At 53.1% G+C, this 57,671-nt stretch carries 57 protein-coding genes and 1 pseudogene (1 of these 58 running past the window's edge); 29 read left to right on the forward strand and 29 right to left on the reverse strand.

The genetic code is table 11. The features are described from left to right. Positions 1–138 precede the first annotated feature (138 nt). Genes BW956_RS18375 through BW956_RS18395 form a run of 6 tightly spaced genes read right to left on the reverse strand, consistent with a single transcriptional unit; the run spans position 139 to position 1,562 of the window. On the reverse strand, positions 139–423 hold the full coding sequence (locus BW956_RS18375) for a hypothetical protein (RefSeq protein ID WP_076465098.1): 285 nt from the start codon (positions 421–423) through the stop codon (positions 139–141). 10 nt (positions 424–433) lie between these two features. Continuing rightward, on the reverse strand, positions 434–670 hold the full coding sequence (locus BW956_RS22315) for a hypothetical protein (protein WP_139327229.1): 237 nt from the start codon (positions 668–670) through the stop codon (positions 434–436). Further along, positions 663–968, reverse strand: coding sequence for a hypothetical protein (locus BW956_RS18380; protein ID WP_076465101.1), 306 nt, complete (start codon positions 966–968; stop codon positions 663–665). The genes BW956_RS22315 and BW956_RS18380 overlap by 8 nt, the downstream gene beginning before the upstream one ends. Continuing rightward, positions 968–1,174, reverse strand: a complete 207-nt coding sequence (locus BW956_RS18385; RefSeq protein ID WP_076465104.1) for a hypothetical protein — start codon at positions 1,172–1,174, stop codon at positions 968–970. The genes BW956_RS18380 and BW956_RS18385 overlap by 1 nt, the downstream gene beginning before the upstream one ends. Then, a complete protein-coding gene (locus BW956_RS18390; protein ID WP_076465106.1) occupies positions 1,171–1,359 on the reverse strand; it encodes a hypothetical protein in 189 nt (62 codons plus the stop codon). The genes BW956_RS18385 and BW956_RS18390 overlap by 4 nt, the downstream gene beginning before the upstream one ends. Next, positions 1,356–1,562 carry a hypothetical protein gene (locus BW956_RS18395; protein ID WP_076465109.1) on the reverse strand — a complete coding sequence of 69 codons (207 nt, stop codon included), beginning with the start codon at positions 1,560–1,562 and terminating at the stop codon, positions 1,356–1,358. The genes BW956_RS18390 and BW956_RS18395 overlap by 4 nt, the downstream gene beginning before the upstream one ends. A gap of 448 nt (positions 1,563–2,010) precedes the next feature. Here BW956_RS18395 and BW956_RS18405 point away from each other — a divergent pair, with 448 nt between their 5' ends. Continuing rightward, positions 2,011–2,397, forward strand: coding sequence for a hypothetical protein (locus tag BW956_RS18405; protein ID WP_139327230.1), 387 nt, complete (start codon positions 2,011–2,013; stop codon positions 2,395–2,397). Between the two features lie 53 nt (positions 2,398–2,450). Here the strand turns inward: BW956_RS18405 and BW956_RS18410 are convergent, their stop codons facing one another. Next, the gene (locus BW956_RS18410; protein WP_076465118.1) at positions 2,451–3,335 is read right to left on the reverse strand and encodes a hypothetical protein; all 885 of its coding nucleotides are present in this window, start codon (positions 3,333–3,335) and stop codon (positions 2,451–2,453) included. Positions 3,336–3,948: 613 nt separating this feature from the next. On the opposite strand from BW956_RS18410, the gene BW956_RS18415 reads away from it, so the two are divergent. The 9 genes from BW956_RS18415 (at position 3,949) to BW956_RS18460 (ending at position 12,453) form a co-directional block, all read left to right on the forward strand. Further along, entirely contained in the window at positions 3,949–4,131 is a 183-nt protein-coding gene (locus BW956_RS18415) for a hypothetical protein (protein ID WP_076465120.1), read from the forward strand. A 162-nt stretch (positions 4,132–4,293) separates the two neighbouring features. Next, a complete protein-coding gene (locus tag BW956_RS18420) occupies positions 4,294–5,349 on the forward strand; it encodes a PD-(D/E)XK nuclease domain-containing protein (RefSeq protein ID WP_076465123.1) in 1,056 nt (351 codons plus the stop codon). Next, positions 5,342–6,466 carry a hypothetical protein gene (locus BW956_RS18425; RefSeq protein WP_076465126.1) on the forward strand — a complete coding sequence of 375 codons (1,125 nt, stop codon included), beginning with the start codon at positions 5,342–5,344 and terminating at the stop codon, positions 6,464–6,466. The genes BW956_RS18420 and BW956_RS18425 overlap by 8 nt, the downstream gene beginning before the upstream one ends. Beyond that, positions 6,453–7,145 carry a hypothetical protein gene (locus BW956_RS18430; protein ID WP_139327231.1) on the forward strand — a complete coding sequence of 231 codons (693 nt, stop codon included), beginning with the start codon at positions 6,453–6,455 and terminating at the stop codon, positions 7,143–7,145. The genes BW956_RS18425 and BW956_RS18430 overlap by 14 nt, the downstream gene beginning before the upstream one ends. A gap of 693 nt (positions 7,146–7,838) precedes the next feature. Beyond that, positions 7,839–8,771, forward strand: a complete 933-nt coding sequence (locus BW956_RS18440) for a LysR family transcriptional regulator (protein ID WP_076465135.1) — start codon at positions 7,839–7,841, stop codon at positions 8,769–8,771. A 92-nt stretch (positions 8,772–8,863) separates the two neighbouring features. Next, a complete protein-coding gene (locus tag BW956_RS18445) occupies positions 8,864–9,877 on the forward strand; it encodes a TRAP transporter substrate-binding protein (RefSeq protein WP_076465138.1) in 1,014 nt (337 codons plus the stop codon). Positions 9,878–9,922: 45 nt separating this feature from the next. Continuing rightward, positions 9,923–10,417 (forward strand): TRAP transporter small permease, encoded by a 495-nt coding sequence (locus BW956_RS18450; protein WP_040886223.1) that lies wholly within the window; start codon positions 9,923–9,925, stop codon positions 10,415–10,417. Continuing rightward, entirely contained in the window at positions 10,411–11,688 is a 1,278-nt protein-coding gene (locus BW956_RS18455) for a TRAP transporter large permease (RefSeq protein WP_076465141.1), read from the forward strand. The genes BW956_RS18450 and BW956_RS18455 overlap by 7 nt, the downstream gene beginning before the upstream one ends. 3 nt (positions 11,689–11,691) lie before the next feature. Then, entirely contained in the window at positions 11,692–12,453 is a 762-nt protein-coding gene (locus tag BW956_RS18460; RefSeq protein WP_076465144.1) for a M15 family metallopeptidase, read from the forward strand. A gap of 71 nt (positions 12,454–12,524) precedes the next feature. Here the strand turns inward: BW956_RS18460 and BW956_RS22110 are convergent, their stop codons facing one another. Then, the gene (locus BW956_RS22110) at positions 12,525–13,514 is read right to left on the reverse strand and encodes a DUF4214 domain-containing protein (protein ID WP_175612040.1); all 990 of its coding nucleotides are present in this window, start codon (positions 13,512–13,514) and stop codon (positions 12,525–12,527) included. Between the two features lie 394 nt (positions 13,515–13,908). Here BW956_RS22110 and BW956_RS18480 point away from each other — a divergent pair, with 394 nt between their 5' ends. From BW956_RS18480 to BW956_RS18505, 6 genes are all read left to right on the forward strand, one after another. After that, the gene (locus BW956_RS18480; RefSeq protein ID WP_076465147.1) at positions 13,909–14,880 is read left to right on the forward strand and encodes a GGDEF domain-containing protein; all 972 of its coding nucleotides are present in this window, start codon (positions 13,909–13,911) and stop codon (positions 14,878–14,880) included. Positions 14,881–14,902: 22 nt separating this feature from the next. Further along, positions 14,903–15,748 (forward strand): SDR family oxidoreductase, encoded by an 846-nt coding sequence (locus tag BW956_RS18485; protein ID WP_076465150.1) that lies wholly within the window; start codon positions 14,903–14,905, stop codon positions 15,746–15,748. A 188-nt stretch (positions 15,749–15,936) separates the two neighbouring features. Next, positions 15,937–17,265: a methyl-accepting chemotaxis protein gene (locus BW956_RS22795; RefSeq protein ID WP_076465153.1), complete on the forward strand. Its 1,329-nt coding sequence runs from the start codon at positions 15,937–15,939 to the stop codon at positions 17,263–17,265. A 71-nt stretch (positions 17,266–17,336) separates the two neighbouring features. Continuing rightward, a complete protein-coding gene (locus BW956_RS18495) occupies positions 17,337–17,843 on the forward strand; it encodes a disulfide bond formation protein B (protein ID WP_076465156.1) in 507 nt (168 codons plus the stop codon). Positions 17,844–17,901: 58 nt separating this feature from the next. Further along, positions 17,902–18,108 (forward strand): hypothetical protein, encoded by a 207-nt coding sequence (locus tag BW956_RS18500; protein ID WP_010323447.1) that lies wholly within the window; start codon positions 17,902–17,904, stop codon positions 18,106–18,108. 166 nt (positions 18,109–18,274) lie between these two features. Continuing rightward, on the forward strand, positions 18,275–18,577 hold the full coding sequence (locus BW956_RS18505; RefSeq protein WP_010323448.1) for a c-type cytochrome: 303 nt from the start codon (positions 18,275–18,277) through the stop codon (positions 18,575–18,577). A gap of 70 nt (positions 18,578–18,647) precedes the next feature. Here BW956_RS18505 and BW956_RS18510 read toward each other — a convergent pair whose 3' ends face one another. Then, a complete protein-coding gene (locus BW956_RS18510) occupies positions 18,648–19,580 on the reverse strand; it encodes a flagellar motor protein MotB (RefSeq protein WP_076465159.1) in 933 nt (310 codons plus the stop codon). 11 nt (positions 19,581–19,591) lie between these two features. Then, on the reverse strand, positions 19,592–20,350 hold the full coding sequence (gene pomA / locus BW956_RS18515) for a flagellar motor protein PomA (protein ID WP_010323450.1): 759 nt from the start codon (positions 20,348–20,350) through the stop codon (positions 19,592–19,594). A gap of 191 nt (positions 20,351–20,541) precedes the next feature. Here pomA and BW956_RS18520 point away from each other — a divergent pair, with 191 nt between their 5' ends. The 3 genes from BW956_RS18520 to dxs are packed head-to-tail and all read left to right on the forward strand — an operon-like array spanning position 20,542 to position 23,473. Next, a complete protein-coding gene (locus BW956_RS18520) occupies positions 20,542–20,778 on the forward strand; it encodes an exodeoxyribonuclease VII small subunit (RefSeq protein ID WP_076465162.1) in 237 nt (78 codons plus the stop codon). A 5-nt stretch (positions 20,779–20,783) separates the two neighbouring features. Further along, on the forward strand, positions 20,784–21,677 hold the full coding sequence (locus tag BW956_RS18525) for a polyprenyl synthetase family protein (RefSeq protein WP_076465165.1): 894 nt from the start codon (positions 20,784–20,786) through the stop codon (positions 21,675–21,677). A 2-nt stretch (positions 21,678–21,679) separates the two neighbouring features. Further along, positions 21,680–23,473: a 1-deoxy-D-xylulose-5-phosphate synthase gene (dxs, locus tag BW956_RS18530; protein ID WP_076465168.1), complete on the forward strand. Its 1,794-nt coding sequence runs from the start codon at positions 21,680–21,682 to the stop codon at positions 23,471–23,473. 115 nt (positions 23,474–23,588) lie between these two features. Here the strand turns inward: dxs and ribA are convergent, their stop codons facing one another. The 17 genes from ribA to BW956_RS18615 all read right to left on the reverse strand — a co-directional run bounded on the left by ribA (position 23,589) and on the right by BW956_RS18615 (position 38,974). After that, positions 23,589–24,197, reverse strand: a complete 609-nt coding sequence (ribA, locus tag BW956_RS18535; RefSeq protein WP_010323454.1) for a GTP cyclohydrolase II — start codon at positions 24,195–24,197, stop codon at positions 23,589–23,591. A gap of 59 nt (positions 24,198–24,256) precedes the next feature. Next, positions 24,257–24,733, reverse strand: a complete 477-nt coding sequence (locus tag BW956_RS18540; RefSeq protein WP_076465171.1) for a phosphatidylglycerophosphatase A family protein — start codon at positions 24,731–24,733, stop codon at positions 24,257–24,259. Next, complete coding sequence (gene thiL / locus BW956_RS18545) at positions 24,730–25,695, reverse strand: thiamine-phosphate kinase (protein ID WP_076465174.1); 966 nt, start codon at positions 25,693–25,695, stop codon at positions 24,730–24,732. The genes BW956_RS18540 and thiL overlap by 4 nt, the downstream gene beginning before the upstream one ends. A gap of 40 nt (positions 25,696–25,735) precedes the next feature. Continuing rightward, positions 25,736–26,212: a transcription antitermination factor NusB gene (gene nusB, locus BW956_RS18550; RefSeq protein WP_010323457.1), complete on the reverse strand. Its 477-nt coding sequence runs from the start codon at positions 26,210–26,212 to the stop codon at positions 25,736–25,738. Positions 26,213–26,215: 3 nt separating this feature from the next. Then, complete coding sequence (gene ribH / locus BW956_RS18555; protein ID WP_010323458.1) at positions 26,216–26,689, reverse strand: 6,7-dimethyl-8-ribityllumazine synthase; 474 nt, start codon at positions 26,687–26,689, stop codon at positions 26,216–26,218. A 10-nt stretch (positions 26,690–26,699) separates the two neighbouring features. Beyond that, positions 26,700–27,818 carry a bifunctional 3,4-dihydroxy-2-butanone-4-phosphate synthase/GTP cyclohydrolase II gene (gene ribBA, locus BW956_RS18560; RefSeq protein WP_010323459.1) on the reverse strand — a complete coding sequence of 373 codons (1,119 nt, stop codon included), beginning with the start codon at positions 27,816–27,818 and terminating at the stop codon, positions 26,700–26,702. 17 nt (positions 27,819–27,835) lie between these two features. Continuing rightward, positions 27,836–28,507 carry a riboflavin synthase gene (locus tag BW956_RS18565; protein WP_076465176.1) on the reverse strand — a complete coding sequence of 224 codons (672 nt, stop codon included), beginning with the start codon at positions 28,505–28,507 and terminating at the stop codon, positions 27,836–27,838. Continuing rightward, positions 28,507–29,652: a bifunctional diaminohydroxyphosphoribosylaminopyrimidine deaminase/5-amino-6-(5-phosphoribosylamino)uracil reductase RibD gene (gene ribD, locus BW956_RS18570; RefSeq protein WP_083703143.1), complete on the reverse strand. Its 1,146-nt coding sequence runs from the start codon at positions 29,650–29,652 to the stop codon at positions 28,507–28,509. Before ribD ends, BW956_RS18565 begins: the two co-directional genes overlap by 1 nt. Beyond that, positions 29,649–30,122, reverse strand: coding sequence for a transcriptional regulator NrdR (nrdR, locus tag BW956_RS18575; RefSeq protein ID WP_010323462.1), 474 nt, complete (start codon positions 30,120–30,122; stop codon positions 29,649–29,651). Before nrdR ends, ribD begins: the two co-directional genes overlap by 4 nt. Before the next feature lie 102 nt (positions 30,123–30,224). Next, positions 30,225–31,481 carry a serine hydroxymethyltransferase gene (gene glyA / locus BW956_RS18580; RefSeq protein ID WP_076465179.1) on the reverse strand — a complete coding sequence of 419 codons (1,257 nt, stop codon included), beginning with the start codon at positions 31,479–31,481 and terminating at the stop codon, positions 30,225–30,227. 198 nt (positions 31,482–31,679) lie between these two features. Beyond that, complete coding sequence (locus BW956_RS18585) at positions 31,680–33,026, reverse strand: DUF58 domain-containing protein (RefSeq protein WP_083703144.1); 1,347 nt, start codon at positions 33,024–33,026, stop codon at positions 31,680–31,682. After that, on the reverse strand, positions 33,023–34,006 hold the full coding sequence (locus tag BW956_RS18590) for an AAA family ATPase (RefSeq protein ID WP_076465182.1): 984 nt from the start codon (positions 34,004–34,006) through the stop codon (positions 33,023–33,025). The genes BW956_RS18585 and BW956_RS18590 overlap by 4 nt, the downstream gene beginning before the upstream one ends. Beyond that, positions 34,003–35,292, reverse strand: coding sequence for a DUF4350 domain-containing protein (locus BW956_RS18595; protein WP_076465185.1), 1,290 nt, complete (start codon positions 35,290–35,292; stop codon positions 34,003–34,005). Before BW956_RS18595 ends, BW956_RS18590 begins: the two co-directional genes overlap by 4 nt. Further along, positions 35,289–36,803 carry a DUF4129 domain-containing protein gene (locus BW956_RS18600; protein ID WP_076465187.1) on the reverse strand — a complete coding sequence of 505 codons (1,515 nt, stop codon included), beginning with the start codon at positions 36,801–36,803 and terminating at the stop codon, positions 35,289–35,291. The genes BW956_RS18595 and BW956_RS18600 overlap by 4 nt, the downstream gene beginning before the upstream one ends. Further along, positions 36,790–37,590: a stage II sporulation protein M gene (locus BW956_RS18605; RefSeq protein ID WP_244894392.1), complete on the reverse strand. Its 801-nt coding sequence runs from the start codon at positions 37,588–37,590 to the stop codon at positions 36,790–36,792. The genes BW956_RS18600 and BW956_RS18605 overlap by 14 nt, the downstream gene beginning before the upstream one ends. Before the next feature lie 179 nt (positions 37,591–37,769). After that, positions 37,770–38,465 (reverse strand): RDD family protein, encoded by a 696-nt coding sequence (locus tag BW956_RS18610; protein WP_076465193.1) that lies wholly within the window; start codon positions 38,463–38,465, stop codon positions 37,770–37,772. A gap of 23 nt (positions 38,466–38,488) precedes the next feature. Continuing rightward, positions 38,489–38,974: a DUF4234 domain-containing protein gene (locus BW956_RS18615; protein ID WP_076465196.1), complete on the reverse strand. Its 486-nt coding sequence runs from the start codon at positions 38,972–38,974 to the stop codon at positions 38,489–38,491. 193 nt (positions 38,975–39,167) lie between these two features. Here BW956_RS18615 and ettA point away from each other — a divergent pair, with 193 nt between their 5' ends. Further along, positions 39,168–40,826 carry an energy-dependent translational throttle protein EttA gene (gene ettA / locus BW956_RS18620; RefSeq protein WP_076465198.1) on the forward strand — a complete coding sequence of 553 codons (1,659 nt, stop codon included), beginning with the start codon at positions 39,168–39,170 and terminating at the stop codon, positions 40,824–40,826. Between the two features lie 81 nt (positions 40,827–40,907). Here the strand turns inward: ettA and BW956_RS18625 are convergent, their stop codons facing one another. Then, positions 40,908–42,014: a GGDEF domain-containing protein gene (locus BW956_RS18625; RefSeq protein ID WP_076465200.1), complete on the reverse strand. Its 1,107-nt coding sequence runs from the start codon at positions 42,012–42,014 to the stop codon at positions 40,908–40,910. 143 nt (positions 42,015–42,157) lie between these two features. On the opposite strand from BW956_RS18625, the gene BW956_RS18630 reads away from it, so the two are divergent. After that, positions 42,158–42,529 carry a PilZ domain-containing protein gene (locus BW956_RS18630; protein WP_076465203.1) on the forward strand — a complete coding sequence of 124 codons (372 nt, stop codon included), beginning with the start codon at positions 42,158–42,160 and terminating at the stop codon, positions 42,527–42,529. Between the two features lie 8 nt (positions 42,530–42,537). On the opposite strand, the gene radA is transcribed toward BW956_RS18630, so the two are convergent. Beyond that, positions 42,538–43,911 carry a DNA repair protein RadA gene (radA, locus tag BW956_RS18635; RefSeq protein WP_076465206.1) on the reverse strand — a complete coding sequence of 458 codons (1,374 nt, stop codon included), beginning with the start codon at positions 43,909–43,911 and terminating at the stop codon, positions 42,538–42,540. A gap of 430 nt (positions 43,912–44,341) precedes the next feature. Here radA and BW956_RS22930 point away from each other — a divergent pair. From BW956_RS22930 to BW956_RS18670, 8 genes and pseudogenes are all read left to right on the forward strand, one after another. Next, positions 44,342–44,863, forward strand: a pseudogene (locus BW956_RS22930) (DUF4347 domain-containing protein); the annotation flags it as partial. Positions 44,864–45,274: 411 nt separating this feature from the next. Continuing rightward, on the forward strand, positions 45,275–49,723 hold the full coding sequence (locus tag BW956_RS18640; RefSeq protein ID WP_244894393.1) for a beta strand repeat-containing protein: 4,449 nt from the start codon (positions 45,275–45,277) through the stop codon (positions 49,721–49,723). 309 nt (positions 49,724–50,032) lie between these two features. Continuing rightward, positions 50,033–50,530, forward strand: coding sequence for a phage tail protein (locus tag BW956_RS18645; protein WP_076465211.1), 498 nt, complete (start codon positions 50,033–50,035; stop codon positions 50,528–50,530). A gap of 14 nt (positions 50,531–50,544) precedes the next feature. After that, positions 50,545–51,078 (forward strand): phage tail protein, encoded by a 534-nt coding sequence (locus tag BW956_RS18650; protein WP_076465214.1) that lies wholly within the window; start codon positions 50,545–50,547, stop codon positions 51,076–51,078. 21 nt (positions 51,079–51,099) lie between these two features. Then, positions 51,100–51,606, forward strand: a complete 507-nt coding sequence (locus BW956_RS18655; protein ID WP_076465216.1) for a phage tail protein — start codon at positions 51,100–51,102, stop codon at positions 51,604–51,606. A 75-nt stretch (positions 51,607–51,681) separates the two neighbouring features. Beyond that, entirely contained in the window at positions 51,682–55,419 is a 3,738-nt protein-coding gene (locus tag BW956_RS18660; RefSeq protein WP_076465219.1) for a cadherin-like domain-containing protein, read from the forward strand. Between the two features lie 149 nt (positions 55,420–55,568). Beyond that, positions 55,569–56,846 (forward strand): O-acetylhomoserine aminocarboxypropyltransferase/cysteine synthase family protein, encoded by a 1,278-nt coding sequence (locus BW956_RS18665; protein WP_076465222.1) that lies wholly within the window; start codon positions 55,569–55,571, stop codon positions 56,844–56,846. Between the two features lie 162 nt (positions 56,847–57,008). Next, on the forward strand, positions 57,009–57,671 hold the 5' portion of the coding sequence (locus tag BW956_RS18670; RefSeq protein ID WP_076465225.1) for a hypothetical protein. 636 nt of this gene lie beyond the right edge of the window; 663 of the gene's 1,299 nt are visible here — the first part of the coding sequence; it begins with the start codon at positions 57,009–57,011; its stop codon lies beyond the right edge, outside the window.

Genomic DNA, 57,671 nt, shown 5'->3' on the forward strand with positions numbered 1-57,671 from the left:
TAAAAACATGTTTCCTAAAACCTTGTATGACGCTTGTCGTGATTCACCGCGTTGCGTGCCCTAGTGCGCCCTCTGCCTCTTGCGCCGTTCGGTCACGAGACGCTGCGCGTCTCCCGCCGAACCGAGGGCGCTGCTTGTTCACGCTGCGGCTTTGGTGCCTGCCGGTTTGATGGACAGGACCTTGAAGGCCATTTTCTGGCCGCCGCCCTGGGTGGGCTGGGCGACGATCTCGCATTTGCAGGGTAAGTGGTCACGCAGCTGGTCAATCACGCCGTAGTCACAGGCGAGCTTCATCAGCTCCATGCCGATTCGGTTTTCATTGGTGCCATCGGATTTCTGGGTCACGATGATGGAGCCGCCCTTGTTGCCGTCCATGTCGTAACGGCTTGCCTGGATAACGTCAGCAGTCATGGTGATGTTCATGGTGTTTTCCTCAGTTCAGTTCGCCGCATTCAGGGCATTTAACGGGGTAAGCGTTCGGCACCGCGAGCAGGGCACCGCATTTACAAACGGACCAGCGAGACACGCGACCACCGAAGGTCCAGAGCGGGCGCGGTTGCTTGGTCATGTGTTCCGGTACCGGCGGGCAGTTGCACTGCTTCTGGCCACAGACCAAACACAGGCCCATTGCCTCAGCCGGTTTAACGAGTTGGCGAAGCCGCTTATTCATGGGCTCCACCTTTCGAGTTGTCGTCAGCACAGTAAGCACTGACGCCCCCTTCAGGGGTGCAGCCCTGAGTGGTGGGAGACGGGAAAGAAGATTCAGTCGCCATAAGGAAATAAGCCAAGGCATCGATGTGCCAATCGACATCAAAGTGGCCCTCACCAATTTCAACTGTGGCGTGACAGGCATGGCACTGATAGCGAACCGACTGGATGCAACCTGACTCAACCCAAGCCGTGTTCGACTGGATCTGGTTGCCACACTCGGGACATTCGATCAGGTGTGAAACGTATAGCTTTTCCATCACAGAACCTCCTTCTGCTTACGCTTCCAGCAGAAGTAAGAAATCCGCTTCATGACAAAGCCGGCCAGTTCAACCAGGAGGAAAGCCAACAGAGCGCCAATCCAACTGGCTACCATCATTTCAAATGCCTGGTCGGTATAGCTGTAAAAGCGGATATAGACAGTGGCGACCAGCGCGTAGATGAATGACAGAATCAGGCTGCTCATACTTCCCTCCCCTCTGCTGTGGCCATCAGGTGGTGGGCGAGATCAATGCCGAAGACAAAGCCCAGCTGGAACAGGTTGAATCCAGCGGGATCAGTGGTGATGCGCTCGGGTAGAGCCTTGCCTTGCTTAAGGCGCTGAGTACAAAGCTCCAAAGCGATTTTCATACCACGGGAGAAGGCTTTCATATCGCCTCCTTCTCCAGCAGTTGCTGAGACAAGAGCGCCACGTTTACCAGGCGGTGTTTGCCAATGCGCTCTGAGGGGAGGTATCCGTTCTCTATCCAGCCACGTACTACCGACTGTTCCATACGAATCCAGTCTGCGAATTCACGCCACGGCATGAGTGGCGGGACCGGCGTTGCGACTGGGGTGATCGGTTGTTGTTCCATGGTTGCGCCCCTATAATCCTTTGTTAGTGAACATTCAGATATTGCTTGCACTATGTGCAATCACTATTGGCAAATACTAGGTTTTGCTCATAGTGTTTGTAAATAGTGCAATGATTGAGTATTTATATAGTGTCAGAGCTAACTGATAGAGCGTTGCTATTGATAACCAAAGGCAACCTGGATGAACTGACTAGAGCCGGGGAAACGAACTATCCACGCTGGGTGAACATCAAGCGAGGACGCGCCCGAGTGGGCGCAGATGAGATAGAAACACTCGGTAAGGTTTTTCCAGAGTATCGGTGGTGGCTCATGACGGGAGAAGCTGCCCCAGAGATCGGGCAATCAAGTCCAGAGCTGGATGAGGTCCAACGCTCGGACTCAGGGAAACAGAACGCGGGTTAAGCGTTGCTCATAAGGTGATGGACCGATGGTATTCAAGGAGGAAGGAATGAGCAGAATTTACCATGAGGAGGATAGCGCCCCTCTTTGGCTGCATATCATGGGCGGTATCCTTGGTGCTGTCGTAGTAGTCCTGATCTCCTGGAAGCTCTACGTTGATTACCAAGACTACAGAGCGGAACAAGCTATTAGACAAATGAAACATGAAGCACAGCTCAGACGAGAACGTGCCGCTATCCAACGTCAGCAAAGCAGAGAACGCCAAACGCGGATGACAATAGAGGAGCGGAAGCGACAAGAGCGCGCTGATCAGTTTAATTCGCCAGAATGCCAGTTCTGGCGAAATCATTACCAGAACAACATGTCAGAGAAGAATCTGGAAAAGGTTAAAGAATACTGTCCCAAAAATACAGACGGGACTTTAACAATACGCTAAAAGATAGGCTTCTCGGCCACACCATAGCCGAAAAGCACTATAACAATTAATATTTATTTGCTTAAAATTAATTTCTTTCTCAACCAATAAAACAATGATCCAGAAAACAAAAGAACCCCGAATGCAAAAACATAGGAAAACCAGCTTTCTGATTCAGAAACAAAGTACGATTTCGGAATCATAATAGTGCTAAAAATTGCAATAACATATGCATTAAAGCCCATTACTATATAAATAAAGCTCTCTCTTGAGTCTTCAGAATCGTCAAATTTAAAGTAAAAGAAAAACGCACTAAAAGCTGAAATAAACGCTATTATTATTAGCGAATAAGTTGAAATATTTAAAACTAAAGTTTCCTTTGTTACATTTGCCCTATCTGCTGGCTCGACAATTTTCAAAGCTAAACCATGATGCCTTGGAATTTCTCTTTCTTTGATGTTTTCAACACCAACAATTCGGGCTATGGCTTTGGTAATTTCTAGTTTTTGACCACTTAGAACTGCAACAACAAACCAGTCATCTGGATTCATGAGAAGAGGATCAATGACTAATTGTCCGTTTTCAAATGAAGCACTAGCAGGTAGAGATTCTGGTGATGATATAACTATCTTAGTTTTTAGTATCTCTTCTTTTTCCTTAAACTCAAACTTGACTGGCCCCTCGAAATCATCACTCCTAATGGGAACCTTACCCGCATTTGTTATTTTAATAGCTGTATAAAAAACATCACTAATGGATTCGTCAGAGTTTTTTATTTCAATATCAGGCCAATAATCTAATAAAACATCACTATCAAGTAATTCATCTTCACCAATGATCATATATTCAAGTGATTTTTTTTCTTCTAATATCCCTCCCCAAATTGGAGCCAAGAAAAAAAGCAGAACCGGAATGAATAGAGTTGCAACCCAGTGAAGGACTCTCTCCCCAGTGCCCATGACACCTCCTCCCTAAGAATTTTTAATTTTAAAAAACGATAATATCATAAAAAGTGTAGGGACTTCAGGTACAGTAAGCCCAATCAGACGGTGAGCAAGGGCAGTTACTATTCATCTAAGGCAACACGAAAAGTGTCGAAAAAGTGTCGAAAACATTGCTGAACATAGCTCTGCAACCAGCATGTTGGCACAGGCTAACTTATTGATTTTTAGGACATAGCGTCACATAGTGGAACAACGGGAAGGCTCTGGATAGGGTTCGAAACCCGCCACCTCCACCAAATTGCTAACGTTAAAAGCCTGTTTTTACAGGCTTTTTTCGTTTCTGGGCCTCACCCTTTTCTATCTGCCACATTAACCAAATCTCCCTTGGCACTCTCCTTTCATACAAACACCATCCAACAAGTGTTATCGTTAGTCGACTAATATGGCCAGAATATATGTACACTTGTTACCCACAACCCTTTCTGGTTAGCCAAGGTAAAGGCCGTACTTGAAGTAGGACAATCGAGCCCAGAGTTTGATGAGGTCTAACACTCGGACTCAGGGAAACAAAACGCGGGTCAAGCGTTGCTCATACGGTGATCGACCGATCGTATTCAAGGAGGAAGGAATGAGCAGAATTAAAACAGTTACTGCTGCACTGCTACTCTCAGTAGCGGCAGTAAATGCACACGCTGATATACGCCTGAACGGTGGTCAGACACTGATCTCCAAGGGTGATCCCCTCTCAGACATTCACGAGCATATCAAGCCCACACGCAGCTACCGCGGTGCTGCCTGCAACAAAGTTTAAAACTACCATTGTAAGAGCAGAAATACCGGATACGGCAGAATTCGGGAGTACAAAGTACTCTAACCGTACATAGGTGGTGCAATCTTGGATAGGCAAAATTACTTACATTGAGTGGAAACATTAAGGTTTTTAATTTAGGCAACTGCTAATTGAGATTATGCCATGGCTGGTGAAACCAAAAACATATCGGAAATAGCAAATAAAGTTTCTAGAGAAATTTTTAACTTCTTCAAATGGGAAGCACAACGGCTTGAAGATGAGAATTTCCCATGCAATAAAGGACTACTACACTCGACTAAAGAAGATTATACACACCCTGTCGACATTGTATTCAATTACATTGACCCATACACAAACAAGCGGGTTTTCATTAATACAGATTTAAAAAGCTACAAAAACGCATCAATCACTCAAAGCAATATTAGAAAATCTCTAATATCCTTAGCTAAAACAATTGATTGTGCGCGATCTAGTGAAGTTTGGAGGACCCGGTATGCGAGCATGCAAAATGATAGCCCTGATGTTAGAGGCATGCTTTTTGTTTACAATCATGATGGTGAATATCATAAAAAATTCTATGATTTTATTCGCTCAAGCGAAGAAAAAAAAAAATCAATAAACCTTGATAATATAAAGCTCCAGAAAGGTCAACAGCTACACATATTTGAACCAAAACTGATCACATATCTGACCACTGTAGTATGTGATGCTAAATTACTACATCACGATGGTACATTCCCTCAGAAAAACTATTCATTTTTTTACCCTGACTTGCGATTACATAAGGCTCACGGAGAAGAGCTAGAAAGACCGGCAACAATAGAAATACTTTCAGCGCCCTATATAATAATTAAACACGGTGATGTTAAGAAATATGATGAAGAAGCTGAAGAAAGCATAAAAACATACGATAAAGGTTATTTGATTTACTACAATAGATCAGGCTCTGATTATAAGGAGTTCATTTACCTTTTGGATATGCTTTCAAACTTTCAGCTTCTAAATAGCAATAATAATATCAGAATCAGAATAGCGAGTGCCGAAGCTAGTTCAGAAGCTCGACCTAACTTCAAAAAAGCAGTCTCTGCATATTGCCAATCATGGGGATTTGACGAGCATAAAAAAGAAATACTTGACGCTATAGAATTTAGCCATGTAGAGACGATTCAAAAGAAATTCAGTTCTGTAGACATCGGATGGAGGCTTAACAATGTCTAACCTTTATTGTGCAAATGACAAAGCTATCTCTGATGCATTAAACCAAACCAAAGTCACCAAGTCTGACGTCGCTGATCTTTTCTATTCAAGAGGCATTATCCTATCTCCTGAAACTAAAAGAAAACAAGTAGCTGACCAGTTTTCAATGTTGTTTCATGATTATTATGACTACGTCAAATTATCAAGGATATTAGGTAGCACAAACAGACGAGAAAAACAGTCAGCTTCATATATAGATTCTAATCAAGTGACATTAGATAACATAGAAGCAGCTGCCCATAACATAAATGATTCACTTAAAGACTTTGATGCAGTTTCTAATGTGAAGAGGACAGGAAACTCACTCGAGTTTGTTATTCATTACCGTGTAACCAACTTCAATGCTAGTGAATTTAGGCAAGTATCAGACCGTGAAGCAGTTATTACATTCACTGAGGAAGATGGAAAAATATCTATCCGTGGTCCGTACAACGAGACAATAGATAAAGTAAAACAAACTCTTATCAAAGCAGTAGCGGATGAAGTTAATGATGAAGAGCATGAGAATGAAAAAGAAGACATAAATATTCAAACTATTAACCTAAGAGGAATTGAAGACTCTATAAAAAGGACAAATTTCTTCAGAAACATTGTGAACAAAATGGATGGGGTTGTACTTCATGATGTCACAGATGTATTTATCTATCATCCAAAGGTTAGTGATGATCAGGATCAGGATTTAGACTCTGAAGATGAGCAAGATATTGATATTGGTGTGCACATTACAAAAGCATCTCTCAAAGGAGAAAAGGTTCTAGAGTCAGAAGAATTACAGTCACTTTATGATAAAGGTTTCTTTATCTGGAAAATAATTTGGCAATCGAAAGAAAATTCATATGACTCAGACATATATGAATTTGAAGCACAATTCAATGATCCAGATAATTTTGAAAACTTCACTTACTTAGCCAGGGGATTTTACAGATACAAAGCTAAAGGAGAGTACAATAATAGCAAGACTGCCTTTACAAAAAATAATGAGAGATATTTTGGGAGAAAAATAGAAAAGGCCGCAATAGAATCAATCGATATCATTTCGGCTCAAGATACCGAGGATGATGAAGATGGACAAGTTTAAATATATAAAGGCCATAATACACCTCAATATTTTAGACACTAAAAAGTGCCTAGAAAAAAACCCTTATTCATACGATAAAAATACCGGATTTGAAATAATAGACTATGATAATAATAATATAAGCTGTAAGTATTTTGAACGTATCGTAGATGAAGAAATAATTATAGACCCTTTTGGAAACGAAATAATAAACTCATCCACAAGATATTTAATCGTGAACTTTAGGATTTTAAATATAACAAAAAACAATTACTTACTATCAGTACAGAGTCCTCCAAGAAATCTTGGCAATATGATTGACTCGCTTTCAAGCACATTAGACAGCAATATATTTATATCAAATATAACACTAGATATAGCTTCTTTTTACGAGCGAATACTTGAAAATAAAGAAATAGAAGATAGTCGTGTTGAAAAGATAAAATTTAAAGGAATATCTATTAATAAAAGTTCTTCAGCAGAGTTGACCGTATCTTCTTCCAGTGATGCATACGAAGATGCACTAGATTATATAGGGCGAAAGAACTCAATTATAAACAACATAAAAATTCGTTCTTCATACAAAGGCGAAAAAACATCTATTCTTATTTCAGAAACTTCACTTATAAACTGTAGTGAGAGCTTAACGCCTCTTATAGAGGATATATTTGTCGATTATATTTCTGCGAGTTTAAATTGATATGCTATAAAAAAATCAAATAAGCCGCTAAAACTTGGCGGCTTATTTTAACCTCAAAAAATAAGAACTGACCAGCCGAAGATATAGCTTTTAGCGTTCTCTCCACCACTGCTTCCAAGTATCGAATCACTTCAGTTCTGACCCCAGGCACTGCACACGCTAGCTTCCGGTCATTTCCTTTATACGCTTCTGCACAAGGTCAAACGTCACCTTCACGGGTCTGTCCGTCTCCCGGCGACCTTGAACATTTGTAGAGGCAAAGCGATTGCTTTGATCCATCCTCAGACGCTTTTCAGTATTGGAGCGTCTATCAACCACTGATGCCCGCCGTTCAGGCCCTTCGTACCGGTCAAACGTGAATTGCTTCCACCAGTCCTCAGCTAGCGCAAAGGTAGCTACCAGTGGGCTCCGGGTACTGCCATCTTCATCTACCCAATAGTAAACAATACGCCCTTCAACCAAATCTTTAACCAGGTACATACCGACACTCGATCTGACTTTTTAAGTATGTACGCACTTTAGATTTAATACGACTTAAAATCAAATTATGACATTTAAGACATAGCATTCATCTAACCTCCTTGACCCTCTCTACAACTGACCATTCCAAACTTCACCGCAGCCCAACTCACTGATTTTGCTACTATAGATGCACCAGACTCCGCCTCCCCCAGCAACCACAGGACAGAATCGATGCAGCAGTTCAGCCCGCGAGCTCTTGAGTATTTAAATGCGGTGGAACGTTTTGGCACCATCCGCAAGGCGGCGGCACGGTTGAATGTGGACCCGTCGGCAGTGAGCCGGCAGTTATCGCAGCTCGAGGATACGGTAGGGATGCCGGTGTGGGACCGGATGAATGCCAGCAACCCGATTACGCCTGCCGGAGCGGAGTTGCTGCGTTACTACAAACAGATGAAGGCCAGTGAGGCGGCGACGCTGTCGCGCCTGCATGACCTGATCGGGTTACGTCGGGGTGAGGTTCGCATTGCGGTGGGTGAAGGCTTTATCAGTGACCTTATCTCTTCGTCGCTGCAAAGCTTTCTTACCGCCTATACCGGCATTCAGATCGGGGTGGAGATTGCCGGTGCCAAGGATGCGGTGCAGATGCTGGAAGATGACCAGATCGACTTTGCCATCGCCTATGCGCCAGCGCGGAACCCCAAGCTGCACTGCCTGATCGAAAAGCATCATCCGCTGAATTTGATCACCCCCTATGATCACCCGCTGGCTCAGGCCACCGAGCCGCTGACCTTTAATGACATTACGGATACACCGCTGGCACTGATCGACAGCTCCACCGGCATGGGTCGGCTGGTCAGTTTTGTGGAAGAGATCAGTCATGTTCGCCTGGAACCGCGGCTTAGAACGAACTCGGTGGCGGTGCTGAAGAACTTTGTCAGCTCCGGCATGGGCATCACTTTTATGCCCAAACTCACCGTCATTGATGAGGTGCGCGCCGGCAAAATCCGCGTGGTACCCACCGCTCACTCCGCCCTGTCGCAGGCCCGCATTCGGGTGCTCTGTGTTGAGGGGCGTGAACTCACCCTGGCCGCTCAGGCCTTTCTGGACCACCTCAAGCAGTCAATGTCGTTTTTGATGGCAGACGCCGACGAGATCGACTGTTGACTTAAAAGCAACGGTATCAGTATTGCGATGTCAACATTGCAATATATAAGGTTGCTGGGTCTTCTCGACAATCGAATAAGGATGATAACGATATGAAAACATTTGGCTTTATGAAGAAGCTGGCCATGGGTGTCAGCATGGCAGCATTTGTCGGAGCCCTGCAGGCTCAGACAATTAACCTGAGTTACAACGGCGCCCCGGATGCCGAGAAAAACGCCGTACACCTGTTCGCGACCAACCTGCAGCGACTGGTGGACGAGAAGACCGACGGCGAAGTCACTCTGAAGCTGTACCCCAACAGCATGCTGGGTGAAGAGCAGGAGCGCATGGAGCAGGTGATCAACACGCCGAGCCTGAACATCGCCTCTTTCGGTGGTATCTCCCCGCTGTTCCCGGAGATCTTTGTCAGCTCCATCCCGTTCATGTTCGATGATTTTGATACTGCGCGCGCATTCTTTGACCAGGGTGAATACTGGAAAGCCGCCCGTAAAGCCTTCTATGAAAGAACCGGTGCTCACCTGATGGCCGTGGTTGAAGAAGGCGGTTTCCTGGCATTCACCAACAACAAGAAGCCGATCCGCACCCCGGCGGATTTTGAAGGTCTGCGCTTCCGCGCCATGGATAAGAGCCAGGTTGCGCTGTACGAAGCCTTTGGCGCATCCGGCACACCAATCCCCTGGACCGAAGTGTACCTGGCGCTGCGTACCGGTGTTGCCGATGGCCAGATGAACCCGCCGATGTACATCATTCTGGGCAGCCTGCATGAAGTGCAGCAGTACCTGACGCTGGCCAACATCCAGTACTCGGACCAGTTCCTGGTTGCCAATGACGAGCTGCTGTCCAGCCTGAGCGACGAACACCGCAAGGCGCTGGAAGAAGCCGCGGTTGAAGCCAATGCTATCAACCGAGAAGCGGTGCAGAACCAGGTTGAATCACGCATCCAGTTCCTGGCCGACAACGGCATGGAAGTGTACCGCCCGACCGCTGAAGATCTGCAGAAGTTCAAGGAAGCCGGTCAGCCGTCTTACCTGAAATGGCTGGAAGAGCAGTCCATCGATCAGAAGTGGATTGATATGGCCATGCGCGACGTTGAAGCGCTGAAGTAATCGAAAACCCAGGGTGCCCGTCCGGGCACCCTCGTGAGGCTCACCATGAATATTTCTCGAATTCGGTCAGGCCTGGTCTCGGGCCTGTGGACCCTTTCGACGCTAATGCTGTGCGGAAATGTCATCGTCCTCTTGTATGGAGTGTTTGCCCGCTACCTGGTGAACCACTCTCCGTTCTGGATGGATGAACTCTCGCGCTACCTGATTATTGGCTGTGTCATGCTGGTGGCCGGGGTGGTTTATCTGAAAGACGACCATATGCGCGTCACCGTCTTGCAGGGTGTTTTGAAGGGCAAACCGCGCAAGGCACTGCAGGTGTATCACTGGATCATCATTACGGCCCTCAGCGCCTATGTCTGCTACAGCAGCGCCATGTATGCCCTGTCTGTCACCAAGTTCACCACCATGGGACTGGGCATCAGCAAGTCCATTCCGTTGATGGCAATTCCTATCGGTTTTGGCCTGCTGGCGGTGATCTCGCTATTGATGGGCCCGTTTTATCACGATAAGAATAAAGACTCGGAGCAACCCGTATGCTAATCGCCATTCTGGCCACATTCGTTGTGAATGTGCTCCTTGGGCTGCCATTGTTTATCTGTTTGATGGTGTCGGCCATTGTCGGCTTTTTCTTTGTCGACCTCGGTCTACTCAGCCGCATGCTGCCGCAGCAGATCTTCAGCGGCATTGATGTCTTCTCGCTGATGGCGATCCCCCTGTTCATTCTGGCCGGTAATCTGATGAACGGCGCGGGCCTGACCCAGCAGCTCATCCGCCTGGCCAACTCCATAGTCGGGCACCTGCGCGGCGGCCTGGGCTATGTGAATGTGGTCTCAAGCGTATTCTTTGCCGGTGTAAACGGCTCGGCTGTGGCCGACACCTCGGCGCTGGGTTCACTGCTGGTTCCGGCGATGAAGAAGGAAGGCTACGCTCCCAGCTATGCTGCTGGTCTGACGGCGGGCAGCTCGCTGATTGGCCCGATCATTCCGCCCAGCATTTTCATGATCCTGTACGCCTCTCTCACCAACACCTCGGTAGGCGATCTGTTCCTTGGTGGTGTGATTCCCGGTCTGGTTTTGGGTCTGGCCTTCATGCTGATGAACTGGCTGTATGCGCGCAAGGCGAATATCGAAGCCCAGCATGACCGCCCCAGCATCAAGAATGTAGCCTTGTCGTTTGTTAAGGCGTCACCGGCACTGATTGCACCGTTCATCATTGTTGCCGGTATCGTGTTCGGTTTTGTCACACCGACCGAATCGGGCGCGCTGATTGTGGCTTATGCCTTCGCCGTGGGTTTCATCAGCCGCAACCTGACCCTGAAATCCGCCTGGAAAGCCCTGGCTGAAACGACCCTGCTCTCCAGCGCCATCTTCCTGATCATTGCCGCTTCTGCCGTTGTCAGCTGGTTGCTGGCCTATGCACAGGTACCGGAACACTTCGCCACGCTGTTACAGCCGTTTGCCGATAACCCGGTACTTATTCTGTTGATGCTCAGCCTGATCACCTTTGGTGTGGGCATGCTGATGGAAGAGGTGTCATCACTGATGCTGCTGACGCCGGTATTCCTACCGGTCGCCCTGCACGCCGGTATCGACCCCGTGCACCTGGGTATCGTGATTACGATGAATATCACCATCGCCTTGATCACCCCGCCCATGGGCGCCTGTGTATTCGTGGCGGCCGCTGTGAGCAAGCTGGATATCACAGTGATGTTCAAGGCGATCTGGCCGTTTGTACTGGTTGCCATCGCGGTACTGCTGACCGTTATTTTCTTCCCGTCGCTGACGCTATTTATTCCGAGCCTGTTTCAATAAGACATGAACGATTTTTACAAAGACGTAATACCTGAGCGTGCCATGCCTGACTGGGAAACCTATCAGGCCACGCCCATTATCGAGTGCCAGGACGCACTGGTGCCGGTCAGCGTATCCAAACGGATTGCGGTTTATCCGGCCTACTACAAGATGAATGTGGCCAACTCGATTCCCGAGTGCCATGTGCGTTCACAGGTGTTTGAGCGTTTGCTGCAGGCCGCCAGTCTGCTCCCGGATGATATCCAGCTGGTGGTGCTGGATGGCTGGCGTCCGTTTTCGGTACAGCAATACCTGTTCGATACGCTGGTTAACCTGATCCGCCATGCCAATGAAGGCATGACAGCGGAGGAAGTTGAACTGGAAGCACGTAACCTGGTGTCGCCCCCCAGCACTGACCCGAGCGCGCCCAGCCCGCACCTGACAGGTGGGTCAGTGGACGTAACCCTGGCCGATATGGATGGACGTTTCCTGGATATGGGGACGCTGTTTGATGAGGCGAACCCGCTATCCTGGAGCTGTGCACTGGAACAGAAATCCTGCAATGCGGAGGAGCTTCAGGCCCGGGATAACCGTCGTTTGCTGTTCAATGTCATGCGTCAGGCCGGATTTACCAATCTGCCAAGCGAGTGGTGGCATTACGATTTCGGTAACCAGCTTTGGGCGTACAACTCAGGGGCTGACAACGCCATATACGGCGCCACCAGCCTGCCGGGGATCGAAAAGCTGTGGCAAAAACAGCTTAAAAGCCACCCGCAGCCCATCTGACTTCAGGTAAAAAACAAAAATGCCACGCCCCTCTCAAGGCGTGGCATTTTTCGTTTCAGGCGCGGTCTGCCTTAGATCAGCACATCATCGGTACCGGTGGTACCACCACCTGAAAGTACGATTTCTACGTGCTCTTCAGACTGCGCGAAAGCTTCAACAATCTCGCCGCGCGCCATACCGGAGGCCAGTTTGCCCATCCAGTGGCCTTTGCCCTGAGAGTCGCTGGGGCGGTCCAGAGTGTTGTTGTAGAGCGCTTCGATAAAGTCGTTGTCGGACGGATTCTCACCATAGAGTTCGACAAATTCGTCAGACTCCATGAAGAATTCAACGATATCGTCAAAGTCCGTATCGGAGCTGGCCAACTCACCCATCCAGTAGCCCAGGCCGGCATCATCCGGGGAGCGCTGGAACATGGCGTTATAGAGCAGTACCAGCTCATCCTGATCACTCAGGCCGTCGCTGTCGGAGTCGAGATCAGCGGTACCGTCGATGCTGTCGTCATCTGTACTGTCGTCATCGGCGTCATCGTCCGCGTCATCCTCGGAATCATCATCGCTGTCGTCATCCGAATCATCCGAATCATCCGAATCATCCGAATCATCCGAATCATCAACATCGTCGTCGTCGTCGTCGTCGTCGTCGTCGTCGTCGTCGTCGTCGTCCTGATCGTCTTCTGCAGCTTCAGCTTCCTCAAGTTCATCAGGAAACTCTTCTTCGACGTTCTCCGCATGCTCGTCTGATTCAGAAAAGGCGATCAGCACTTCATGACGCAGGCTGCCCTCTTCCATGACCTTCAACCAGTAGGCAACGCCCTCTTCATCCGGCTCACGCTTGAGAACATTCTCATACAGCAGGTGGATAAAATCTTCGTTGCTCAGGTCTTCGCCATACTTCTCTTTGAACTCATCAGATTCCATAAATGAGATAGCGACGTCTTCAAAGGTCATTTCGCCCTTGGCCAGTTTGGAAGCCCAATAGCCAACACCTTTCGCATCGGACTCACGATCGAAAGTCGCGTGGTACAAGCGCACCAAACTGGAGAAAAACTTACCATTTGCCATGACACACCCTTGTTCAGCAAAGTTCAGGAACATACGTAACCGCACGCAGGTACACACCTGTAAGCCGGTTCAGACTAAAACGCCTACAGACTGCGATGATCAGGCTTAACCGCTGCTGAGCCATCTAAAGGCGAACTCATATCCTTGGTGTAACCTACACTATAGTTGACGCAAACCTGACAAAGGTCTGCTCTTAGTGAACAATTGTGTAAACATGTGATCTGACTCCGTCGACAGACGCTATAGGTGTCTGGCAGGGTGTGCATACATTATTGCGGCATAAATTGTTACACTGTAACCGCTGACAGACTTCATCAAACCGGCTTCAGCTCATTGGTCTGAGGTTTACTTTCATTTTGGCCTGTTCCTGCGCAGGTCTCCTTGGTCAAACGCAATGAATTATCAGGACCTGGAAACCGCCTTCACACTCTCGGCCCGTCTGCTTGAGTCCAGTAACTATCATGATCTGACACGATCATTGATCGAGCAGCTGCAGACATTTGATGGTGTGGAGGAGGTCTTCTCCTACGAAATTCTTGCGCGTCAGGACAAAAAGCCTGACGAGCCGGATATCCTGGTACGTCGCTTTCCCATGTCATTGGATGAGAACTACATCGATGACAACCACGAAATCATCCGCACCATCGCGTTCGAGGGAAAGCAGGGTGTCAGCTTTACCCACTTCGATAATGCCCCCCATATCCTGATCTATATCTGCGAGCACACCGTGCCCGAGCGGCTGGTGCTGATAAAAGGTGAGGTCTCACCCTATGATGCGGAGTTGATTCGCGGGCTGGCGTTGATCTATGAGCGCCAGGTGAAAATGTTCGATACCAAGGAACGAGATCCGCTAACGCTACTCAACAACCGCCAGACGCTGCCTATCACGCTAAACCAGGTCATGGATTTCTATCGCGGTCGTGAAGAGGAAACATACAAATCCTGGGTCGCCGTGTTGGATATCGACCATTTCAAAAGCATCAACGATAACTTTGGCCACCTTTACGGTGATGAAGTCCTGATCCACTTTGCCAACTTGATGAAGCGCGAGTTTCGCTACTCCGACTTTCTGTTCCGCTACGGTGGAGAAGAGTTCCTGGTCATTATCAACCGAACGGATTCCGCCGGCGCAGAGAAGGCACTGGAGCGCTTCCGAGAGTGTGTGGAACAGTACGACTTCCCCTCCGGACAGATTACCGTGAGTATTGGTTGTACTCCCATCTCACCGGATCAGCCCATCAGCAATATCATTGAAATTGCTGACGAAGCCCTGTACACCTCCAAGTCTTCAGGCCGCAACTGCATTACCATGCAGACCGAGAGCAACAAAGCCGCGCCGGAAGAAAGTGAAGTCGAACTTTTCTAGCCCAGCCTTACGGAAATATTGCATGTCGAACACAATCCTTATGACCGGATGCTCCAGCGGTATTGGTCATTTCTGCGCTCTGGCGCTGCGGGCCGATGGCTATCGCGTGCTGGCAACAGCCCGCAGGCATGAGGATGTTCAACAATTGCAGTCACTCGGCCTGGAAGCCACTCGACTGGATCTGGATTGCTCGGAATCGATTGCAAACGCCGTCAGCTGGGCACTGGAAAAAACAGACGGACGTTTGGATGCCCTGTTCAATAATGGGGCCTATGGCCAGCCCGGTGCTGTTGAAGACCTGAGCCGAGAAGTACTGCGCGCACAGTTCGAAACCAATCTGTTTGGCTGGGTTGAACTGACCAATCGTGTGATCCCGGTGATGCGTCGACAGGGCTCAGGCCGCATCATCATGAACTCCTCGGTGCTGGGACTGGCGGCCATGAAATACCGCGGTGCCTACAATGCATCCAAGTTTGCCCTCGAAGGCCTTACTGATACCTATCGTCAGGAACTGGCCGGCAGCGGTATCGAAATGATGCTGATTGAGCCCGGACCAATCACCAGTTCATTCCGGCAGCACGCACTTAGTGCTTTCAAGCGCAATATCGACTACACCAACAGCGCCCACGCGGACATTTATGCTGGCGTTCTCAAGCGACTGGAAGGCACCGGTGAGGAAGGTTCAGCCTTTACCCTCGGACCTGAGGCGGTTTACAAGGCCCTGAAACATGCCCTGGAGAGCAAGCGTCCTCGCGCACGCTACTATGTCACGACCCCCACCTATATTCTGGGTTATTTGCGCCGAGTGCTGCCAACCCGCTGGCTCGACCGCATCCTGATCAGCGCAGCCGACAGTGAAAACAAGTAAGCCCTTGGATTGAGGCCTTAAAGGAATATTGCGCCAGGACAACAAAACACCTGTATACCGGTGCTTTGATCCAATCCTGCCCCCTGTCTCGTAAACACAACAGTAAAATCCCTTTCAGGTCATTGGCCTGCTGCTATTTTCATTGCTACGCCTGATTTTCAGATGTAGCACCTAATCTGGATGCACCCATGTTTGCCAACAAAGCCCTTAAACAGGACCTTGCCGCCTGTCGCCAGCAATTATCCGAAGCCTCGCAAGTACAGGATGCAATACGTGGCACCATGGCGATGATTGAGTTCACTCCGGACGGGCATATCCTGAGCGCCAATGAGGTGTTTCTGGAGGCAACCGGGTACTCCTCCGCTGAGCTTGAGGGTCAGCATCACAGCCTGCTCTGCTCGGCCGACACCCGCCAATCAGCTGAATACCGCTCCTTCTGGCAGAAACTGGCGCAGGGTCAGAGCATGACCGGGCGCTTCAAGCGTGTACACAAAAGCGGACGTACACTATGGCTCTCGGCCAGCTATATTCCGGTCAAGGATATCGATGCGGGTGGCAAGGTCACCAAGGTTGTGAAGCTGGCACGAGATATCACCGAAACCGTGGAGACAGAACAGACCCATAAGAGTGTCATCAACGCCATTGATCGCTCCATGGCCACCATCGAGTTTGATCTTCAGGGGCGCATTATTACCGCCAACGACAATTTTCTGGCAGCCACCGGCTATCGCCTTCAGGACGTTCGCAACCAGCATCACCGCATGTTCTGCCCGGAAGAGTACGCCAACAGCACCGACTATCAACGCTTCTGGGAACGGTTGAATCAGGGAGAGTTTTTCGAAGGCCGCTTTCTCCGGATAACCAAATATGGCCAGCCGCTGTGGCTGCAAGCTACTTATAACCCGCTCTATAACGCGGCTGGAGAACTCTATGGCGTATTGAAAATCGCTACTGACATCACTGCGCGCGTATTGCAACGCCAGGCGGAGTCAGAAGCGGCGCAACTGGCCTACGACACCTCCATGGAAACCGAGCAGAGCGCAATTTCCGGTGAGCAGTCTGTGGAGCAGACCATCAATATGGTGCGCCATATCGAAACTCGATTGGGCAGTGTGACCGAACAGGTTTCCGCCCTGAATGCTCAGTCAGACGAAATCGGGCGTATTGTCGGCGTAATCAGGGAAGTCGCTGACCAGACTAACCTGCTGGCCTTGAATGCCGCTATTGAAGCCGCCCGAGCCGGTGAGCAGGGACGCGGATTTGCGGTCGTAGCAGATGAAGTCCGTAATCTGGCACGCCGAACCGGCGAGGCAACCGAACAGATCAACCAGGTTGTCGAGCAGAACCATACCATGGCCGCCCAGGCTGTGGAGGAAACGCGGGAGAGCCAACGTCTGGTTGAAGAAGGCGTATCCATGGCCAATGCAGCCGGCGATATCATGCGGGATATTCGTGCAGAGGCGCAACGCGTGGTGGAATCCATCGGTCAAATCAAACAACAGATCGATACCGACTAGCCCCAACTTGCCGCCGCTACTGGGTTCGGGCTAATCTTGCCCAGTCTGAATCCAGGATCGGGATCGAATGCATGCTTAGGAACCTGTTACTGTCACCGGCCTACTGGTGGCTCATACTCATCGGGGTTGTTTGCGCAGAAGGCGTTGCGCTCTATTACCAGTACGTACTGGACTTCGGTCCCTGTGTGCTCTGTGTCCATATTCGCCTCTGGCTGTTTGCACTGGGCCTGGTTGCGGTCGTTGCCCTGCTGGGATTCAGGTTCCGCTTTATTCAAAGCCTCTGTCATCCGCTCGCGTTAATCACGGCAATAGGCTTTGCCGAGCGCAGCTGGCGTGTGCTGGCCGTTGAACGGCTGTGGATTGAAAGCAGCTGCACGATGGAATCAGGTCTGCCCGCCTGGTTCACGCCAGAGCTCTGGTGGCCCTGGATGTTCGAAATCTGGGAAGCCTGTGGCTATACGCCCATGGTCGGGCCTTTCAGCATGGCCGAGTGGCTGTTCGGTGCCAGCATTCCACTGGTATTGCTGACACTGTTCGCGACCGGGCGGCATTTTGTCACACCACCGGCATCCAACTGACACCGTTTTGCAATGAATGGCGCTTAATAATAGTCCTGACCATTAAGAGGATAAAATTATGAGCGCCATTCAATTGACTGCACAGCTGAGACAACTGCTGGACCGTGGCTACTCCATCGACGACGTGCGCAACCTGGTTGCGGTGCCCCATGAAGTACTGGAACAGGCTATCCGTGAACACCGACTGCAGGAGCACAACCGTCGCCACGACCGTCTACTCCAGGGTCAGGCTGATTTCGCCATGCGCCTGGGTTCACGCGGCTGAGCCAGGCCAACACCCGCTTTTACATTAGGCAGGTACTTCCAGGTTAAGCATTTCGGCCCTGATCAAAACTCGACCATTTCGCTATTTACTTGGCGCTAAGGGCGATCCTAAAATCGCCGATAAGAGTATAATGGGTGAAAGCCTTACCAATAAAAGGAAACCTGCAATGAAAAAAACACTGATGATCGCAGCCGCTACGCTGATGCTGTCTCCGGTAGCCATGGCTGAGCGCACCGGTGAAGAGATCTACAACGCCAAGTGTTCTGTTTGCCACGCAGCCGGTATCGCTGGCGCACCCAAGTTTGGTGACGCTGCTGCCTGGGCGCCGCGTGCTGAAAAAGGCATCGACGCTCTGCTGGCAACCGCTCTGACCGGCATCAACGCCATGCCGCCGAAAGGCACCTGCATGGATTGCTCTGACGCTGAGCTGAAGGCTTCTATCCAGTACATGCTGGATAACGCCAAGTAAGCAACGCTTACTGACCGCATAAAAAAACCGCCTGTTGGCGGTTTTTTTGATTCTGTATTTCAACTCCGTTTCAGAACAGGCTGGCCGGATCGATGGGTTCACCTTCAGTATCACCATCCTGCCGCGACTGCAGCTTATCCAGTGCTTCCTGGGCATCGCCCTTCTGAATTACGATTTCCACACGTCGGTTACGTGCCCGCATCTGTGCATTGCTGTTGGGCGCAATGGCCTTGGTATCGGCATAGCCGGTGACACTGAAGCGGGATTGATCAATTCGACGGTCCGCAAACAGCTCGTGTGCAACGGCCAATGCACGTGCTGACGAGAGATCCCAGTTGGACTCAAAGCGCCCGCCGTTATAGGGAATGTTATCGGTGTGGCCTTCAATCGCTACCTTGCCGCCGATATCCAGCAGCAAGTCTCTGATCTTGGCGATCACGGGAATATAGGCAAACTTCAGTTCGGCAGAGCCGGAATCAAAAGAGCCCCGTTCCTTCACACGGATGATGATGCGGGTGCCATCGGTTTCCACCTCGATACTGCCCTCACCAATTTCCTGTGCCAACGCCTGAGCTACTGCAACCGCTTCCTGCTTAGCCTGTTCTTCCTGCTGGCGCTGAAGCTCCTGCATGCCCTGCAGCTGATCCTCAATCTGAGACTCCCCCTCCTTGGAGCGCACATCCAGACTGTTCATGTCATTATTGATGGTCATCTGCCGCACTTCATTCAGCGGCGTGGGCTCGGGCCGGCCAGGACTGAATTCCTGGGCAATGATTGAGGTGCCCTTGGGAATATCTTCAACCTTGATCTGGTTCTGCACACCAAAGGCTTCACGCATGGAACCGGCCAGCTGCTTGAACTTGAGTACGTCCATCTCGGAGAAGGACAGCAGCAGTACGAAGAAGCACATCAGCAGCGACATCAAGTCGGCAAAGGTCGCCATCCACAGAGGCGAACCTGCGGGTGGGCATTTACATTTCTGCTCTTCGTTGTCGTCACTCATGGCCGACTCCCTCAGCTTTCAGCAACGGCACGTTTGCCTTCGGGCAGGTAGTTGCGCAGCATCTGGTCAATCACACGCGGGTTCTGCCCCGCCTGGATTGCGAGCAGACCGTCGATGATCAGCGCCTGGTTAAGGGCTTCTTCATCACGGCGCACTTCCAGCTTGTCAGCCACCGGCAGTGCAAACATGTTGGCAATCATGGCGCCATAGAGGGTTGTCAGCAGTGCTACTGCCATCGCCGGACCGATGGATTTGGGGTCAGACATGTTGGACAACATCTGTACCAGACCCACCAGTGTACCGATCATGCCCATGGCGGGTGCCACATCGCCCATGGCGCGGAACACCTTGGTGCCGAAGTCATGACGATCGTAGGTGAGGGTCGCTTCCTTTTTAAGCAGCTGTTTGACCACTTCAGGGTCATGGCCATCTACCAGCAGCTGGATGCCCCGCTGCATGAAATTGGAGGAGACTTCCTTCTCTTCCAGTGACAGCAGGCCGCCTTTGCGCGCAGCATCGGCCAGATCCACAGTTTCGGCGATGATATCTTCCGGGTTCACCGACTTGAACATGAAGGCCTTGGCCATCACTTTGCCAGCGCCCAGGAACTGGGCCAGGGTGAATTTCATCAACACCACCAGCAGGGTGCCGCCGATGACGATCAACATGGAGGGCGGGTTTACAAAGATACCGATATCGCCGCCCAGCACCATGGCCGCTACGATGATACCGAACGCCCCAATCAAACCTACGAGGGTAGCCAGATCCACTGATCGCTCCTGAAAAGTATAAGACCCATTTCGACGGCAAGACTGCGCACTTTGCCACCGCTGATGATACCAGAATTAAACGCGCGTTCATCCTCCGGTAAGGCTTTTTGAGATTGCCGGATTGACCGCTATCATAGGGTTGGTTAACGTGAGCGCCCACCCGAGATGGCACATCAAGATGGCAGACCAATATGGCAGCTAAGTCCGCACCCGACTTTGAACACTCCCTGCAGCAGCTGGAAGGGCTGGTTGAACAGCTCGAACAGGGCGACCTTCCCATTGAAGACGCGCTCAAGGCCTTTGAGCAAGGCGTCAAACTGACCCGCGAGTGTCAGACCATCTTGCAGCAGGCGGAACAGAAGGTTCAACTGTTGACTGAACAGGATGGCGAAATTCGCGCTACTGACTTCCACGACGACCAAGAGTAAGCCGCATGAGTATCCAACAGGTCCTGGCCGACTGCCGGTCCCGGGTAGAACAGCAACTGGACCAGTTGATCACGACTGACAGCTCTCTGGAGCCGCGCCTGCAGCTGGCCATGCGCCACGGGCTGCTCAATGGCGGCAAGCGCCTGCGCCCGGCTCTGGTGTACCTGGGCTACCAGCTCTGCTCGGGGCAGCCCGGTTCAACCCTGGCCGAGCGCGCCGCCGTAGCCATCGAATGTATCCACAGCTATTCCTTGGTGCATGATGACCTGCCGGCAATGGATGACGACGACCTGCGCCGTGGCCAGCCCACTTGCCATATTGCCTTCGACGAGGCCACCGCCATCCTGGCCGGTGATGCCCTGCAATGCCTTGCGTTTGAACACCTGAGCGCGCCGATAGAAGGCGAGAGCCCAGCGCTGCAGTTACGCATGCTGGCGACACTGGCCCGTGCCAGTGGCGAACGGGGCATGGTTGCCGGTCAGGCATTTGACCTGTCACATGTGGATAAGCCTCTGACACTGGAACAGCTCAAGGCGATGCATGCCTGCAAAACCGGCGCACTTATTACCGCCGCCATCGAGCTGGGTGCTCTGGCAGCCGGCCCTGCCGGTGAAGACAAGCTGGAAGCCCTGCGCCGTTATGGCGATTTGATTGGCCTGGCATTCCAGATTCAGGATGACCTGCTGGATATAGAGGGCGACACCGAAACGCTGGGCAAGCCCCAGGGATCGGACCTGGCACAAAACAAACCGACCTACCCGGCTCTGCTGGGACTGGAAGGTGCGCGCCAGCAACTGCAACAGCTGCATCAGGAAGCGGTCGACATTCTTGCCGCCTTTGGCCCCGCGGCCGAGGATTTGATCGGACTGACCGATTACATCGTAAGCCGTGATCATTGATTATGTTGCATACCATCCCTGAACAGCGCCCCCAGACCCCTTTACTGGACCTGATTGATAACCCGGACCAGCTAAAGTCGCTTGCGCCTTCCCAATTGCCACAACTGGCGCGGGAGTTGCGTGCGTTTCTGCTGTATTCCGTGGGCCAGACCGGCGGTCACTTTGGCGCCGGGCTGGGGGTCGTGGAACTGACCATCGCCCTGCACTACCTGCTGCAAACACCGGACGAACAGCTGGTCTGGGATGTAGGTCACCAGACCTACCCGCACAAGATTCTGACAGGCCGTCGCGAGCAGATGCTCGGCATGCGCCAGTCCGGTGGCCTGTCGCCCTTCCCCAAACGCAGCGAGAGCCGCTACGACAGTTTCGGTACCGGCCATTCCAGCACCTCCATTTCTGCTGCCCTGGGAATGGCATTGGCGCAACAGCTGCAGGGCAAGAAGCAACACACTGTCGCCGTGATCGGCGACGGTGCAATGACCGCCGGGATGGCGTTTGAAGCCCTCAATCATGCGGCACATACCAGTGCCAACCTGCTGGTTATTTTGAACGACAACGAGATGTCGATCTCCCGCAACGAGGGCGGTCTTGCGACCCATCTGGCGCGCACGGTAAAACAGAAAATGGACGGCCCAGCCAGCGCAGACCTGTTCCAGGCGCTGGAATTCGGCTATAGCGGCCCGGTCGATGGGCATAACTTCAGCCTGCTGCTGCCGGCTCTGGAGCAGGCGCTGAACACGGCTGGCCCACAACTGCTGCACGTGGTAACCCGCAAGGGTAAAGGCTTTGCCCCCGCCGAAGCGGATCCCGTGGGCTACCATGCCCTGACCAAGATTGAACCGGTCAAGGCCGCGCCCGCGACACCCAAACGCCCCAAATACTGCAACGTATTCGGGCAATGGCTGTGCGATACAGCGGCTGTGGATAACCGCCTGGTGGGCATCACCCCCGCCATGCGCGAAGGCTCGGATCTGATCGCCTTCTCCGAGCAGTACCCTGAACGCTATTTTGACGTTGCTATCGCCGAGCAGCATGCCGCCACGCTGGCAGCCGGCTTTGCCTGCAGTGGCATGAAACCGGTGCTGGCGATCTATTCCACTTTTCTGCAGCGCGCCTACGATCAGGTGGTGCACGATATCGCCATCCAGGAGCTGGACGTGCTGATCGCCATCGACCGCGCCGGTCTGGTCGGTGAAGACGGTGCCACCCACGCCGGCTGCTTCGATATCGCCTTCCTGCGCTGCCTGCCGGATATGCTGGTGATGACACCTGCCGACGAGCAGGAGTTGAGCGCCATGTTAACGCTTGGCTACGAACATAAGGGGCCTGCAGCCGTACGTTACCCCCGAGGCAGTGCCGCCGAGGCACAGTCCGGTACCACCACGCCGCTGCAAACCGGCAAGAGCCGAACCCTGCATCAGGGTCAGAAAGTGGCCCTGCTCAATTTCGGTCCATTACTGGATACCGCAAGCAAGGTTGCCGAAGCGAACGACTACACTCTTGTGGATATGCGCTTTGTAAAACCTCTGGATGCCGAGGCCATTTCCCAGCTGGCTGGCGATCATGAGCTGCTGGTGAGTATTGAGGATCATGCGGTACAGGGAGGGGCTGGATCGGCCGTGGCGGAACATCTGCAGCAGGCAAGGTTGAACACCGATCTGCTCATGCTGGGGATTCCGGATCGCTGGATCGCACACGCCAGCCGTGCAGAACAGCTGGCCGAGTGCGGTTTGGATGCTGCCGGTATCGAAACCTCGATCCGACAGCAACTGGGATATTGCCCGTCTGGACTTTGAATAGCGTAAGCGAGGCAGCTGATGCAAGGCGAAAATGGCCGAAAAAGCGGAGTTTATACGTTGTAAATGAGCCTTTTGAGGCCATTTTCAACGCAGCAGCAACGTAGCTAGCTATTTATTCATCCTTGAAGTGGTGTTCGGTCATCATGTGCCCCAGCTTACCCATCTTGGTCTGCAGGTAACCTTCGTTGTGGCTGTTCTTGCCGACCTGAAGCGGTACACGCTCAGCCACGTTGACTCCGTATTTTTCCAGAGCAGCAACCTTGCGGGGATTATTGGTCATCAGCGTTACCGCCTTGATGCCCAAATGCTCCAGCATGGGCTCGCACATGCTGTAATCACGCATGTCAGCGGCAAAACCCAGCTTTTCATTGGCTTCAACGGTATCGGCACCGCCATCCTGCAGGTGGTAGGCCTTGATCTTGTTGAGCAGACCAATGCCACGCCCTTCCTGACGCAGGTACAGCAGCACACCGCGACCTTCTTCCGCGATCCGCTTCAGGGCCTCCTGCAGCTGGAAGCCACAGTCGCAACGCAGACTGAATAGCGCATCGCCGGTCAGACACTCGGAGTGAATGCGGGCCAACACGGGTTCATCCCCGGCAACTTCGCCAAACACCAGCGCCACATGTTCCTTGCCGGTAGCAGGATCCTCGAACCCTACCATGGTAAATACCCCCCAGGGGGTCGGCAGCCGTGAATCGGCTACATACTGTACTGACACCTTGGTCGTTTCCTCTGTCACTATTCGTTTACTGGGCGCGAGCCCGCGTTAATCTGCTCTCAGCACCCAAACAGTATCAGGCCCTGCAATACCAGTGCGGCAAAAACACCTGCCAGCACATCGTCCAGCATAATTCCCAGCCCGCCATGTACCCGGCGATCCACCGGCCGGATCGGCCAGGGTTTCCAGATATCAAACAGGCGAAACAGGATAAAGCCGAGCAGCGCCCAGATCCAGTCTACCGGTACGGCGATCATGGTGATCCAGTAGCCGACAAACTCATCCCAGACGATGCCACCGTGGTCATGCACTCCCAGATCGCGAGAGGTACGACCGCAAAGCCAGATTCCGATCACAAATGCTGCCAATGTCAGCACTAAATAGACCGGCAGACTTGTCTGCGCCATCAGGTACCAAAGCGGCACAGCCGCCAGCGTACCGAAGGTGCCCGGCGCCTTGGGCGCAGCACCGCTACCCAGTCCAAACGCCAGAAAATGAATCGGGTTGCGCCAGACCGACGCCGGAGCCCTGTTCATGACATCTCCTTGAAGTGATCATAGCCGGCGCTCAGGCCGGTCTGCGGCTGCCCCTGTGCATCCAGTACTCGGAGGCCCTGTGCCGCGGTAATACGCCCAACAGACGTCAGACGCACTCCCTGTTCAGCTGCGACCTGCAGACAGCGCTCCACAGACTGTTCAGGGGCAACCAGGCAGAGCTCAAAATCCTCGCCCCCCGAAAGCGCCCAGTTTTGCGCCTGCTCGGGAAAACGCTGACACAAGGCATCTGACAGCGGCAGGCACCCAAGTTCAACCTCAGCGCCGACATGGGAAGCCTGGAGCACATGCCCAAGATCGGCCAGCAGGCCATCAGAGATATCCAGCCCGGCATGCAGGTGGGGTCTTAACGCCCGTGCCAGGGCCACTCGTGGCTCGGGGCAGTAAAACCGCTGCTGTAGCCAGTCAGTGGTATCGGAGGGAGTATCAGGGTACAGGAGGGTTTCCAACCCGGCGCGGCTATCGCCCAGGGTGCCGGATACCAGAATGCGGTCGCCCGGTTGAGCACCTCGGCGCAACAGAGTCTGGCCGCAATCCACCCAGCCATGCACTTGCGCACTGAGCACAAGGTTTGGTCCGCGTGTGGTATCACCGCCCACCAGAGCGATCCCCAGCTGATGACAACGTTCTGCCAAACGGGCCGCGAAAGGCTCCAGCCAGTCAGGATCAGCCTGAGGCAGGGTCAGCGCCAGCGTCAACCAGGCGGGTGTGGCAGCAGCCGCGGCCAGATCACTGACCGCAGCGCCGAGCAAGCGTTCAGCCAGGCGATGCGGCGGCGTCTGCGGCAGAAAATGGGTGCCTTCCACCAGTGTATCGATGGAGACAACCAGTTCCTGCCCGGGTGGCACCTGCAGCACGGCACAGTCATCGCCGATTCCTTCGCGTACTCCGGGGCCGGACGCGGCACGGTGGAAGTACTGTCGAATCAGCTCAAACTCACCCACGGCGCTCTACCACCCTGCTCCGCAACAACAGCCTGTCGCCTTAGCCGTTGTTATTACGGCGGGCACGGATCTCATCGGCACGGGCGCGCTGCGCCAGCTTGTCGAGAATGCCGTTGATGTACTTGTGACTTTCGGTGGCACCGAAAATCTTGGCCAGCTCGACACTTTCGTTGATCGCCACGCGGTAGGGTACCTGCAGGCGGTGCTTGAGTTCATAGGCACCGATGCGCAGTACGCTCAACTCGACCGGGTCCAGATCATCCAGCGGACGGTCCAGAAACGGACGAAACGCCTCGTCCAGATCACGGCTGGAACCGATCACGCCGCGCAGCAGTTCGGAGAACAGCTGGGTGTCGGTGTTGCTCATATCGTTATCGACCCGGAACTGGGCGTCGATCTCGGTCACACTCTGACCCGCCACAGACCATTGATACAGGGCCTGGAGGGCAAGACTGCGCGCATTGCGGCGCATTTCGGTCAGGTTCTTCTTGCCCGTGCGCGGAGTAGTGTCGCTCATGCCTTAGACCTCAAGCTGACGCAGTAGGCTGACCATTTCCAGCGCAGACAGCGCGGCTTCAGCCCCCTTGTTACCGGCTTTGGTGCCGGAGCGCTCGATCGCCTGCTCGATGGAGTTAACGGTCAGGATGCCGTTCGCCACCGGGATATCGTAGTCCATGGATACCTGAGCCACACCCTTGGAGCTCTCGGCAGAGACATACTCAAAGTGCGGTGTACCACCACGGATAACGGCACCCAGGGTGATGATGGCATCATCCTGCTTCTGCTGAGCGATACGCTTGGTCGCCAGCGGAATTTCAAATGCACCCGGTACGCGGATGACACGGATGTTCTCTTCAGCAACACCGTGACGCTGCAGGGTGTCGATGGCGCCGTCCAGCAGGCTCTCAACCACGAACGAGTTGAAGCGGCCAACTACGATGGCATATTTACCGTTGGCGCTGACGAAGTCGCCTTCAAATACTTGTACTGTCATAACTTTTCCATCAATCCTCGTAGGGGATGTACTCTTCAATCTCCAGGTCAAAGCCGGAGATGGCGTTAAATTTCATCGGTGAGCTGAGCAGGCGCATCTTGCGCACGCCCAGGTCACGCAGAATCTGTGAACCGGTGCCGACCGTCAGGTAGGCGCCCGAAGCACTGACATTCACTTTGGAGCGTTTGCGATCAGCATTGAGCAGGCTGTCGATCGCATCGCCCAGGTCCACGCGGCGGCCGGAGTCGAGCAGCAGCACCACGCCCTTGCCTTCATCCGCCACGCGCTTGAGCGCGCGACGCATGGTCCATTTCACTTCATCACCCGGGCGTACGCCGACCACATCACGCAGTACTTCATTGCGCACGTGTACACGGACCAGGGTTGAGTCTTCAGGTGTCACATCACCCTGCATCAGCGCCAGGTGAGTGCAGCCCTGAATTTCGTCACGGTAGGTGACATAACGGAAATCACCGTATTCGGTCGGCAGGGTGCCTTCCTCGTCACGTTCGACGGTGTGTTCGTTCATGGTGCGGTAGTGGATCAGGTCGGCAATGGTACCGATCTTGATGCCATGCTTGGCCGCGAATTTTTCCAGATCGGGGCGACGCGCCATGCTACCGTCTTCATTGATGATCTCGACGATAACCGAGGCCGGCATGAAGCCTGCCATACGCGCGATATCGCAACCGGCTTCGGTGTGGCCGGCCCGGCTCAATACGCCGCCGGGCTGCGCCATCAGCGGAAAAATGTGGCCCGGCTGGACAATATCTTCCGGCTTGGCATCGGCCTTGACCGCCGCATGCACGGTCGCCGCGCGATCCGCCGCCGAAATACCGGTGGTCACACCCTTGGCCGCTTCAATGGACAGGGTAAAGTTGGTGGAGAATGCTGCACCGTTGCTTTGTACCATCAAAGGCAGGTTCAGCTGCTCACAACGCTCACGCGGCAGTGTCAGACACACCAGGCCACGGGCATGGGTGATCATGAAGTTGATGTCTTCCGGGCGCACACATTGCGCCGCGATGACCAGGTCGCCTTCATTTTCACGGTCTTCGTCATCCATCAGGATGACCATCTTGCCCTGACGAATATCGTCGATCAGTTCTTCAGTGGTGTTCAGCTGCATAGTCCTCTCCCGTCGCCTCAGCGACGCATGAATCCGTGATTAGCCAGCAGCGCCAGCGTCACGCCGCCGGCATCGCCGTCGGCCTGTTCCTCGCCCTGCACCGGCTGCATCAGTCGCTCCAGATAGCGGGCAATAATATCCACTTCCAGATGCACCTGACGACCGGCGGTATAGCTGTCGATAATGGTTTCCTGTGCCGTATGCGGCACGATGTTCAGTTCAAAGCAGTCGCCATCCAGTGCGTTCACGGTCAGGCTTACGCCGTCTACCGTGATGGAGCCCTTGGCTGCCACATAACGCTGAATGGAAGCCGGCAAGCGCACCTTGAGGCGCACCGAGCGCGCGTCATCGCTGCGGCCGGCCACTGTTCCCAAGGCATCCACATGGCCGGTAACAATATGACCACCGAAGCGGGTATCGGCACGCATCGCTTTTTCCAGGTTGACCTTCTCACCCACGGCCAGCGATTCAAAACGCGTATGGGCCAGGGTTTCCAGCGATACATCGGCAATAAAGCCATCGCCCGGCAGTTCCACCGCAGTCAGGCAGACACCGTTGGTGGCGATGCTGTCACCCAATTTCACATCGCCCAGGTCCAGCGAACCGGTCCGCACATAAAGGCGCATATCACCGCCGATCATGCGTACATCCGCAATCTCACCGACGGCTTCTATAATTCCGGTAAACATCAATTGTTCTCCTGACGACAGCTCAGGGTCAGACGCAAGTCATCACCCAGCTGACGCCGGTCCGTTAGCTGCAGCCGATACTGCTGCGCCATTTCATCCAGTGGCAGCTCAAACAGGGGGCGTGCAGAGCTGCCCAGCAGCGTTGGCGCCATATAGAGTACCAGCTCATCCACCAAACCTTCACTCAGTACCGACCCTGCCAGAGTGGCACCACACTCTATCAGCAATTCGTTGCACTGGGCATGCTGCGCCAGCCAGCTCAGCAGAGCACTCAGATCGACCCGGCCATCAGCCCCCGGCAGCGACAACACCTGCGCACCAGAGGCACTCAGCGCAATGGCACTGGGCTGGTTATCCAGTTGAGCCGTGGCCACCAGCGTACTGCCCGGCAAACTCAGCATGGCGGTGGACGCCGGCAGGCGCAACTGGCTATCCAGCACCACCCGCAATGGCTGACGTTCAGCCGCGCGTTCGGCTTCAGCGTCAGGTAGCCCCAGCTGTGCAGCACGTACGGTCAGCGAGGCGTTATCCATTAGCACGGTATCCACCCCGGTCAGTACCGCAGAACTGCGCGCGCGCAGACGCTGCACATCCGAGCGAGCGGCCGCGCCGGTGATCCATTGTGATTCCCCGCTCTGCATGGCGGTACGCCCATCCAGACTAGATGCCAATTTCAGGCGCACATACGGACGCCCGCGCTCCATGCGGCTAATGAAACCAGGGTTAAGCGAACGCGCCTGAGATTCCAGCAAACCGTGCGCAGTGTCGATGCCCACATCCTGCAAACGTGCTAGACCGCGTCCCGCCACCAGCGGGTTGGGATCCTGCATGGCTGCCACAACACGACCAACACCGGCCTTCACCAGTGCCTCGGCACAGGGCGGCGTCTTGCCGTGATGACTGCAGGGCTCAAGGGTGACATAAGCCGTGGCCCCCCGAGCCTGCTCCCCTGCCATGCGCAGTGCATGCACTTCAGCATGAGGCTCGCCGGCCTTGAGGTGGGCACCTTCTCCGATCAGCTCGCCATCTTTAACGATGACACAGCCCACGCGAGGGTTGGGATCGGTGGTATAGAGCCCGTGCTCTGCCAATTGCAGGGCACGGGCCATCCAGCGGTGGTCATCGGCGGAAAAGGTATGCGTCACGAGGTTTCTCCTTCACCGGCAGGTGTGGAGAGGCGCTCGATCTCTTCGCGGAATTCGTTAATGTCCTGGAAACTGCGGTAGACGGAGGCAAACCGTACGTAAGCAACCTGGTCCAGCTTCTTCAGTTCCAGCATGACCGCTTCGCCCACTTCACGGGACGGCAGTTCACGCTCACCGGTGGCGCGCAGACGTTGCTTGATACGGGTAATGGCCGCTTCGATCTCTTCGATGCTGACCGGACGCTTCTCCAGCGCACGCTGAATACCGGCGCGGAGCTTGTCTTCGTCAAACGGCTGACGTGTGCCATCGGTTTTAATCACCCGCGGCATCAGCAGTTCAGCAGTTTCATAGGTGGTAAAACGCTCGTGGCAACTGATGCACTCACGTCGACGACGGATCTGCTGGCCTTCGGCCACCAGACGGGAGTCGACAACTTTGGTTTCATGGGTGCCACAAAATGGACAGTGCATGCGTGCCTCAGCGTAAAGAGCGTTTCCCGAAGGAAGGGATGCGGGACAAAAAGCCCCAAACAAAAAAAGGGCGGCCGCAGCCGCCCCGGCTATTCTACCGGCTTACTTGTAAACCGGGAAGCGTGCGCAGATATCCTTCACCTGCTCTTTAACACGCGCAATAGTCTCTTCGTTTTCGATATCGTCGAGGATATCGCATATCCAGTTCGCCAGCTGCGCAACTTCTTCTTCCTTGAAGCCACGACGGGTTACAGCCGGTGTACCAATACGCAGACCGGAGGTCACGAACGGGGAACGCGGATCGTTCGGTACGGAGTTCTTGTTCACGGTGATGTTGGCACGGCCCAGGGCAGCGTCCGCATCCTTACCAGTGATGTCCTTGTTGATCAGGTCAACCAGGAACAGGTGGTCTTCAGTACCGCCGGAAACGATGTTGATACCACGATCCAGGAACACCTTGGCCATGGCCTGAGCGTTTTTAACAACCTGAGCCTGGTACTCTTTCCATTCCGGCTCCATCGCTTCCTTGAAGCACACGGCCTTGGCCGCAATCACGTGCATCAGCGGGCCGCCCTGAGACTCAGGGAATACCGCAAAGTTCAGCTTCTTCTGCAGATCTTCATCAGCGTTGGCAGACAGGATCAGACCACCACGCGGACCACCCAGGGTTTTGTGGGTAGTGGTAGTTACAACGTCAGCAAAGGGCAGCGGCGTCGGGTATACACCGGCAGCGACCAGACCTGCGATGTGCGCCATATCGACAAACAGGTAAGCGCCAACCTTGTCAGCGATTTCGCGGAAACGTGCCCAGTCAACGATCTGAGAGTAGGCAGAAAAGCCCGCTACGATCATCTTCGGCTTGTTCTCAACCGCCAGACGCTCAACTTCGTCGTAGTCGATCGCGCCGGTTTCAGCGTTCAGACCGTACTGAACCGCCTTGTAGATACGGCCGGAGAAGGAAACGGAAGCACCGTGAGTCAGGTGACCGCCGTGCGCCAGGCTCATGCCCAGAACAGTGTCGCCCGGCTGGCACAGCGCCATGTAAACGGCAGCGTTGGCCTGAGAGCCGGAGTGCGGCTGAACGTTGGCGTAAGTGGCGCCAAACAGTTCCTTGGCACGGTCAATGGCCAGGTCTTCAACCACGTCGACGTACTCACAGCCGCCGTAGTAACGCTTGTTCGGGTAGCCTTCAGCGTATTTGTTGGTCAGCACAGAACCCTGAGCTTCCATTACGCGCGGGCTGGTGTAGTTCTCGGAGGCGATCAGTTCGATGTGCTCTTCCTGACGCGTCGCCTCGGACTGCATTGCAGACCACAGGTCCGAATCATAACTGGCGATTGACATATCTTTGCTAAACATTGCTGTCCCCTGAAGTTGCAAAAGTAGCGGCAAAGTTGGCGCAGGTAGTGCGGACTGACCTGTAGCTGCCTTAAATGAGGCGCACATTATAGTCGAAAAAACGTACGGAAGGCACATGAAAAGGGATCAGTCTATTACGCGAAGGATTCATTTTGTGTAAATAAGAGGGCTTTTGACCCATAAGCCCACACCAAACACTTACAGTTTACCTGCACGTTTGAGCAGGAGGTATTGTTCAACCAGCGCGACATGCAGTCGTTGTGGGGGCGCATCAATCGTTATAACACCTTGCCCTTGAAGACGCTTTATAACTTCCTGCCGCTGCTCGCGGTAAAGTTCGCGGGCACAAAAATTCAGAGCATCTTGAGTATCTGCTTGTTGCGGCAAAGCCTCGTCCAGATAGCTCTCGCGTAAGCAGGCCAGCATCACCAGGTGCTTACGGGACATGATTTTGATGGCCAACTGAAGGTCATCGCTATCGTCATCTCTGAGATTTGTCACAATGACAATAAGTGAGCGCTTTTGCTGATGTTGCATCAGAGTACCAGCTGCCTGAACTATATCGCTTGCATCAGGGCTACTATGCAAGTCATATAGATTGTTCAGCAGCAGGTTTATTCCCTGACGCCCCTTAACCGGACGCACCCACCGGCACCGGTCCGCAAAACCCAACACTCCGACGGAGTCCCCACCACTCAGTGCAATGTAAGCGGTTAGTAGCAGCGCATTGAGAGAGTGGTCAAAATGGCTCAACTCCCCATCGGTCGCGCGCATTCTTCGCCCGGCATCCAGCATGAACACAACCTCTTGGTCACGTTCCTCCTGATATTCACGTGAAACCAGACGCTGCTGACGAGCCGTCGCTTTCCAATCTATTTGACGGATCTCATCACCAAGCTGATATTCCCTTAACTGCTTAAATTCCTGACCTGAACCACGCCGTTGACTCAGATGCGCCCCCAAATGAGCCAGACGCTGCTCGTAATCGAGAAAATTAAGATTGGATAGCGCCATGAAGTTTGGATAGATTTTGACAGTCTGTTGAGCTGGCAGCTCATACTGCCGGCGCCAAAAACCCAAGGGGGACTGGACCCGCACCTCAACATTGCCAAAATCGGCAGCCCCTCTACTCACCGGGCGTGAACTATACTCAAGTATTTGATATTCACCGGCAGGCACATCCAGAGATGCTGGCAATCCCTCCGCGGTTATTTCTTCAGGGTAATGATCAACGCACTCAAAGCGAAGTCTGCGCCTGCAGGAGTTATCAAACCTCAGCTTGACAGGCGATTTACTACCTAACGCCAGATTACCCGGCAGTCGGCGCTGAGCTGATAGTCGAGGTAAACCACAAACCCACACTGCATCAAACACGATCAAGAAGGCTGCCAAAACAAGCCCTGCCCACCACGCATCTGAAAGAAGCGCGAAGTCCATGTCAGTCAGTGTGCGGAACCCGATCAGAACCAGTGCCGCAATCAGAAAACCCAACAAACACTGAAGTAAAATCCTGCCAGGAACCAGGCTAAAGAGCATTTTGATCATACCCGCGGCGCATCAATGCTCTGCAACAATTGCTGTAACACCCTGTCAGGGGTAAAACCATCAATCTCACTTTCCGGAGCCAACAAAATACGATGGCGCATAACCGGCAGCACAACCTGTTTAACATCATCAGGAAGCACAAAGTCACGACCGTTCATCAACGCCCAGGCCTTGGCAGCACTGACAAGGCCAATACTGGCGCGCGGCCCTGCGCCCTTGAGAATACTGGCTGCTTTTCTGGTCGCCTGAACAATACTCACAGCGTAAGCAAGAACTTGCTCATCTACTCTTACACGCTCTGCTTCATTCTGTAGCGCCAGGATATCCTCAGGTGCCAATGTTCCGTCTGCGTCAGCACCGATAGACGACATGCTTAACGCCCCCTCCGTGACCTGTCGCACCAGCCGCGTTTCATCGTCGAATGCAGGGTAATCAATAAACACTTTCATCAAGAAACGATCCAGCTCAGCTTCTGGAAGAGGGTAAGTGCCTTCCTGTTCTATCGGGTTTTGAGTAGCCAAGACCATGAAGGGCGGTGCCAACGGGTAAGCCTCACCTTCTATGGTAACCTGGTGCTCTTGCATAACCTCCAGCAAAGCCGCCTGAGTCTTGGCTGGCGAACGGTTGATTTCGTCAGCCAAGAGCAGGTTCGTAAACACCGGGCCTCGCCGTACATGAAAGCGTGCTTCTTTCATGTCATAAATGGAATGCCCCGTCATATCTGCTGGCATCAAGTCTGGCGTAAACTGAATACGTCGGAACTGACCATGAAAGCAGGCAGCCAGTGCCTTTACCAGAAGGGTTTTCCCAAGCCCAGGGACTCCCTCCAATAACACATGCCCACGGCACAGAAGGACGACCAGTACTTGATCAATCACATCGTCCTGTCCTATCAGCATTGACCCGATTGTACGACGGAGAAATTCTATTTTTTCATTCAAATCCGTTTCAGCCTGCGAAGCGTCCATTTCAATGCTCATAACCGGTTCCTGATCCTGATGAGAAGTTTCACTGTGTCGACCAGCTCGGCCGTGTTGTATTGTCCTTGGGGTATCAATGCCTGCAATGCCCCCTCCTGCTGAATATCAGCCAAGTTCAACACTGCCTGCCTCTGCTGCTCAGGTTTGAGCTGATCGAAATCCAATTGAGCCGAGGCTGCTCGCCTCAAGATTTGTCGGCGTAAAGGGTCAAGCAGGTGGTCGATTTGACCGTAGCGATGATGAAAGCGAGCCACTGCTTCAACATGCTCCGCCAGCGTTCGTCGCAGAGGAATAGTCGCTGTTTTAACAGGCCCAAAGCGACGCCCCTGGCACATGACCCACACCAGGAAAAGCAATAAACTCGCCAGCAGAGCCTCTCGGGCATGCCGCCAAATCAATTGTGACAAGGAGGGCCACTGGCTGTAGCGCTGAACATGTACGCTATCGTTTCCACGTACCAGCCAGGCAAGTAAATGAGCATGATCAAACATGCCGAGGTGGCGGTTAGACCACATCTTTGCATCCTTTACCACCGTAACCTGTCCGGCTCCCAACCCCATCAACAGCATTTGCCCCCCCTGTTCTGAGCGAGCCACCGCTTCAAGCACTGGAGAGTAATCGCCACTCGAAACGCTCAAGTCCTGTTGCAGAAACCAATTACCATATTGAATACTGTTCAATACCCTCCCCTCGGCTCCTCTAAGTCGCCCCAGGAAACGCGAGTCAATTTCAGCCTCACGTGCACTAATCTCTGCTCTTAGATTCGTAATTTCGGAATTCTGCGCACCGCCTGCCTGCTGCTCCTGCTCGCCAGACGATTGCACAGGGGTTGGCTCAGGTGCTTGCACTGACTCCAGATTATCCTGACCTTCTTCGGGCGAAGAGGGACTTTCGACCTCCTGACGCACAACACCCAGCAATATGGCCAACGGGTTGTCATAATCATTGGAGGGATAAGACCACACTAGATGACCGCCACCCTGCACCCATTGCAGCAGTCGTCTGGCACGCTCCGAAGAGCCGGCGAGAAACTCAACATCGGTTAGTATCAAAGCATCCTTGGCACCCAGTGTCTCCGGGCTTACCAGAAAACGACTATGTTTAACCGAGTGCCCTTGCTGCTGCAAAAATAGTCCGGCCGCAAAATAGTCATTACGCCGAACTCGAGTATCGGGCCCTTGATCAATAACCTGTGTTTCGCGTTCAAGGTTGTTAACCAGCCCATATCCCAGCAAAGTAATTAGCAACAACAAAAGCGCGGCAGCAATCGAATTACGCAGTGTCATTTCAGCACCTTTTGCATGGCGCCCAGCAATTCTTCAACCTTAGCCCTTGAGGGTTGTTGATGCGCATATGCAGAGCGCAGCCAAACATGAGTCAAACGGTCAAACACCCCGTCCAGCGAAACTTCAGAATGCCCCCTGACCGTTGCTGCACACTCCAGCTCGGTTTGCCAGTGTTCCACCTCTACTCCGTACTGATGTGTAAGCCTGTGTAATGCATACCTGTAAGTTAACGACAACGCCAACCGAAGGTCTCCCTGATCCAGGGCTTCAGTGACCGCTTTCTCTATATCAGCAGGTATACTTTCAGCATCAATTGATAGCCCCATCAATACCCGTGGCGGATCAGGTTTATCGGACTCGGTAACCGCTGCCCCTACAGGTGACTCGACATATTTCACCAACACACGTGCCAGGAAAATCAACAGCAGAGCCACCGCAACCCAGACGAGGACTTCAGCAATTTGAAAAAGGCTGGTTCCATCCCAGGAAAAATCACCTGACTCGTCAAACCAGTCCTTTAACCAGTCGCCGGACTCAGCATCCAATTCCTCAGCATCTTTCCAATGCCAGGTAGTGACTTCTTTTTCATTGGTAAAAGGCGGTGACTCCAGCATGGTCATCACCTGCTCTTTGGACTGCTCTGGCGTAGCTGGCATGACTGAACTATCGGCCCAGGCCGAAGTTCCCGGGTATAACGCAAACGACGTCACAAGTGTCAGGTTGAACACGAGTAATAACGCGGCTGTAGATGATCGCTTTGGCTTATCCGATTGTTGAGTTCTCTGGCTGGCGATTTGCCTGAACAAAAGCTCAAGATCCCAGGCTTCAAGCTCAATACGCCGGTTTATATACAGGGAGAAACCACAAGCAACATAAAAGGGCGCAACCACGGACATACAGATCAGGGTAAAAACATTGCTGCCATGCGCCAGCCACTCATGCTCGACACCCAGAAGCCAAAAATCTTCCAACTCGACAAAAGTACCAAGCAAAAGCATCAGAAGTACTGGACCCGCAGCAAATAGTAACCACTCCACATGAGCCATCACCACCGTCAGCCAGGTCGCAGCGGAAGCACTGTTGTAGGAAAGCACGCGGCTGCGCACCCGGCGGGCACGTCCTTTCTGCTTTTCAAGCACGATAACGGGCTGAATAAATGAACGTTTGGGGTCCAATCTAAGCCAGGTGAGAGAAACAAGCCCCCCATAGAGCAAGGTGCTTCGGATTTGACGCCAGGTTACTCCGCTTAAAGCTCCCTCATTGAACAGAAAGCGGCTAACAAACAGCAAAGGCAGACGTTCAAGTACTGGCTTCAGCCACCAGATAATGGACATCACTATCCAGGGGCTGTCGTAAAAAAACAGGCTAAGCAGTACGAACAGCACAGTGGCTGGCACAAACCAGGAAATCCACAGAGGCCAGAACCAGCGCCGCGCCATAAGCACGCCTAAATCCAGCGCTTGCCAGGGCGTGCGTACTCGAGCTTTAAGTTGCAAGTCAGCCAGGTTCACGGCGTGCCCCCAGAGACGAGAAAAAGCAAAACCAGAGCACAAATAACCAGAGAGCGGCACCAACACTCAGTTTCAACGGAACGGCAAGGTCGCTACTGGAAGACCAAAAAGCCTCCAGAAAAGCCGCGACAAAGAGCATGAACACACCACCGTACATAAGCTTCACAGCTTCAATCGCGGAGAGGCGTAACGCCTCCAGCCTTTTCAGGCTTCCAGGTTTGACTAGAGCATGACCGATCATGAGCCCAGCTGCGCCACAGATGACAATCGCCGTGAGCTCAAAGGCGCCATGGCCTATTACGAATGGATAAAAGGTAATGGATAAGCCAGCACGGGTGAGATACCCCGCAACCGCACCCAGGTAGATGCCGTTATAAAGCACAATAAAAATTGTGCCGATGCCAAAAAAGATACCTCCCGCAAACGCCTGAAATGCGATGCCAATGTTATGGCTGATATAAAATCCAAACATGGCCAAGTCGGTTTCGGCATCACGCTCAGGCCCAAAGCGCAGATTATCCGGGTCATACATCGCCTCGAATTCGGCGGCCTGCTCAACTGACAGAATACTGTAGGTGAAATCTTCACTCAGATAGGTGCCTACTGCCATCACGCACGCAGGTAAAACAAACAACAATGCGGAGCAAATCACATAGCGGCGCTGATTCCTCAATGCGACCACGAAAGCCACAAGCGCAGCCCCAAGCCGGTGAATTGAGGCTTTGGACTCACGCTGATACAGCAGGTGATGCCCCTGCATCACCAACCTGTTCAGGCGCGCAACCATTACATCAGAGTACTCACGCTGACGCGCCAGAGACAGTTGGCCACAGAGTTGGCGATAATGCTCAGGGAAGGATGCAGCTGGCTGACGCTTACCCTCCAGGCAAGCTTCAATATCCAGTTCAAATTGTTGCCACAGCGTCCCGTGCTGTTGTTCAAAATCCGTTTCTTTCATCCGTATCTCTATTTGCGCCCCAACAGCCAGGCGCCCACTCCTTTTAATCGCCTCAAGCCCTTTTCACCTGCTTCACCCGTCAGAGGCTCCAGCAACTGCGCCAACTCTTCCTGTCGCGCCGGACTGATCGATGCGCTTCTGACTGTCAGACTGATGATGCCCTGGCGCTCCCCGCGAGTTAGTGGCTGAAGCGGTGGTATGGGTGTAACGGAACCATCCAAACCTGGTTTCGGCTCTGCACCGGAGTAAATAACCAGACTTCCGGCAGCCAGGTCGCCTAAACGCTGAAAACGATCGGTAACAGACATGGAGATCAAACCCGCAACATAAAAGAGAGGCAGAAAATCAGCTGCGCGTAACAAATTCCGTACAGTTGAAGCCCCCCACCCAATGGGAGTGAAGTCCGCATTAACCACTTGAATACCCATGGATTTTTTACCCGGCGTTTGTCCGTTACGAAAAACCTCAAAAAAAACCGGATAAAACCATTCAAGTAAAAACGAAAAAATAAGGAAAAGCGCAGTCCCCAGCCCTCCCAACAATTCAGCCAGGAATGCGACCAGGATATATACCAAGCCCCGCCATCCCAAATCGATTAGGTAAGCCAGTATTCGAGGCACCGGGCCCGCCACCGTCTGGACAAACTCGATACCTTCGGGCGTTTCGACACTACAGTGATTATCTAGCAGCTCGGATGCCTGCATGCTATTCAACGCCTGTTATTAGCTTAACGGTCGTGATCGATATGCTGGTTGATCTTGTAGTTCAGGTAGAAAATACTAAAGAAGAATGTCAGTACTGGCCCTGCCCAAGTCGGCTGGCCCTGACTTTGGGTTACGGCATTGAGGCGATTACGGAATTTAAACACCCACACGAAGAACAGTACCGTAGAAACCAGACTGATCAGATTGCCAATCAGAACCAGAAGTGTACTGCCCAAAAAAGGAAGCACATATGACAGCACTGTACTCAGGATCATAATAACCAGTGCGGCTGTCACGAACCCTTGTGAAATGGGAGTTGGAGTAATCGTATTCAGCTTCTGGGTTCGATTATATAGCCAGTAAATCGGGTAAATACCGAGGGTAATGATCGAAAGGCCCAAAACAGCCCATGTGGTGAAGTATTTAAATACAGAAAGATCTCCCTCGGCCTGCTGGACTTCCAGCTCAGCTTCAGGTGCAGCATAGGGATTGTCTGCGATTTGATTCATTCTTTATCCTTAAAGGTGTACAGTAGGAGGTTACTGTGGCAGGCATCCAAGCCTAAGTGGATCCTAAAGCATGTAATCGCGCTTGCCAATAGTGTTTCCCCTGACAATTTCCCTCTGAAACCCCACATGGCATTCCAATAGAGCCGAGGGTAGAATCTGGCTGTTTTTCAACCCCAAATTTACAGGCAAACTGATGGCTCAGTACGTTTATACGATGAACCGCGTGGGCAAGGTGGTACCGCCCAAGCGTGAAATCCTCAAGGATATCTCCCTGTCGTTCTTCCCCGGTGCCAAGATCGGTGTACTCGGTCTGAACGGTGCCGGTAAATCTACCCTGCTGCGCATCATGGCCGGTGTCGACACCGAATACACCGGTGAAGCGCGTCCCATGCCCAACATGAAAGTGGGCTACCTGCCGCAGGAGCCGGAGCTGGATGACAGCAAGACCGTACGTGAAGTGATCGAAGAAGCGGTCTCCGACGTCAAGGATGCGCTGGCCGAGCTGGACCAGGTCTATGCTGCCTACGCCGACCCGGACGCCGACTTTGACGAACTGGCCAAGAAGCAGGGCGAACTGGAAAACCTGATTACAGCCAAAGATGGTCACAATCTGGACCAGGCGCTGGAGCGTGCCGCTGACGCCATGCGTCTGCCGCCCTGGGACGCCGAAGTGAAGAATCTGTCCGGTGGTGAGCGCCGCCGTGTTGCCCTGTGCCGCCTGCTGCTGGACCACCCTGACATGCTGCTGCTGGACGAGCCGACCAACCATTTGGACGCCGAGTCCATCGCCTGGATCGAGCGCTTCCTGCAGGAATACACCGGTACCGTGGTCGCCATTACCCACGACCGCTACTTCCTCGACAACGCTGCCGGCTGGATTCTGGAACTGGACCGTGGCCACGGCATCCCCTGGGAAGGCAACTACTCCAGCTGGCTGGAGCAGAAAGAAGCGCGCCTGGAACAGGAAGCGAAGTCCGAAGCCTCTCACCGCAAGGCAATGAAGTCCGAGCTGGAGTGGGTACGTCAGGGTGCCAAGGGTCGCCAGACCAAGTCCAAGGCCCGTTTGAAGGCGTTCGAGGAGATGAACTCCCGCGAATTCCAGCAGCGCAACGAAACCCAGGAAATCTACATTCCGCCGGGTCCGCGTCTGGGCGACAAGGTCATCGAACTGCATGATGTCACCAAGTCCTACGGCGACAAGCTGCTGTTCGAAAACCTGAACTTCGCCATCCCGCCGGGTGCCATCGTCGGCATCATCGGCCCCAACGGCGCTGGTAAGTCCACCCTGTTCCGCATGCTCAGCGGCGAAGAACAGCCGGATTCCGGTGAGATCCAGATCGGTTCCACCGTGCAGTTGGCTTACGTCAACCAGTCACGCGAGCTGAACGGCGACAACACCGTGTTCCAGGAAATTTCAGACGGTCAGGACATCATCACCGTCGGCAACTTCCAAACACCAGCACGCGCCTACTGCGGTCGTTTCAACTTCAAGGGTTCCGACCAGCAGAAGTTCGTCAAGGACCTGTCCGGTGGTGAGCGCAACCGTCTGCACATGGCGAAGCTGCTGAAAGAAGGCGGCAACGTCCTGCTGCTCGATGAGCCGACCAACGATCTGGACATCGAAACCCTGCGTGCACTGGAAGAAGCCCTGCTGGCCTTCCCGGGTTGCGCCGTGGTGATCTCGCATGACCGCTGGTTCCTCGACCGTATCTGTACGCACATCATTGCCTATGAAGGTGACTCCAACGTGGAGTTCTTCGAAGGCAACTACACCGAGTACGCCGAGGACTACAAGCGCCGCTTCGGCAAGGACCATCAGCCAGAGCGTATCAAGTACCGCCGCATGAGCTGAGCCTGACGCTGCCAAGCGCCAAAGACAAAAGAGCCGCCCTCAGGGCGGCTCTTTTATTTCCAGGTGATGGAAACCTAAGGTTCAGGCGGCTTCTTTCCAGGATGCCATGCAGTAACGATCACGACCGCTGTCCTTGGCCTGATACAACGCCTCATCGGCGCGCTGTAACAGGCTGGAGCCCCCTTCCCCCTCCTCCAGCATCGAGATACCGATACTGGTTGTAAAGCTGACTTCATCTCCCGTTGGCACCTTCAAACGCGAAGCATGACAGGCCTGACGAATGGCATCTGCCACTTCGGTTACCTGCTCGGCTTTCATATTGGGCAGCACCATCAAAAATTCCTCGCCCCCAAAACGTCCGGCCAGATCCACCTTACGCTTGGCATGCTCACGCAGGATTTTGGCAAACTGCTTGAGCACGATATCCCCGGCCGCATGGCCGTACTGATCGTTGAAGCTTTTGAACTTGTCCAGATCAAACATCATCACCGTAAGCGGTGTCCCCTGCGCATGCGCCGCCTTGATGTCCTCTTCCAGCTGTTCCATCACCTGGCGCCGGTTCGCCAACCCGGTAAGCGGATCACGTGTGGCCTGACGGTAGAGCACCAGCAACATGTTCAGCTGATTGATCGAAGCCCAACCGGCAATCGCCCCCAGAATCGCCAGTAACCAGAGATCATTCAGTCCGCTGACACCGCCCCAGGCACCCAGCCAAAGCTGAGTCACCAGCTCTACCAACAGCACAAAACAGACAAAGCCAGCCACCTCAAACAACGTCAGCGGGAAGATCGCCAACATGGTGATAATCATGAACGGGAAAAAGGCGTACCCGGCCACCGTTGCGTGATAGCCATGCTGCTCCAGAATCACCGTACTGGCGGTCTGAAACAGGGTCAAGACAAGTACCAATGCCAACAGCCGTATCAGCGACACGTCCAGCCGGTAAGGGTGCGTATACCAAAGCCCCAACAACAGACAGCAGCCACTACTGGCCAAACGGGCATAGGCAATGGTGGTACTGGCTTCGGCCGGCAGCAACAGCCAGTCGATCAGGATCCATCCGCTTTGCAGCACCATTAACAACCAGGCGATCATTCTGACACGGGTGAACAAATGGTAGCTGCGTGTATGATTGAAATAGCGTGAGTGCCGACGTGCGGCTATCAGATCATTCATCACTTCCCACATGTGCTCTCCGGTGAATTTTTGCCCAAGCAGTCAAAGGTAGACTAGCATCAACACATGCGTATTGATCTGAAGCAGGCTGTTTCCACTCTGCGACGAGTGTAATACTATCTTGGAGATCCAGCCGAGGAACCAGGAGTGCAAGCGTGAATAACAACACCGAACGTCGACGCTTTACCCGCATCCCCTTCGATGCCGAGTGCGAGCTGCACAGTGACAAGGGCGGCGCCGTGGTCCAGCTGATCGATATATCTCTGCGTGGCGCACTGGTGGAATCGGAGCAGGCGCTACCGATTACTCAGGGAGACAGTGCACAACTGCACCTTTATTTGGCCAACGACATTCTGATCAACATCCCGTCCACGCTCACACACATCGAAGCCCCCTACTACGGCTTTACCGCTGAAGAGATGGACATCGACAGCATCACTCACCTGCGCCGGCTGGTTGAGCTGAACCTGGGTGACGAGAGCCTGCTGGAGCGCGAACTGGAACAGCTGATCGACGCAGATCAGTAAACCCGCTGTCAGATCGCATCCAGCGCTTCTGACAGCGTTTTAACGCCGACCACTTCCATTCCGGGTACTTTTTCACGGGGCACATTTGAAATCGGCACGATGGCACGCTTGAAACCGTGTTTGGATGCCTCACGAATGCGCTCCTGACCATTGGGCACAGGACGGATTTCCCCTGACAGTCCCACCTCGCCGAACACCATCAACTCTTGTGACAGGGCCATATTGCGGAAACTGGACACCACCGCCAGCAGCAGTGCCAGGTCGGCACTGGTTTCCAGCACCTTGACCCCACCCACCACGTTGACGAACACATCCTGATCGCCCGTCATCAAACCGCCATGACGGTTCAATACCGCCAACAACATTGCCAAACGGTTCTGCTCCAAACCGACTGCAACGCGACGCGGGTTGGACAGGTGAGACTCATCCACCAGCGCCTGCAGTTCTACCAACAGTGGTCGAGTACCTTCCCACACCACCATCACCACGCTACCGGGACTGGGTTCACTGCCACGACTGAGGAAAATGGAACTGGGGTTCTTCACCTCTTTAAGCCCATTTTCCAGCATGGCGAACACACCCAATTCGTTCACAGCACCAAAACGGTTCTTGTGGCTGCGCAAGGTGCGGAAGCGACTGTCGGACGACCCTTCCAGCTGCAGTGAACAGTCGATCATATGCTCCAGCACCTTCGGGCCGGCTAGCGAACCATCTTTGGTGACATGCCCCACCAGAAACAGCACCGTGCCTGTCTGCTTGGCAAAACGCGTCAGAAACGCTGCACTTTCGCGCACCTGTGACACCGAGCCCGGCGCCGACTGCACATCGGCCACGTGCATCACCTGAATGGAATCGATCACAATCACCTTGGGCCGCAGCTCGTTGGCCAGATCACAGATCGCTTCCACCGAGGTTTCAGACAGCATCTGCAACTGATCAGCCTTAAGGCCCAGACGCGACGCACGCATAGCTACCTGCTGCAGGGATTCCTCACCGGTGATATACAGCGCCGGCATCCCAGCCGCCAAATGACACATGGTTTGCAACAGCAAGGTACTTTTGCCCGCCCCCGGATGACCGCCAATTAACACCGCCGACCCCGGCACCAGACCGCCGCCCAACACCCGGTCCAGCTCGGCACTGCCACTGGTAAAGCGCGGCATCTCTTCCAGCGCCACCTCACTGAGGGTTACGACTTTCTTTTTCGTCCCCGTCCCACCGGCGTAACCATCAAAACGCGCACTGCGCACACCGCCTGCGTCAGACCCCAGGCGCACTTCAGTGATCGTATTCCAGGCACTACAGGCCGAACACTGCCCCTGCCACTTGCGGTAATCGGCGCCGCAATCGTTACAGACAAAAGCAGTTTTGGTCTTGGCCATGAGGTGTCTCCAGGGCAAGTAGACGATATTGGATGGGTGGCCGATTGTAACAAGCCAGCGAGAGAGATGAAGTAGTGTTTTGAGCGATAACTGTGCTCTGAACAATGGACATCGATTGAAAAAAACGATAGCGTCACGTACATAATTGTTACTGAAAAAGAACAGTTTTATTTGACCAAAAGGGCAGCCCCCTCCCGCCTGGCACACAATACCTTTGCTCTATTCAGACTATGGAAAATGCATAGTCTACCACCCAAGTCATTTGGTGAGCTGGCCTCGGCATTTACGGCACAGCCACGTTGATACTGGCGATAAAACAGTAGCCAGAGAACAGGATCGTTCAAAAGCGACAAGGGAAACTGACTTCTGTGGTGGTAAGAGGCGATAGCCTTAATTTTGTCTTACCAGCATATTATAAAAGGGTTTCCCTATGTCCTCCCGATCAGATAGCCCCGTTAATGTAAACCTTGAGGCACCTAAAGCAGCAACTCGTTCGGAAGTCTACTTTATCGATGCCTTAGTTCCTGACCCCGACACACTGATGGCAGGTTTGGGAGAAAACGCTGAAATCGTTTTTCTCGAAGCAGGTAGCGATGGCGTTAAGCAAATGGCGGATTACCTGTCTGATCGCTCCGAGATAGATGCCATACATGTCCTCTCTCACGGCTCAGATGGAGCGGTTTATCTTGGTGATAGCTCTCTGAACAATGACAGCCTTGAACACTATCAAGACGCTCTGGAAACCATTGGTAACTCTCTGTCGGAAGATGGCGATATTTTGCTCTATGGTTGTTCAGTGGCAGGAAATGAGAAAGGACTAAGTTTTATACAAGACTTAGCTAAAATAACCAGAGCAGATATTGCAGCCTCAGACAATTTAACAGGGAACCATAAGCTCGGAGGGGACTGGGAGCTAGAGCATGCATCAGGAGATGTAGAGTCATCCAAGATTGCTTTTGACTACGACACATATGTGGGTGTTTTAGCGCTACCAATATCAGGTATTCAAACGACTACTTACGATGGCCTAGGGCTCGCGGATACATCTGCACTCGCGAACGGCACGGTTATTGATGATCTATCTTACGATGGCTGGCGCTTCAACGGATTCGGAGGTGAAACAGGGGTCTATCCTCATGAAACAAGTCTTACAAACGACATAAACACAACTTCAACCCGCTTTTACAGCAATGACAGCTCAAATTTTAAATTTACTGGTATCGATTATGTCATTGATACAGCGGGCAACCCAGCCACTGCAACAGTTAGTATGTATGGCTTCCGAGATGGTGTGCAAGTTGAGAGTCAAGTATTCAACGCACCTGATACCTCATCGGGCACTTGGACTCTAAACTGGGGCTCTGTGGATGAAGTAAAAGTGGTTGCCAATACTAATTGGATCTTTCTCGACAACCTACAAGTTGATACAGCAATCCCCTCCAATTCCACTCCCACGATATCTATTGCTGATACAAATCTAGCCTATACCGAAGATAATGCGGCCACACAACTCGATAGTACAGGGACAGTTAGTGATGCCGATGGTGATACCGACTGGAATGGCGGCACACTGGAAGTACAAATTACAGGTAATGCCGAAGCTGGCGACCGTCTCAGCACCGTCGATTCCGACGGCGATGGAACCGCTATTACCATCAGTGGCACTGATGTTTTTGCCAACGGGGTTGATATCGGCGACCTAAGTGCCAGCGGTGGTACAGTCACGGGTGGCACCAAACTCACCATTACGTTTGACAATGACGCCACCAATGCCAATGTACAGGAAGTACTGCAGTCAATTCGCTACGACTCTACTACCAACGACCCAGGCACATCCAATCGTACTGTCACCTTCACCGCAACGGATAAAAATGCGGCTAGCAACTCTGATACCCGTACCGTCCTAATGACGGTCGTCAACGACGAGCCGACACTGACCGCTACGGGTAGCGATCCTACGTTTACCGAGGGAGGTGCTGCGGCCAGCCTGTTTAGCGGCACGAGTATCGATACCATCGAGTCCGGCCAGACCATCAGTGGGTTGAGCTTCACCATTACCAACGTCACCAATGGCAGTAATGAACGGATCAATGTTGACGGTACTACCGTTGTACTCACCCACGGTACCAATGGCTCAACCGCAGGCAACAGCCTGAACTACAGCGTGTCGGTGATTGGCACCACGGCGACCGTCACCATGACCGGTGGTAGCATGTCCTCTGCGGCGACACAGACGCTGATCGACAATATAAGTTATCAGAACAACAGTAACTCACCCTCGACCAGCAACCGTGTGGTCACCCTGACCAGCATTCAGGACAGCGGCGGCACGGCCAACGGTGGCGATAACACTGGCTCACTGGCGGTTGCATCAACCGTTACCCTGGTGCAGAACAACGATGAACCAACCCTGACCTCCAACGGCTCAAACCCCACCTTCACTGAAGGCGGGGCCGCAGGCAGCCTGTTCAATGGTACCAACATCAGTACCGTTGAAGCAGGGCAAACCATCAAAGGATTAACGTTTACCGTCAGCAATGTTACAGACGGTATTAACGAAGTCGTTAATATCGACGGTACCGCTCTCGTATTGACCCACGGTACCAGTGGCAGCACAGCTGGAAACAGCCTCAGTTACAGCGTTACCGTCGCCGGGACCACTGCCACCATCGTGCTGACCGGCGGAACCCTGTCTACTGCAACAGCACAAACGCTCATTGATAATATGAGCTACCAGAACAACAGCAATACGCCAAGCACCAGTAATAGAGTTGTTACCCTGACAAGTGTTCAGGACAGCGGTGGCACCGCTAACAGTGGTGACGATACAGCCAGTCTGGCGGTTGCCTCGACGGTTACGGTGGTGGGGGTCAACGACGAGCCGACACTGACCGCTACGGGTAGCGATCCTACGTTTACCGAGGGAGGTGCTGCGGCCAGCCTGTTCAGCGGCACGAGTATCGATACCATCGAGTCCGGCCAGACCATCAGTGGGTTGAGCTTCACCATTACCAACGTCACCAATGGCAGTAATGAACGGATCAATGTTGACGGTACTACCGTTGTACTCACCCACGGTACCAATGGCTCAACCGCAGGCAACAGCCTGAACTACAGCGTGATGGTGATTGGCACCACGGCGACCGTCACCATGACCGGTGGTAGCATGTCCTCTGCGGCGACACAGACGCTGATCGACAATATGAGTTATCAGAACAACAGTAACTCACCCTCGACCAGCAACCGTGTGGTCACCCTGACCAGCATTCAAGACAGCGGTGGCACGGCCAACGGTGGCGATAACACTGGCTCACTGGCGGTTGCATCAACCGTTACCCTGGTGCAGATAAACGATGCCCCAACAGTATCGGCGACCAGTGACGATACTATGGCTGCCGGTGGTGGCGCTGCAGTCTCTATTTTCTCATCTACAGCTATCAGTGCTGTGGAAAACGAGCATATCGCAAGCGTTACATTTACTGTTTCAGGGTTGGTTGATACCAATAGCGAGAAGCTAAACATTGATGGTTCGACCGTCGACTTAATGACAACAGTCACGGCAACTGACGCAACCAACGGCAACATAGGTTACGCCGTTACATATAATTCAGGTACAGCAACGGTTGTAATCACGGGGACAGGCGCTGCCTCGGCAGCCAATACAGTTTTCCAGACTGCCCTGGATAACATGACCTATGAGAATACTCTTGGAGCAGTCACAACAGGTAACCGTGTCTTTACCATTACTGAAGTCAAGGACGTGGGTGGCACAGCGAACAACGGCGACGATACCTGGTCTACCGGCATCACTTCAACGGTAACAGTTTTAGATGCCACCAAACCTACTGCCAGTAGCTATACGGATAGCGGGACTGAAGATACGGCTGTGAACCTGTCTGCCACAGAGCTACCGACAGCAGAAGATATAGGCAATGAACCAGTCGAATACATCACCATTGATACCTCGACCGTCACCGGTGGCGTTCTGTCGCTTGACTCTTCTGGCACCGCTGGTACCTCAACGGTGGGTGGTATCAACTACACCACCACCGCCGGCAACCTGAGCGGCACCGTGTATATCAATATTGCCGATATCGGCAAGCTGGACATCACCCCCACCGACAACCTGGCGGGTAACGGTGTTGCCGGTTTCGACTGGACAGCCACCGATGCCGGTGGTCAGACCTCATCCGTGGCCACTTATAGCCTGGATATTACCAACACCCCCGATGCTCCCGAAGGCGCCGACAAAACTCTTTCAGTGACCACGGGAGGAGCCCACACATTCAGTGCCAGTGACTTTGGCTTCAGCGACGCTGATACCAGCGACACCTTGGCCCGTGTACAGATCACTGTACAGGACATTGATAACGGCAGTCTGGAGCTGGAAGGCCTCCCGGTCTCGGATGGGGACTGGATTGCTTTCGCTGATATCGACAAGCTGGTCTATGCCTCCTCTGCGGCGGGCAGCGACAGCTTTACCTTTACCGTCGAAGACAGCACAGGTGAAGCAGACACAACCCCAAACACCCTATCGATCAGTGTCACATCACCGCCACCGCCACCAACCGAGCCCGAAACACCCACAGAATTGCCCGACCAAGACACCTGGGATGAACTTCCCGACGAGGATGGCGATGGAGTGCCCGAGTCTGTGGAAGACTTTGTCACCTCACCTACCGGCGTGTCAGGTGATGGCAACGACGATGGCATCGCTGACCGAAACCAGCAGGACGTCGCGTCTGTCCCCTTCCGAAACACTGAAAGCGTCTCGCTTGAACCTGATGCAGAGCCTGTGTTCGTTTCCCTTACTGGCGGCACGACCGATGGAAAGTCCACAGCGACCGGCAGTGGCACCAGGCTCACCAACGTGCACCAGCAGGACAAACCGGAAGATGCACCTGATGAGCTGGATATGCCGCTGGGCCTGATCGCCTTTAATGCCGAGATCGAAGAGAGCGGTGGCACCGAAACCTTCAGCCTCTATGTGGATGACACCACTGCTGTCAACGGCTACTGGAAACAGAACACGGCCGGTGACTGGGTCAACCTAGCATCTGCCGAATACGGCGGCAAGGTGGTATTGGAAGGCAGCAAACTGCGTCTGGATTTTGAACTCACCGACGGCGGCGAATTTGATGAAGACGGTATCGCCAATGGCGTCATTGTCGACCCCGGTGCACTGGGCTTTGGCAGCGAAAGCCTGGCCGACCAGGTGCAGGCACTCTACATTGCCTACTATCAGCGCCCGGCTGACAACGATGGACTCGATTTCTGGGTGGACTACTTGAATGCACAAGATGGCAGCCTGGAAAGCGTGGTCGATGCCTTTGCCACCTCGGCAGAGTCACAGGCACTCTATGGCGATATTACCGAAGCCAACGTGACGCAGTTCTTGATCGACCTGTACGGCACACTGTTCAACCGCCCTGTAGACAGTGAAGGCCTGGCTTTTTACCGCAATGCCTTCATTGCCGGTGAGTATGACGATGGCAGACCTGCAACCGCTGGCACCCTGATGCTGGATATCCTGCAAGGCGCCCAGAACAGCGATGCCGATTTGGTTGAACTCAAACTGGATGCAGCCCGTACTTTCACCTGGCTGCTGGACCCGGATAAGGATGGCGAAGTTATGGCCACGTATGATGCTAAAGACCTCGACGGAGTCCGGGTATGGCTGCAAGGCTTAGCAGACAATGATGCGGCTCCAGGCGTGGGTTCTATTCACAGCCTGATTAAGGAAGATGTCGCTGGAACCGGTGAGCCGATTACACTAACTGGGGATAACGGTGTGACCGAGCTGCTGTTTTAACCTCGCTACTCAAAGACTCGCTGATATCCAAGAATATCAGCGAGTCTTATCTCACCCTCAATTTTGCTAGACCCTTCCCATCTGCTCCTAAAATTATTAAACCGTATCGATCAACTTTTCAAAGCTTCTTTATTACTGTATCCAAATAAGATCAAAACCTCACAAAAATGCTCAGAAATAATAAAAGTGCTCAAAAATAATAAAACACAACATTTGAAATTAAGCACTTCTTGTCAGAACATTTGTATGAATGGATAAGTTATTCAGTGTGCTAATCAACACCCGAATAGCAAAGAAGGATTCAGTATAATGTTTGATGAGCCTTACATTGGTGAAATAAGACTTTTTGCCGGTCGCTTGATTCCTCATGGCTGGCATATTTGTAACGGGGCCTTACTGCCTGTCTCACAAAACCCTGAGCTGTTTTCGTTATTGAGTAATCGATTTGGCGGTGACGGCCGGACGACCTTCGCCCTGCCTAATCTCTATGGGCGCATGGTTCAGGGGACAGATGGGGACGCGCCCGGCAGGGTTGGGGGTGAAGCTCACGTCGGCCTCCAGCCAGAACACCTTCCCCCCCACACCCATCACTGCGCCTGCTCTGGAGAACCTGCCAGTAGCCCTATGCCTTCTGGTCATGTGCTGGCTCAAACTAACAACACACTGTATGCGAAGAACAGCTCGGGATCACTACACACGTCGAGTATAACCTCCTCGGGGCTTGGTCATACGCATAATAATACCCAGCCATCATTAGTGCTTTATTACATCATTTCCCTCACGGGCATTTATCCAGCCCATAAATAAAGAGGCTACTTATAATGTCTTTTTCTTTAGCCCTAATAGGTGAAATACGCGCCATTCCCTATTTAAAAAGGCTCACGCCCCCCGACTGGATTCCATGCGATGGTCGCCCTCTTGGGATTGCTCAATATTCAGCACTTTTTGCTGTTATTGGAACTCGCTTTGGCGGCGATGGAGTTTCTACGTTTAAGGTTCCAGACCTGAGAGGACGAGTACCCGTTGGCTGCGGCTCAGGTCCAAACCAGACACCACCGGTGGTCGGTGACAAGTTTGGAACAGAGTCAGAGACCATTGGTTACGCTGAGATGGCACAACATAACCATCAGGTAACAGTGGCTCACTTCCCGGCTCAATCGAATCAGCCTAGTGAAGGCTATCTCGCCGTTAGCAACGAGGCCGTCTATGCCACCCCCCAGGAGCAACCACTGCTAAAGCTATCACCCGGCACTCTTGCTACAGCAGGTGAGGGGCTGTCCCATGACAATATGAGCCCCTCTTTGGCGCTGCGTTTCTGCATTGCTTCCACAGGCCAGTATCCAACACCGGGTTAAACACAAGGAAGGAGTAAAGCTATGGCTGACTTCAGTGTCGGTGAAATACGCGCATTTCCGTACACCTATATCCCCCGGGGCTGGAAAGCCTGCAACGGCGAAGAATTACTCGTATCGCAACATAGGGATCTGTACACCCTTATAGGGAACACTTTCGGTGGAAACGGTCACACGACCTTTAAACTGCCCGATCTTCGCAACCACTGCATCATCGGCGAGGGGCAGGGGCCAGGCTTAGCCAATCGAACATTCGGTAAAAGCACCGGACAGCCAGCAGTAGCCCTGAGCATAGAAGAGATACCCGCCCACACCCATGATTTTCAGGTTGTGAACGCGGCAGCGGATGCGTCCGAACCCAACATGACGAACATGTTATCCGCACAAACTCCAGAGATGATCTACGGAGACTCGAGTGAGGGCGTCCATATGCCCTCAGGGACCATTACCAGCACTGGGCAGGGGCAACCCCATGAAAACTGCCAGCCCTATCTCAGATTGCAGTACTGCATCCTGGTCGGAGTGCCATAAGCCCCATCTTAAAACTGGATAAGCCCTCCGCTAAAACCGCTTGATCTTGTAATCACGAACGCAAAGGAATGAGCCATGGCCGACTACGATACTACCCCCGGAAACATCACCGAGTCTGGCGACTTCGAAGACCTGGTCGGCCCTTCAGGCACCAATGATCGATGGCTGTTTAACGAAGCCGGTATTTACACCTTCATCGGTTCACTTGCCTCCGGCGGCGACAACAGTGACATGATTGACTCTCTCCCTGTCACTTTCGGTAGCTACGCAGGGACAGGCTACTACATAGAGGCTTACAGTATTAGCTTGAGCAATATTGTCATTAATAGCAGCACAGAGTTTTCTATTACCCCCAAAAGCACTACTGGCAGTAGTTTTGTACTCAATACCGCACTTACAGACACGCCTCTCACATATATTTACCCGACATCAGGTGATCACACTATCCGTATTGGGAATGGCACTGTCGTTCTCGACTACACACTGACGCTTCATATTGCTGAACGGCCAGATAACGAAGCACCTAACACGCTCTACCTGAGTGACCAGTCGGTAAGTTATAGCGAAGGTAATCACTATGTGACCGTCGGGACACTGCAAACCAGCGATAGCAACCGCGGCGACAGTCACACCTACTCCCTGGTATCTGGAGCGGGCAGCACCGATAACGGCTTTTTCACCCTCTCCGGCACTAGTCTTCAAGCTATCGACCCCCAGGCCATGGACCCGGGCACTTATTCCGTGCGGGTCCGTACAGAGGATCTTGGCGGACTCACTCGTGAAGAAGCCTTCAGCATCACAGTCATAGACGACATCGCCCCTGAAGTGCAATCCATTACCGCAGCAGAAGGCCCACCAGGCAGTATTGAATACACTGTTACCTTCAACGAGGCCGTACTAACCGTAAGTGCTGACGATTTCACTCTGAATGGAACAGGAAGTGCTGCCGGCAGTATTGCTGAAATCACAGGCAGCGGCACTGCTTTTACCGTCACTGTTAATAACTTGAGTGGCGAAGGTCATCTACGCCTGGATCTGAAAGATGCGAACAATATCACTGACGCGTCCGGCAATAACGCCGAGGCTTTTAACACTGGCAGCAGCATGTACTTTGATACTGTTGCTCCCGTCATCAATGCGTCCAGCATATCGCTAACCGGTGCGAGCGGAATCAATGGCGAATTTATTGTCGGCGATACTATCACCGCGACTTGGGACAACAGCGCCAGCGGCGACAATAATGGAGATGTTGCCTCTGTCACCATGGATTTCTCGGACTTTGGCGGTAACTCAGCGGTGACCGCTTCAAATACAGGAGGCTTTTGGTCAGCCACTTTCGAGGTATTGGAAGGCATACTTGACGCCACCGATCTCAACCTGACCGTGAATGCGACCGACAACTCCGACAACCTGGGTAGCGGCAGCAGTACGGATGTCTCGCTGGATAACGAGTTGCCCCATCCGCCTTCAGCAAACGCGCCGCTTGAAGTATTTGAGAATGCGGGTACTAACACTGTCATAGGGTCGGTTTCGGCAAGTGATGATGATGGCTACAGCTTCAACCTGAGCGACGATGCTGGTGGGCGGTTCAATATCAACAGCACGACGGGAGAAATCACCTACGCAGGCGGCGGACTTGATCATGAAAACAGCCCTGCCATTAGCATCACTGCCACCACAACCGATAATGCCGGTAATACTGCCAACCAAACACTGAACATTGACGTGCTGGACGTTAATGACGCCCCTGCCTTTTTACCGATTGCAGCAACTGGCGACTACACGGAAAACGGCACCGACGCAGATCTGTGGACCGCAAACGGTATTGATACAATTGAAACAGGACAAAGCCTGTTAATGGTAAAACTGTTGGTAGGTGGAGTTATTGATGGCACTGATGAGCACCTGGTTGCAGATGAGCTGTCAGGGCCGATAGAACTCGTCACCGGTACTCAAAGCCTGTCACTCAATGGCCAACCTCTGGACGTCACCATCGTTGACAGTGATTACGATCTGGAAGTTACACTTGAAGCCAGCACCCTGGCGCTTACTGACTGGCAAGGCCTTGTTGAATCTCTGTCCTATCGTCACATCAGTGATGCCCCCACTGCAGGCCCCCGTGAGATCAGTATTGTTTCGATTCAGGATGATGGCGGCACCCTCAATAACGGGAGAGACTTGACCTCTGGTACGAAAGGCACACGTACTTTCGAGGTTCATGTCATCAATGATTCGCCTGTCATTACTGTAAATAGCGGACCCGGCGTTCTCGTCGGCAGAAGCATCACCCTGGATAGCTCTCACCTGAACGCAGATGACCCGGATGATGCCAGTGACCAGCTGACTTACACGCTGGACAGCATACCAGCCCGTGGCACGCTTGCCTTGGATGGCACTACCCTGGACATCGGTGATACCTTTACCCAGCAGGATATCGAGGATGGATTGGTCACCTTTACTGCAGGCGACCTCTCCGGCGAAGCTGCATTTGAACTAACCCTGGCAGATGGTGGAGAAGATGGCGCCACCAACGTCAGTACAACCTTTTCCCTGAGCGTTCGGGTGCCGCCCCCCCCGCCAACTCCAGAACCAGAACCCACGCTTCCGGATATCAACGATTGGGAAAATCTACCCGACCCCGATGCGGATGGTATCCCTGACGAGGTTGAAGATCAGGTAATCTCACCCACCGGTGTTCCGGGTGATGGCAACGGCGACGGAATCGATGATAGCGAGCAGAAGGATGTAACCTCTCTGCCCTTCTTCCCGCAAGGTCAGGAAGGCGAAGATAACCATGTTTTCATTACCCTCACCGGCGGCAGCCTCAATGGCAAATCCACCGGCAGCGGTGTCGAGTTGCTCAATGTGCACCAACAAGACCGGCCTGAGGATGCGCCTGACTCCATGGATATACCATTGGGCATGATTGCGTTCGAAGCGCTGCTCGGCGACGATCGATTTGGCAGCACCCAGACCTTCAGCCTGTATGTGGATGACACTACTGCCGTTAATGGTTTCTGGAAACAGAATAATGAAGGTAACTGGGTGAACCTGGCTTCATCAGACTATGGTGGCCAGGTTGTGCTGGAAGGTAACCGGATGCGCCTTGATTTTCAGCTCACCGACAACGGCGAGTTTGATGCCGACAATTCAGCGAATGGCCGTATTCTTGACCCGGGAGCCCTTGCTTTTAACACGGACACACTCAGTGAGCAGGTTCAAGCGCTGTATATTGCCTATTACCAGCGACCTGCCGACAGCGCTGGGCTTGAATTCTGGACCGATTATCTGAATGACCAGAGCGGCAGCCTGGAACAGATCGTCGATGCCTTTGCCAGCTCCGAAGAGTCCCAAACCCTCTATGGCGAAATTAACGACACCAATGTTAGCCAATTCCTGATCGACCTTTATGGCTCCCTGTTCAACCGCGCCATCGACAGCGAAGGACTGGCCTTTTACCGCAACGCGTTTATAACAGGCGAGTATGAGGACGGCCGTCCTGCCACTGCCGGCAATATGATGCTGGATATCCTGCAAGGTGCCCAGAACGGCGATGCCGAGTTGATTGATACTAAACTGGATGCCGCCCGCACCTTCACCTGGCTGCTGGACCCGGATCAGGATGGTGAGGTCACGGCCACCTACGACGCCAACGACTTAAGTACGGTGAGAGACTGGTTACAGGGTGTCACAGACAATGACTCAGCACCGGGCGTCAGCGGCATTCACAGCCTGATCCGGAATGAAGTGGCTGAGGCAGGTGATCCCATAACACTGGTTGGGAATAACGGGGTCAGTGAACTGTTGCTCTAGCTTTACTAGACCCTAATTCCTGCAACCGCTTTGGCCGGCTTTCTCTCAGAAGGCTGGCCTTGTTTTATCTCAGCTTCACTACTAGGAATAACCCGTATATCTGGTGCTAGAATGCTGTGCACGCAAACAACAAAGAACAAGGACAGAACATGAAACTGGAAACGCTCGCGCTGCACGCCGGTTACGAAACAGATCCGACCACCAACTCGGCTGCCGTCCCCATTTATCAAACCACCTCTTACACCTTTGATGACGCCCAGCACGGTGCCGACCTGTTTGACTTGAAGGTTCCGGGCAACATCTACAGCCGCATCATGAACCCCACCAACGACGTGCTGGAAAAGCGCGTAGCGGCACTGGAAGGCGGTGTCGCGGCACTGGCCGTCGCGTCAGGCATGGCGGCCATCACCTACACCATTCAAACACTGGCCGAAGCGGGTGATAACATCATCTCGACCAGCGAACTGTATGGCGGCACCTACAACCTGTTCGCCCACACGCTGCCACGTCAGGGGCTGGAAGTCCGCTTCGTACAAAAAGATGACTTTGCTGCCCTGGAGAGCAAAATCGACGCTCGCACCAAAGCGATCTACTGCGAGTCTGTGGGTAACCCTTCCGGCGGTATTGCCGACATCGAGAAGCTGGCTGAAATTGCCCACCGTCATGGTGTGCCGCTGGTTGTGGATAACACCGTCCCCAGTCCCTCCTTGTGGCGCCCGATTGAGCAGGGTGCCGATATAATCGTCACGGCTGCGACCAAGTATATCGGTGGCCATGGTACGACGATCGGTGGCCTGATTGTCGATTCCGGCAACTTCCCCTGGGCTGAAAACAAGGAACGCTTCCCGCTGCTGAATGAGCCGGACGTGTCCTATCATGGTGTGGTCTATACCGAAGCCTTCGGCCCCGCCGCCTTTATTGGCCGTGCGCGTGTCGTACCGTTGCGCAACATGGGCGCAGCGCTGTCACCGATGAACGCCTTCATGCTGTTGCAGGGTCTGGAAACCCTTTCACTGCGCATGGAGCGCATCTGTGACAACACTCAGAAAGTCGCCGAATACCTGGAAAACCACCCGGAAGTGGTATGGGTCAATTACGCCGGTCTGGAAAGCCACAAGGATTTCGCACTGGCGCAGAAGTACATGGGCGGCAAAGCCTCCGGTATTCTCAGCTTCGGCCTTAAATCCGGCCGTGAGGGCACACGCAAATTCTACGATGCACTGCAGATCTTCCTGCGCCTGGTAAACATCGGTGACTGCAAGTCACTGGCATCTATCCCGGCTGAAACCACACACCGTCAGCTCAACGACGAAGAATTGAAGTCTGCAGGCGTGTCACCAGAAATGGTGCGCCTGTCTATCGGCATTGAGCATGTGGATGACCTGATTGCCGACCTGGAGCAAGCCTTGCTACAGAGCATCAGCTAAATCATATATGTGAACCTTGGCTTTATCATGATGCTGGGGTTCACATCGCTACCTCAACGACTTATGTTGTCTGAGCAAAGCCACGAAAATGGATTTCGAGGCAAGGGGCTAACGGACTAGCTTGCTCCGTTGTAATAAAAACCACATATCTCTGGTGGTTTCGTGAAACACGTTTTAGTTGCATTACTCATCCTGACGGCTTTCGTCAGTGGTGCATTTTGGCTACTCAGTGATGACAGACTTCATCCAAATATTCAGGCGTTCATCACTCTGACACACCCCTCTGGGGACAGCCGAGCCTTCACATATTTGCTCGGTCTTCAAGCCCCTCAGGGCCAACACCCTGAAATCGCGGGAGAGACGTTACTTACCCAGGTTCGCAAATACGAGAACACAGTCACACTCACCTCGACGGACACCTCTACACATGAAATATACACGGGTGATACATTGTCTCTGCCCGAGCAATCCCGCCATTGCAGTTTCAGTGAAACACACTGTTTGCGTGAACTCTTTGAAACACCCTCACCAACCCAGTCACCGAGCCCAGAGGAGCAGGTGTTATTGGAGCGGTGGCACCAATTCATACAACTCGATGATTACCAGGTACTCACACAACCAGGTCTGTCCGAATACGTACCGCCTTACCTGTACCTGACGGCAGCTAACCGCATATCAATGGTCAACAGCATTCGTCAGGCTAACGCTGGGGATTCCTTATTGGCACGCCAGCAGCTATTGGCAAACATTGCCGCCTTACGATACTTACTAGCCGCAGAAGGGCACTTGATTGGAAAAATGGTCGCTGCCAAGATGATGTCAGAC

Source organism: Marinobacterium stanieri (assembly GCF_900155945.1).
Taxonomy (GTDB): domain Bacteria; phylum Pseudomonadota; class Gammaproteobacteria; order Pseudomonadales; family Balneatricaceae; genus Marinobacterium; species Marinobacterium stanieri.

What these genes read in the sequence shown, in the direction of transcription:
- BW956_RS18375 (WP_076465098.1), bottom strand. Translation starts at nt 423, where the DNA reads ATGAACATCACCATGACTGCTGACGTTATCCAGGCAAGCCGTTACGAC.
- BW956_RS22315 (WP_139327229.1), bottom strand. Translation starts at nt 670, where the DNA reads ATGAATAAGCGGCTTCGCCAACTCGTTAAACCGGCTGAGGCAATGGGC.
- BW956_RS18380 (WP_076465101.1), bottom strand. Translation starts at nt 968, where the DNA reads ATGGAAAAGCTATACGTTTCACACCTGATCGAATGTCCCGAGTGTGGC.
- BW956_RS18385 (WP_076465104.1), bottom strand. Translation starts at nt 1,174, where the DNA reads ATGAGCAGCCTGATTCTGTCATTCATCTACGCGCTGGTCGCCACTGTC.
- BW956_RS18390 (WP_076465106.1), bottom strand. Translation starts at nt 1,359, where the DNA reads ATGAAAGCCTTCTCCCGTGGTATGAAAATCGCTTTGGAGCTTTGTACT.
- BW956_RS18395 (WP_076465109.1), bottom strand. Translation starts at nt 1,562, where the DNA reads ATGGAACAACAACCGATCACCCCAGTCGCAACGCCGGTCCCGCCACTC.
- BW956_RS18405 (WP_139327230.1), top strand. Translation starts at nt 2,011, where the DNA reads ATGAGCAGAATTTACCATGAGGAGGATAGCGCCCCTCTTTGGCTGCAT.
- BW956_RS18410 (WP_076465118.1), bottom strand. Translation starts at nt 3,335, where the DNA reads ATGGGCACTGGGGAGAGAGTCCTTCACTGGGTTGCAACTCTATTCATT.
- BW956_RS18415 (WP_076465120.1), top strand. Translation starts at nt 3,949, where the DNA reads ATGAGCAGAATTAAAACAGTTACTGCTGCACTGCTACTCTCAGTAGCG.
- BW956_RS18420 (WP_076465123.1), top strand. Translation starts at nt 4,294, where the DNA reads ATGGCTGGTGAAACCAAAAACATATCGGAAATAGCAAATAAAGTTTCT.
- BW956_RS18425 (WP_076465126.1), top strand. Translation starts at nt 5,342, where the DNA reads ATGTCTAACCTTTATTGTGCAAATGACAAAGCTATCTCTGATGCATTA.
- BW956_RS18430 (WP_139327231.1), top strand. Translation starts at nt 6,453, where the DNA reads ATGGACAAGTTTAAATATATAAAGGCCATAATACACCTCAATATTTTA.
- BW956_RS18440 (WP_076465135.1), top strand. Translation starts at nt 7,839, where the DNA reads ATGCAGCAGTTCAGCCCGCGAGCTCTTGAGTATTTAAATGCGGTGGAA.
- BW956_RS18445 (WP_076465138.1), top strand. Translation starts at nt 8,864, where the DNA reads ATGAAAACATTTGGCTTTATGAAGAAGCTGGCCATGGGTGTCAGCATG.
- BW956_RS18450 (WP_040886223.1), top strand. Translation starts at nt 9,923, where the DNA reads ATGAATATTTCTCGAATTCGGTCAGGCCTGGTCTCGGGCCTGTGGACC.
- BW956_RS18455 (WP_076465141.1), top strand. Translation starts at nt 10,411, where the DNA reads ATGCTAATCGCCATTCTGGCCACATTCGTTGTGAATGTGCTCCTTGGG.
- BW956_RS18460 (WP_076465144.1), top strand. Translation starts at nt 11,692, where the DNA reads ATGAACGATTTTTACAAAGACGTAATACCTGAGCGTGCCATGCCTGAC.
- BW956_RS22110 (WP_175612040.1), bottom strand. Translation starts at nt 13,514, where the DNA reads ATGGCAAATGGTAAGTTTTTCTCCAGTTTGGTGCGCTTGTACCACGCG.
- BW956_RS18480 (WP_076465147.1), top strand. Translation starts at nt 13,909, where the DNA reads ATGAATTATCAGGACCTGGAAACCGCCTTCACACTCTCGGCCCGTCTG.
- BW956_RS18485 (WP_076465150.1), top strand. Translation starts at nt 14,903, where the DNA reads ATGTCGAACACAATCCTTATGACCGGATGCTCCAGCGGTATTGGTCAT.
- BW956_RS22795 (WP_076465153.1), top strand. Translation starts at nt 15,937, where the DNA reads ATGTTTGCCAACAAAGCCCTTAAACAGGACCTTGCCGCCTGTCGCCAG.
- BW956_RS18495 (WP_076465156.1), top strand. Translation starts at nt 17,337, where the DNA reads ATGCTTAGGAACCTGTTACTGTCACCGGCCTACTGGTGGCTCATACTC.
- BW956_RS18500 (WP_010323447.1), top strand. Translation starts at nt 17,902, where the DNA reads ATGAGCGCCATTCAATTGACTGCACAGCTGAGACAACTGCTGGACCGT.
- BW956_RS18505 (WP_010323448.1), top strand. Translation starts at nt 18,275, where the DNA reads ATGAAAAAAACACTGATGATCGCAGCCGCTACGCTGATGCTGTCTCCG.
- BW956_RS18510 (WP_076465159.1), bottom strand. Translation starts at nt 19,580, where the DNA reads ATGAGTGACGACAACGAAGAGCAGAAATGTAAATGCCCACCCGCAGGT.
- BW956_RS18520 (WP_076465162.1), top strand. Translation starts at nt 20,542, where the DNA reads ATGGCAGCTAAGTCCGCACCCGACTTTGAACACTCCCTGCAGCAGCTG.
- BW956_RS18525 (WP_076465165.1), top strand. Translation starts at nt 20,784, where the DNA reads ATGAGTATCCAACAGGTCCTGGCCGACTGCCGGTCCCGGGTAGAACAG.
- dxs (WP_076465168.1), top strand. Translation starts at nt 21,680, where the DNA reads ATGTTGCATACCATCCCTGAACAGCGCCCCCAGACCCCTTTACTGGAC.
- BW956_RS18540 (WP_076465171.1), bottom strand. Translation starts at nt 24,733, where the DNA reads ATGAACAGGGCTCCGGCGTCGGTCTGGCGCAACCCGATTCATTTTCTG.
- nusB (WP_010323457.1), bottom strand. Translation starts at nt 26,212, where the DNA reads ATGAGCGACACTACTCCGCGCACGGGCAAGAAGAACCTGACCGAAATG.
- ribH (WP_010323458.1), bottom strand. Translation starts at nt 26,689, where the DNA reads ATGACAGTACAAGTATTTGAAGGCGACTTCGTCAGCGCCAACGGTAAA.
- ribBA (WP_010323459.1), bottom strand. Translation starts at nt 27,818, where the DNA reads ATGCAGCTGAACACCACTGAAGAACTGATCGACGATATTCGTCAGGGC.
- BW956_RS18565 (WP_076465176.1), bottom strand. Translation starts at nt 28,507, where the DNA reads ATGTTTACCGGAATTATAGAAGCCGTCGGTGAGATTGCGGATGTACGC.
- nrdR (WP_010323462.1), bottom strand. Translation starts at nt 30,122, where the DNA reads ATGCACTGTCCATTTTGTGGCACCCATGAAACCAAAGTTGTCGACTCC.
- glyA (WP_076465179.1), bottom strand. Translation starts at nt 31,481, where the DNA reads ATGTTTAGCAAAGATATGTCAATCGCCAGTTATGATTCGGACCTGTGG.
- BW956_RS18585 (WP_083703144.1), bottom strand. Translation starts at nt 33,026, where the DNA reads ATGATCAAAATGCTCTTTAGCCTGGTTCCTGGCAGGATTTTACTTCAG.
- BW956_RS18590 (WP_076465182.1), bottom strand. Translation starts at nt 34,006, where the DNA reads ATGAGCATTGAAATGGACGCTTCGCAGGCTGAAACGGATTTGAATGAA.
- BW956_RS18595 (WP_076465185.1), bottom strand. Translation starts at nt 35,292, where the DNA reads ATGACACTGCGTAATTCGATTGCTGCCGCGCTTTTGTTGTTGCTAATT.
- BW956_RS18605 (WP_244894392.1), bottom strand. Translation starts at nt 37,590, where the DNA reads ATGGTTGCGCGCCTGAACAGGTTGGTGATGCAGGGGCATCACCTGCTG.
- BW956_RS18610 (WP_076465193.1), bottom strand. Translation starts at nt 38,465, where the DNA reads ATGCAGGCATCCGAGCTGCTAGATAATCACTGTAGTGTCGAAACGCCC.
- BW956_RS18615 (WP_076465196.1), bottom strand. Translation starts at nt 38,974, where the DNA reads ATGAATCAAATCGCAGACAATCCCTATGCTGCACCTGAAGCTGAGCTG.
- ettA (WP_076465198.1), top strand. Translation starts at nt 39,168, where the DNA reads ATGGCTCAGTACGTTTATACGATGAACCGCGTGGGCAAGGTGGTACCG.
- BW956_RS18625 (WP_076465200.1), bottom strand. Translation starts at nt 42,014, where the DNA reads ATGTGGGAAGTGATGAATGATCTGATAGCCGCACGTCGGCACTCACGC.
- radA (WP_076465206.1), bottom strand. Translation starts at nt 43,911, where the DNA reads ATGGCCAAGACCAAAACTGCTTTTGTCTGTAACGATTGCGGCGCCGAT.
- BW956_RS18645 (WP_076465211.1), top strand. Translation starts at nt 50,033, where the DNA reads ATGTTTGATGAGCCTTACATTGGTGAAATAAGACTTTTTGCCGGTCGC.
- BW956_RS18650 (WP_076465214.1), top strand. Translation starts at nt 50,545, where the DNA reads ATGTCTTTTTCTTTAGCCCTAATAGGTGAAATACGCGCCATTCCCTAT.
- BW956_RS18655 (WP_076465216.1), top strand. Translation starts at nt 51,100, where the DNA reads ATGGCTGACTTCAGTGTCGGTGAAATACGCGCATTTCCGTACACCTAT.
- BW956_RS18660 (WP_076465219.1), top strand. Translation starts at nt 51,682, where the DNA reads ATGGCCGACTACGATACTACCCCCGGAAACATCACCGAGTCTGGCGAC.
- BW956_RS18665 (WP_076465222.1), top strand. Translation starts at nt 55,569, where the DNA reads ATGAAACTGGAAACGCTCGCGCTGCACGCCGGTTACGAAACAGATCCG.